Below are 57197 nucleotides of genomic sequence, written 5' to 3' on the forward strand. Positions count from 1 at the left end.
CCAGTCCATAGCTGTTGGAGGCAATGATCTGATCCGGCCGATAATTCTCACCTGGGTTAACCAATTCGTCGCCGGTAGCGAGAATGGCCACGCGAGGCAGCCGAACCACTTCAAGCGTCGGGTGATTGGCTGCGGCGGCAAGGGCAAGCGCGGCTGAATCAAGAACGCGTCCCGCCTCAAGCAGCAGATCGCCTTCGTCGAAGTCCAGACCGGCTCTACGGATATTCCTGCCGAATGTGACGGTTTCTGTGATCTCGACCTGGCGATCTCCCTGAACCGTGTTTTCCTGAATCACGACACTGTCCGCACCCTCGGGAACCGGCGCTCCAGTGAAAATACGAACGGCTTCACCTGATTTCATAGTGCCGGAAAACGCATGCCCTGCTGCCGATTGTCCGATCAGTTTCAACGTGACTGGAACTGTCGCCACGTCGGCGGCCCGAACCGCATATCCGTCCATTGCGGAGGCCGCAAAGGGGGGCTGCTGCCGTTTGGCGTGAACATCTGTAGCGAGAACACGGCCACCGGCGGCGGCAAGCGGGACAAGTTCTGCTTCAAGTTTCTCCGCGCTGGCGAGAATACGCCTCAGTGCCTGGTCGACTGGAAGAAGTCCTGACATTTATCCCTCGTACGCTGCTGACCATTGACCGGACTTTCCGCCGGTCTTCTGCAGAAGGCGGATATCCTGGATGACCATTGCCTTGTCTGCAGCCTTTGCCATGTCGTAAATCGTCAGGCATGCAACAGAAACGGCGGTCAGCGCTTCCATCTCGACGCCGGTCTTACCGGTCAATTTGACTGTCGCGACGACGTGCAAGCCCGGCAAGGCGTCATCGGCTTCAATATCGATGGATATCTTGCTCAACAGCAGCGGGTGACAAAGCGGGATCAGATCGTGGGTCTTTTTCGCCGCCATGATTCCAGCGATCCGCGCCGTTCCAACTACGTCGCCCTTGGCGGCGTTGCCGGATTTGATAAGCGCCAGCGTTTCCGCCCGCATTTTCACCGAGCCTTCGGCAACTGCCACCCGTTCCGTATCAACCTTGGCGCCGACATCGACCATATGGGCCGCACCCGTTTCGTCGAGATGCGTAAGCTTGGGTGTTGTCATGCCGCGTCTGTCTGCTTGTCTGCGGTGCCCTGCAATAGTGCTCTCGTGGCGGCCGCCACGTCATCCTGGCGCATGAGACTTTCGCCGACGAGGAAAGTGCCGATGTTGGATTTGGCCAGCCGCTGGCAGTCCGCATGTGTGAAGACACCGCTCTCGCTGACCAGAAACTTGCTCGACGGTACCAATTTCGCCAGGCGTTCCGATACCCCCAGGTCCACGTTGAACGTGCGCAGGTCACGATTATTGATGCCTAGCAACGGCGAATTCAATTTCAACGCGCGCTCGAGTTCCGCCTCGTCGTGCACCTCGACAAGCACATCCATATCGAGGGCGACAGCCGCTTCTTCCAAATCACTTGCTACGTCATCGGTTACGCTCGCCATGATGATAAGAATGCAATCGGCACCCCAACTGCGCGCTTCATAGACCTGATAGGTGTCGAACAGGAAATCCTTGCGCAGGGCAGGTAGTCTGGTCGCAGCACGGGCGGCTTGCAGGAACTCCGGAGCACCCTGAAATGAGGGCGCGTCGGTCAGCACGGAGAGGCACGCGGCTCCACCGGCCTCATAGGCTTTCGCCAATGCTGGCGGATCGAAGTCCGGACGGATCAGGCCTTTCGAAGGGCTGGCCTTCTTGATCTCGGCGATCAGTGCGAACTGTCCGGCGGCGCGTTTCTTTTGCAGGGCAGCGAGAAAACCCCGCGGTGAGTCCTGATCCTTTATCTGTACCTTCAGTTCATCAAGTGTGACGCGTGTCTTGGCGGCAGCGATCTCCTCGCGCTTATAGGCTTCGATCTTGCGAAGAATATCGACCATGGTCAAAGCGCCTCGCTATTGGAAACATGAACCAGCTTTTTAAGCACATTTCGGGCAGCACCGCTGTCAATCGAATGTGCAGCCATTTCTATGCCAACCTTGAGATCGGCCGCTACGCCGGCAATTACAAGCCCTGCACCTGCATTGAACAGGGTGATATCGCGGTAAGCGCCATGTGCCCCGTCGAGTACCGAAAGGAGAGACACCGCATTTTCATCGGCTGTACCGCCCTTCAAATCCTGTGGATCCACCAGTCGCAAGCCAAAGGATTCCGGATCGATCTCGAAAGTGCGAACTTTTCCGTTTTCCAGCGCCGCCACCTTGGTCACGCCGGCTGTGGTGATCTCATCCAGACCATCGCCATGCACGACCCAAACGGCTTCGGATCCAAGCTTTTTAAGAACGTGCGCGATCGGCTCGACCCATTCAGGCGCGAAAACGCCGACAAGTTGACGTTTGACGCCAGCCGGATTGGTCAAAGGGCCAAGCAAATTAAAGATGGTACGTGTACCGAGTTCGACACGCGCCGGACCTACGTGTTTCATAGCGGGGTGATGCATCGGCGCGAACATGAAGCCGATCCCGGCCTGTTCAATGCAGGTGGCAATCAATTCCGGGCCAATTTCGATATTGATGCCAAGAGCAGCAAGTGTATCGGCCGCGCCGGAACGCGACGACAAGGCACGATTGCCGTGCTTGGCGACGGGAACACCGGCACCGGCGGCAACGAATGCAGCGCATGTGGACACGTTGTAGGAGCCCGACTGATCGCCGCCTGTTCCGACAATATCGATGGCATTCGAAGAGGTATTCACCTTCAGCATCTTTGAACGCATGGCGGAAACAGCGCCGCTGATCTCGTCGATATTCTCACCACGCACCCGTAGCGCCATTAGCAGCGCACCGATCTGCGCAGGTGTGGCCTGTCCCGACATCATGATGTCAAAAGCCTCGATGGCTTCCTGCTGCGAGAGCGCCTTGCCTGTAGCCGCTATGCCGATGAAACGCTTTAATTCAGCCATTTTCTGTCTGACCTAACGTGCAAGTGCCTGATTGATGACGGTCTGGTTGATGGAAACTGGATATACAGTCTGCAGTTGCGCAACGAGCTGGTCGAGCAGGTCGTCGGCAATACGAGAACCGAATGCATCTCGTTCCACGGTCGTCAGCGTTGCCGGTCCGACATTCGCCGGTTCGATCGACTCTGTAACCTTGAAGATGAGTTTCGAGCCGTCGGACGCCGATTCCGTTACACCAACAAGCCCTTCCGGACCATCAAAGACCGATGCAACGCCGCCTTCACCGAGATCGGTATCCTTACTCTGACGCGTGATGCCGCGTTTCGTATCCTTGGTGAATTTGAATTCGGCCGCGATATCGTCGAGCGATGTGCCGCCGGCGACGCGCTTGCGCACCTCCTCGGCTTTCTCGTTGAGGCGCTTTTCGGCTTCAGCCGCCTTCCATGCAGCGACAACGCGCGGCTTTACTTCATCGAGCGGGCGCTCGCGGGCAGGCGTTACACTGTCGACGTCATACCAGAGATAGCTATTCGTGCCGAGATTGAAGGGTTCGTTGTCGAAACCGACGTCCGCTTGGAAGACTGCTGCCAACTGGTTCTCATCGAACGGCAGATTGGCAATTTCCTTCTCATCCGCACCATGGCCACTGGCGTCAACTGCGTCAATCGTCACCATCTTGAGGTTTTGCTTTGCCGCAGCCTCTGCCATGCTCGCGCCGTCTGCGCGCGCATTCTCATAGGCATCATGGACGTCGGCAATCGCGGACGCTGCCTGTGTCAAAGCTAAAGTCTCACGAATATCCTTCTCGACTTCGGCAAAAGGCTTGGTGACTTCCTGGTTGATAGCCGATACGCGAACGAGAACCGGGCCAAATGCACCCTTCAACACGTCACTGACACCGTTGGCCTGAAGTGCGAAGATCGGATCGGCAATCGATTGATCGGGCAGGCCGGTTTTCGGAAATGTGCCAAGACGAACATCATCCATCGTCTTGCCTTCCGACTTGACGATATCGTCGAAGCTGGTTCCGGCCACGATCTTGTCATGAGCAGCTTTTGCTGCATCTTCATTTGCAAAGGTCAACTGTTCGATGGTCCGTGTTTCCGGCGTCGAATAGCGCGCAATATTCTTGTCATATTCAGTCTTGATCTCTTCGGGGGTCACCAACGCCGGATTGGCGATATCCTTCGGCTCAAGCTTGACATAGCTCACCTTGCGGTATTGCGGCGCGCCGTAAACTTCCTTGTTTGCATCAAAATATGTCTTCAAGTCCGCATCGCTGGGATCGGCAATATCGCTCACGAAGCTCTTTGGCATGGCGACGTAATCGATCGTGCGTGACTCGCCCTTATAAAGAGCAACCGCTTTAAGAAGGGTGTCAGGCGCCTTGACGCCATCAGCAACGGCTTCGACGATTTGCTGACGGCGTGCGACCTGTGCACGATTGTCGAGATAGTTTTGCGGTGTCATACCGGCGTTGCGAAGCACCATATCAAACTGCGCGGGATTGAAGCGGCCATCGGCGCCCTGGAATGCCGGATCTTCAGCGGCAAGCTGTGCCAGGCGATCCTTTGAGAGGCCGAGCGACATGGTCCGCGCCTGCTCGTCGAGAACCACGCCTGCAACCAATTGCCCCTGCACCTGATGACCAATTCCGATGGCATCCGCCTGCTCGCGCGTGAGCCGCTGACCGAAGCGCTGCGATAGTGCAGCCAGTTGGCGGTCGTAGGCCAAGCGGTAGTCGACTGGCGACACTTCGGAATGCCCGGCGCGAATGGCTGCACTGCCGCTTATTGCGCCGAGGATCGTGCTGGAAACACCCCATCCGGCAAAGCTGACCACGAGAAGGCCCATGAGCACTTTTGCCACCCAGGTTTGTGCAACATTGCGGAGAGAGTCGAGCATTAAAAGTCACCGTATCAGTCAAGGGGCTTATTTGAATCCATAGGGGAATAGCGTCATGGAAGGCTTGTGTCGATTGCTTTATCGAGTGAATTTGCTAGTCAGACTGAGAAATTGCCAAAACAATCGCATAAGGAACGCTCAATGACCCCAGATGTTCGTCCGCTCGTTGCTGGTAACTGGAAAATGAATGGTACCGGAGAGTCGCTCGAGGAACTGCGTATCATCGTCAACAGGCCGAATTCCGCGATTGGCGAGAAGATCGACGCGTTGATCTGTGTGCCCGCAACGCTTGTCTTCCGTGCTGCCCAGTCCGTCGAGGGTGAAGCCTTGAGCATAGGGGGGCAAGACTGCCATACACAGAAGTCAGGCCCGCATACAGGCGATATCTCCGCGGACATGCTGAAAGACGCCGGCGCATCCCATGTCATTGTTGGACATTCCGAACGCCGGGCGGACCATGGCGAAACTGACGATATGGTCAACGCAAAGGCGAGGGCAGCCTGGGAGGCGGGGCTTGTAGCGATTATTTGTATTGGCGAGACAGAAGCGCAGCGCCAGGCGGGCGCTACACTCGACGTGGTTGCTGCCCAACTTGCAGGTTCGATTCCCGATGGTGCCAACGCCAGCAACAGCATCATAGCCTACGAACCCATATGGGCAATTGGAACCGGTCTGACACCGACTGCGACGGATGTACAGGAAGTGCATGCCCTTATCCGTTCGGCGTTGAGCACGCGTTTTGGCGGTGAGGGTGAGACGATGCGTATCCTTTACGGCGGATCAGTAAAGCCAGGCAACGCGGTGGAGCTTCTGGGGGTCGAAAATGTCGACGGCGCGCTTGTCGGTGGCGCGAGCTTGAAAGCAGCGGACTTCCTCGCCATCTGTGAGGCATACCATTCCTTGTGAAGGTTGCGAGTAGCTGCTCCAGCGACAAGAAAACTGTCGTCTGACGGGCTTGGTTTATTGGTCGATACGGTGTAAAGAGCCGCGTCCGACCCCTAGAAAGCAGAAAATACCCCATGCAAACCGTCGTCATCGTGATTCATCTTCTGATTGTACTTGCCCTTGTCGGGGTCGTGCTCATGCAGCGCTCCGAGGGTGGCGGTCTTGGAATTGGTGGTGGCTCCGGCTTCATGACGGCTCGAGGTGCTGCAAACGTGCTGACACGGGCGACGGCGATCCTAGCAACGGGTTTCTTCATTACGTCGTTGGCGCTCGGTATCATGGCCCGCTACGGTGAAAATCCGACTGACATTCTCAACCGTATCCCCACGACCACAGGCACTCAGCCCGCAGGCCAGCAGCCTCCGACGAGCGGCGGCATTCTCAACCAGCTGGGTGGCCCATCGTCCAATAATGCAACGCCGCCTGCCTCCAATGAGCCAGCCCCAGGTTCGGCAGCGCCAGGCACCACTGCTCCGGCGCCCGAATCGACGGTACCTGCGCCCACAGCTCCGGTTACGCCCGCGCAACCGGCAAATCCGGTCCCGAATTCGCAGTAATTCGGACCGCTAAATCGTTCGATTGACGGAAGCGCGTAAAATGTGTTGCGCTTCCGCAACCTTTTGATGCGAACAATCAAACTGTGGTATTCTTCACAGCGATTTGCATTGAGAAGAAACTGGTCTTCGGATATCGCGATATCAGATTGGCCTTGGGGGCCACGCAAACGCTGCTGATGGCGTTTTGCAATCTACGCGGGAACTTTAAACTATGCTGTCACGTCGCTCTCTGCTTATAGGAATGTCACTTTTGGCCTTGTCAGGGCCGGCATCCGCAGAACCAATTATCAAAAAAATTCTGAATCCATTCGGTTTTGGCGGCAATGACAATACCGATGCCCAAGCGGCAGCGCAGCCGATCGAGGTTGCAGAAGTTCGCAAGCCGGTGCAGCCTGCCAAAGCCAAGAACAAATACGGCATCGATCCGAAATACATGCCGCAGGACGTCGAGTTCACGGGCTACAAGCCGGGCACGATCGTGATCGATCCGAAGGCAAAGTTCCTCTACCTCGTCGAAAGCTCGTACACGGCTCGCCGCTACGGTATTGCAGTCGGCAAGGAGGGCCTGGAATTCAAGGGTACAGCCGTGGTCCAGACGAAACGTGAATGGCCACGCTGGATTCCGACCAAAGAGATGATTGAACGTGAGCCTGCCCACTACGCCAAATATGAAAACGGCATGGATGGTGGCCCGGGCAATCCGCTCGGTGCGCGCGCACTTTACCTGTCGCAGGGCAACAAGGACACGCATATCCGCATTCATGGAACGATCGTGCCGTCGAGCATTGGAAGCTCCGCATCGAACGGTTGCTTCCGTATGGTCAATGACCACGTGATCGATCTTTACAACCGCGTCAGCATTGGCACGGAAGTAATTGTTCTATAAGAACTATTGTTGAATTTGTTGGAACGGCCAGACCTTGCGTCTGGCCGTTTCGTTTGAAATGAAAAACGATTGGAACGGGGAAAACGGCTTTCGGGCCGAATTTTTTTGTGGCCAAATCACTTGCAAAGGACTAACGAGATAAGCCCATGGCCCGATATGTTTTCATCACTGGCGGCGTGGTTTCTTCCCTCGGAAAAGGCATCGCTGCTGCCGCTTTGGCGGCACTCCTCCAGGCTCGTGGATACCGTGTACGGATTCGCAAGCTCGACCCTTATCTCAACGTCGACCCCGGCACGATGTCGCCATATCAGCATGGTGAGGTCTTTGTGACCGACGATGGCGCTGAAACTGACCTCGACCTCGGTCACTATGAGCGCTTCACCGGGCGTCCTGCCAACAAACAGGACAATATCACCACTGGGCGGATCTACCGGAACATCATCGAGAAGGAACGCCGCGGAGATTACCTCGGCGCGACTGTTCAGGTAATCCCGCACGTTACCGATGAGATCAAGAATTTCATTGTCGAAGGCAATGAGGATTATGATTTCGTCTTGTGCGAGATTGGCGGTACGGTCGGCGATATCGAGGCTATGCCGTTCCTTGAGGCTATTCGCCAGCTTGGCAATGATTTGCCACGAGGCACCGCCGTTTATATTCACCTGACCTTGATGCCGTATATTCCGGCAGCAGGCGAACTCAAGACCAAGCCGACGCAGCACTCAGTCAAGGAATTGCGGTCAATTGGCATCGCGCCGGATATCCTCTTGATTCGTGCCGATCGCGAAATCCCGGAATCAGAACGTCGCAAACTGTCGTTGTTCTGCAATGTACGCGCATCGGCGGTCATCCAGGCACTCGATGTCGATACGATCTATGACGTGCCGATGGCTTACCACAAGGAAGGTCTTGATTCGGAAGTGCTGGCTGCGTTTGGTATCGATCCGGCCCCGAAGCCGCGCATGGAACTCTGGGATGAAGTCAGCCAGCGTATTCATAATCCGGAAGGCGAAGTGACGATTGCCATTGTCGGCAAATATACCGGCCTCAAGGATGCCTATAAGTCGCTGATCGAAGCGCTGCACCATGGCGGCATGGCCAATAAGGTAAAGGTCAATCTCGACTGGATCGAATCGGAAATCTTCGAGCAGGAAGACCCGGCTCCCTATTTGCAGAAGGTGCACGGTATTCTTGTGCCGGGCGGCTTCGGGGAACGCGGTTCGGAAGGCAAGATTCTGGCGGCGAAATTTGCGCGCGAGAAGAAGGTTCCGTATTTTGGCATCTGTTTCGGCATGCAGATGGCGGTTATCGAGGCAGCCCGGTCCCTGGCAGGGGTCGAAAAAGCATCTTCAAGCGAATTCGGGCCGACCAGCGAACCGGTTGTCGGCCTGATGACGGAGTGGCTCAAGGGCAACATGCTGGAGAAGCGTGCCCAGACCGGCGATCTCGGTGGAACGATGCGGCTCGGCGCTTACGAAGCCTTGCTTAAATCTGGCACACGCATAGCTGATATTTACGGGTCGACCGATATTTCGGAACGCCATCGCCATCGCTACGAAGTGAACATCGATTACAAGGATCGCCTGGAAGAGTGCGGCCTCGTGTTCTCTGGCATGTCGCCGGATGGTGTGTTGCCGGAAACTATAGAGTATCCGGATCATCCCTGGTTTATCGGCGTTCAATACCATCCGGAATTGAAGTCTCGTCCGTTCGAACCGCATCCGCTGTTTGCCTCGTTCATCAATGCGGCAATGGCGCAGAACAGACTGGTTTGATTAGGTGCCCAACAAAAACGTGCCGGGCACCGTTACCCGCCTATTGCAGATGCATCAATTCCGGCGCTGGCTGAGCGCAGGGTTTGCCATTGCTTTGCTGGGCTTTGCGCGTTGCGATTTTTAGCGGCTCTCCCGGCTCCAAATCCACGAAAACCTTGTCGTCATCGGTCGTTTGAACCTTGGCTGCATCCCCCTTGGTCAGGGTGACCCAGGTGTCAGTGTCGCCGATATCCACATTGAATTCGCGGCCCTGCCATTTCAGGCCTTTCAAATACGCCCGTTTTGCCGGCTGTCCTTCGACAGTGTCCGGAAGAATGGGCTTCAGCACGATCCTGTCATCGCGGAAGCGATAGCCGGTCATGCCCATGCCGGTTGCCTGCAGAAAGCCGCCGGCTCCAGTCAAGAAGACATTGGCCGGCGCCATCTGTCCTGCTGATTTGCCAAGCACCCGCGTTTCGTTGAATTGTTCGTAAGGTCCGAGCGCGACATCATAGGATTTTTTCAGGAAATGTCCGAAATCGCAGCGGCCAAGCTGTGCGGCGATGACCGCGTGAACCGCATCGGTCATGGCCGGGCCGTCCGGATCAGCTTTGCCGGAATAGTAATCGAGGTCATTGGCTGATTGTTGGGCTGGCATGGGATATTCCAATGGATACGTCAGCAACACGACATCGGCTTGTTTGATCTTGTTGTTCGGGTTCGCCGGGTTGAAGCCGTCATACTGGATGTGCACTTTCGTTGCTGGATCGACTTGCGGCGTGACTATGGTGTTCAAGACTTTGCGCCACGCTTCCGGGACAGGTTCCTTTAATTGTTCGGCGACCTTGATAGCCAGTTCAAATGCTACGATTGCCGAACCATTCGTGAAAGCCTCGTCATTGACATTCTCCGCATATTCATCCGGTGCAGTTACCGTGTTGAGATGAAATTGCGTCCTGTCAGCATTGAATTCACCACGCGTCACATAAAAATCGGCTATGCCTTTCAATATGGGCCATGCCTGGTTCTTTAAGAATGTCTCATCACCAGTTGCGGCGTAGTACTGATATTGTGCAAGAGCGATGTCTGCCTGCAGATGAATCTGCCGGCGGTTTCTTTCGTCGCTACCCTCGCCGCCAATATTGCCAGTGCCGGATACCCAAGGGAAATAGGTGCCGTGATAGGGTTTGGTTCCGGGGTCAACGTTGAAACTGGAATGGTTCACATTGCCGCGCGCGCGCTCCAGCGTGGCAAACCTGTAATCGACGACAGTCTTTGCCAGTTCCGGATGCGTCAGCAGCAAATAGGGATACATGAAGGTTTCCGCGTCCCAAAAGATCATGCCGCCATAACCTGTGCCCACCAGCCCGCCGGCGGGTATGCTCGCCTTGGCGCCTTCATATGTGCTGGAAAGCAATTCATACTGCGCCGAATTGATGACTTTTTGCAGTCGCTCATTCTCGACAGTTACGCTGCTTTTCGTCCAGAGTGCCTCCCATGCGTCAATGTGGGACTTCAAAAGTTCGGTATAACCGGTCTGCTTGGCGGCATTTGCCACGCCGTCGGCTGCTTCATTGACTGTTTTGTCATCGTCCGCAAATGTCTGTGGAATGTTCCGGCCAAGCTTATCTATCAACTCCTCATCAATCGAGGTTGCGATGCCCACAAATTTGGTAAAGACGTAAGTCTGGTTTACGACAGGGGAAAACTCCCAAAACAGCCCACTCACCTTGGCGTCACCCTCCCACGCATGAGTCTGTCCGATGTTCTCCGGAACAGCCATTTTGAACGCGGTAGTGGCCTTGAAGCCGGTGCCCGGAGTTCTCACTGAAGCCTGTGCGCCCAAGGTGTTCGGGTCTTTCCAGTTCTGATTTGCAATATTATCGGCCTTGTGAACGCCATTGATGTCCAGATAGGAGCGAACGCTGATATCACCGGTCCACTTCAGGGGCGTTATCTCCAGACGGATCACGCCAAGGTGTTTATTGGTTCTGTGAGCAAAGGCGGTCCATTTCAGTTTGACCTTCTTGTCATTCGGTGACAACCAAACCAATGAAGTCGTAACGATGCCTTTCCTCATGTCCACGACTTGTTCGTAGCTCGACACCTGCTCCGGATTAAGCGCGTTGGGATCAAAAAAATTCCCGTCCTTATCGTCGCGAATGGTCAGGCTGGACCAATTGGGCAATGTCGCAAGATAGATCTGGTTGTCGGAGTAGAACTTTTCGACCATGGCTGATGTGAATCGCACCTCCTCGTATTTGGGATAACCCTCCAGATTGTCTGGGTTCTTGCTGCCGCGCCAATAACCTTGGCCCGCTGCAGGCAGGCGCAGGCCGATATAGCCGTTGCTGACGAAGGGCTGGTGGGTGAAGGTCTCGTTGAAATCACGGTTGACAATTCGCCAGCTTGCGAGATTTTCTGCTGGTGGCAATGGTGGTTTGGTTGCATCCACGACTGGCGGGACCAATGCCTCAAGGCGCGCCACGGCGCCTTCGAGGCCCGCTACTTTATCCGTCATAGCGTTGAGGGAGGTTTGGGCATCAGCAAGCGCTTTCACCAAATCCTCAGCGGTCTGCCCTGCAGGCAGTCCAGCGATCCTCTTGTTGAGGCCTTCGATCTCGGCTTTCTTGAGTGATATCTCATTGTCCAAGTCGGATATCAGCTTTTGAAGCGTGTTGGCATCGTTGCGCAATTTCGTGACTTCGTCTGAGCTTGGCAGGCCGGAGATACGTTTGTTCAGATCACCAATGGTTACCTGAAGCACCGCAACATTGCGCTCGTTCGCTGCAATAAGTTCAGTATTTTGCGCTTGCAACGCAGCAATTTGTTGCTCGAGACTTTTGATAGTTTCCTTGGTGGCGGCGAGTTCAGCAAATGTCGATTGGGATGGTTGCGGGCTATCGTCGGATCCATCGCAGCCGGTTAATATCGCACAGCCCAGCAGGCTGGCAAAAAATATGGTTCTAAAAATCATTGTTCCTCCAAAAGGTAGAAAATATAAACTTTTAGTTATGCAGAGGTTGTACTCTCCTAAGCTGGTCCTTGAGCTCCAGCCGGACCGGGCATCTCTCCCTTGCCCAAGTGCAATCGATATTTAAAAATTACATTATTACGACAATCGAATTAAATTCCTTATTTTAATTGCTGCCCGGTGACAAGTGACAATGCTGTCACTGTTGAGAGTGCTTTAGCAGTCTCAACCCTTCACAATGCGCGTTGGCGACCGTCGCTCGTTTGATCTTGCCAATTCGCGTCTTATCGTTCAAACCCTGTCAACATGAATGGTACACCCCGCATCCCGCGTCCTGTCGATCATCTGGTTCTGCCGACCGCTGATCTTGACATCGCGCGCGCGCGACTAGAACAGCTGGGCTTCATGGTAGCGCCCGTCGGCAAGCATCCATTCGGGACTGAAAATGTCTGCGTTTTCTTTGGTGATGACTGCTTTCTCGAGTTTTTGGCGGTTTGCCAGCGCGAGACTTGCGAGGAAGAGTCGCGGAACGGCAATGTCTTTGTCGCCCGCGATCAGGCCTGGCGGTTCCGCAATGGCAATGAAGGCTTCTCTGCTCTTGTCATGGGCACGCATGACGCGATTGGCGACCACGAAGATTTCGTCAAAGCTGGGATTTCCGCCGGCAATATCCTCAATTTCTCGCGCCCGTTTGTCAGTCGGGACGGTAAGGAGGACGTTGCCGGGTTCCGCTTGGCTTTTGCGGCGGATCTGCGCGCACCAGACGCCTTCTTCTTCACTTGCGAGCGGGTGAACACACCCAAGGTTGATCGCACATCGCTGCAGACGCACCAGAACGGTGCGGTTGCACTACGCGAAGTTATCCTGTCCGAAGTCAATCCGACTGATTTCCAGTATCCGCTACAGGAGATCATCAGCCAGCGCGACGTCAACGCGCACTCATTCGGTATGGATCTGCGTGCCGCGAACGCCGATGTGACGGTGTTGACGCCTCAGGGCTTGCGATCGTTCCTCGGCGTCGAGGTTTCGGAAACCGAGCGTGGTTTGCGGCTCCAGGCCTTCGTGCTGGCAGTGCGTGATCTCCCTGCGGTTGAAACATTGCTCACCAGCAACGATATTCCTTTCGAAAAGCGCGGCTCCCGCCTGATTGTGCACAAGGCACCAGGGCAGGGCGCTGCCATCGCATTTGAGGCTTCCTGATGTCCCTGAATTCCACGGTTTCCGCCGGCAATGTTGCATTTTCCAACACTGGCCAGTTGTCTCTCATCGCGGGGCCTTGCCAGATGGAAAGCCGCCAGCATGCATTCGACATGGCCGGTGCGCTGAAGGAACTGACAGGAAAACTCGGGATCGGCCTTGTCTACAAGTCGAGCTTCGACAAAGCGAACCGGACCTCCTTGACCGGGAAGCGTGGATTCGGACTGGAGAACTCCCTGCCGGTATTCGCCGATATCCGTAATGAGCTCGGCCTGCCGACGCTGACTGACGTCCATACGGAAGAGCAATGTATTATCCTGGGCCAAGTGGTTGATGTGCTGCAAATACCGGCTTTCCTTTGCCGGCAGACCGATCTTTTGATCGCGGCTGCCAGAACCGGCAAGATCGTCAACATCAAGAAAGGCCAGTTCCTCGCGCCATGGGATATGAAGAATGTCATCGCCAAGGTTACGGAAAGCGGCAATCCAAACGTGATGGTCACTGAGCGGGGCGCTTCCTTTGGCTACAACACGCTCGTTTCAGACATGCGGTCTCTGCCTATCATGGCAGGTTTCGGGGCCCCGGTAATTTTCGATGCGACCCATTCGGTGCAGCAGCCGGGCGGGCAGGGTGGCTCAACAGGCGGTCAGCGCGAGTTTGTCGAAACGCTGGCGCGCGCCGCTGTGGCTGTCGGTGTTGCAGGTGTATTCATCGAAACGCATCAGGACCCGGACAATGCGCCGTCGGACGGCCCGAATATGGTGCCACTCGACCAAATGCCGCGGCTTCTCGAAAAGCTTCTGGAATTCGACCGGATTGCTAAGAAGGCTTGAGCCTACGACCTAAAAGTTCCTTCGCAGAAAATTAAGTTTTGATGCAACCGTGATGCGCCTTGCTCATTATCCTCATAGGCAAGCAAAAGAGGAGAAGAGCAAATGCCAACCAGCTCAGGACATACGAAAGCTATTCGCGCTTCGCGGGTTATTGGTACCAACGTGTACAATAGCAGCGGTGACAAGATCGGTGAAATTGAAGACGTCATGCTCGATAAAACCACGGACGGTATCATGTTCGCGGTCGTCGGTTTTGGCGGCTTTCTTGGAATTGGCGAGAAATATCATGCCGTGCCGTGGAAGCTTCTCGACTTCGATGAAGCAACGGGCGGGTATGTTGTGCCATTCACCAAGGAACAGCTGGAGCAAGCACCGGCTCATGGCATAACCGAACTGACAGAGAATGACGGTCTGCAGGTCCGCGACAGATCATTCTCGTATTACGATGACGTAGCGGCTTAACAGGCGCTACATCATCGATTGAGGCCGTCTTTGACGGCCTTTGTTCTGTTTTGATCCACAATTCGTCTTCGTGGGGATTTTCCTTGTCATGTTCATTCGCTATTCAGTGGCCAGCCCAAGGCTCAATGCTCATTGAAAGGGAATACTCCATGACTGCTATCGTCGATATTATTGGCCGCGAGATTCTGGACAGCCGCGGGAACCCGACTGTTGAGGTCGATGTCGTTCTCGAAGACGGTTCCATGGGCCGCGCAGCCGTCCCCTCAGGTGCCTCGACCGGCGCGCACGAAGCAGTCGAATTGCGCGACGGTGGCACACGCTATCTCGGCAAGGGTGTTGAAAAGGCTGTCGACGCAGTCAATGGTGAGTTGTTCGATGCTATCGGCGGCATGGAAGCGGAAAACCAGATCCACATCGATCAGACGATGATCGACCTCGACGGCACGCCGAACAAGAGCCGTCTCGGGGCTAACGCGATTCTTGGCGTATCCCTTGCCGTTGCCAAAGCCGCGGCTGAAGCGTCAGGCCTGCCGCTCTATCGCTATCTCGGCGGTCCGAGCGCCCACGTATTGCCTGTGCCGATGATGAACATCATCAACGGCGGTGCTCATGCCGACAATCCGATCGATTTTCAGGAATTCATGATCCTGCCGGTCGGCGCGTCTACCTTTGCCGAGGCGGTTCGTTATGGTTCGGAAGTGTTTCATACATTGAAGAAGCGCCTGAAGGATGCGGGACACAACACCAATGTCGGCGACGAGGGTGGTTTCGCACCGAACCTGAAGACGGCGCAACATGCTCTGGATTTCATTATGGAGTCCATTGAGAAAGCGGGTTTCAAACCCGGTGAAGAAATCGCGCTTGGGCTTGATTGCGCCTCGACCGAATTCTTCAAGGACGATAACTACGTCTATGAGGGCGAGAAGAAATCGCGCGATCCGAAGACTCAGGCCAAATACCTAGCCAAGCTTGTCGGCGATTATCCGATCATCACCATCGAAGACGGCATGGCTGAAGACGATTGGGATGGCTGGAAATACCTGACAGAGCTCGTTGGTAACAAGTGCCAGCTCGTTGGCGATGATTTGTTCGTCACCAACTCCGCCCGCCTGCGCGATGGCATCAAGATGGGCGTCGCGAACTCGATCCTCGTCAAGGTCAACCAGATCGGCACACTTTCCGAAACCTTCGACGCCGTCGATACGGCACATCGCGCTGCCTACACCGCGGTCATGTCGCATCGCTCGGGAGAAACCGAAGATACGACCATCGCAGATCTCGCCGTCGCAACCAATTGCGGACAGATCAAGACCGGCTCGCTCGCCCGTTCAGACCGGGTCGCAAAGTACAACCAGCTCATTCGTATCGAAGAGGAGCTCGGACCGCAGTCAAGCTATGCAGGGCGCGGCATCTTCCGCAGCGCCTGATCATAACTGTTGACTACAGAGCATGATGGCGGGCGTAATGCCCGCCATTTTCGTTCTGCCCCGCGCTGTTGGTAATCGCCTGTTAAGCAAAACATTGTCTTATGGACTGGTGAAAATCGGGCGATTGAGTCTGATTCCTTGGGTTTTGCGGTTCTATGCAAATGTGGACAAAACAGCGAAAAAAAACAAAGCGGGGGCGGTTGATCGTTCCCTTGCTCTCCACTCTGTTTTTCGCCTATTTCGGTTTTCACGCATACCATGGCGAATACGGACTCTATTCGACTATCAAGCTGCAAGAGCAGACCCAGTTGCTGCAGGCGCAACTCGACGCGGTCAAGGCAACGCGATCCGAGCTTGAACGCCAGGTTCAACTTATGCATGATGGTACGATCGAGAAGGATATGCTAGACGAACAAGCCCGCAAAGGGTTGAATGTATCTCGGCCGGACGAAGTCACTATAATGCGTGGCTCCGGCGATTTGGCTATTAACTGAATTTGGGTTAATCGCCTTTTTTCTCTGTGTTTTGAACACCTTATTTGCATAGCACTTATTCGATTCTGCATATTGTAAGTTCCGCCCCTGCTGCTATTCTCGTGCGACCAATTCACAGGGAGTGAGATATGGCCACGAGGGCGAAAAAAAGCCCTGCGCGTTCTGCGCAGACCTCCGCTATTAAAGCACCAAAACCAATCCAGTTTACCAAGGAACAAGAATTAGAAGCCTACCGGCACATGCTGCTGATCCGCCGCTTTGAAGAAAAGGCCGGTCAGCTCTACGGTATGGGTTTCATCGGTGGTTTCTGCCATCTCTACATCGGTCAGGAAGCCGTCGTCACCGGCATGCAGATGTCGCTGAAGGAAGGTGATCAGGTTATTACCGGCTATCGCGACCATGGCCACATGCTGGCTTGCGGCATGAGCCCGCGCGGTGTCATGGCGGAGTTGACAGGACGGCGCGGCGGCCTTTCCAAGGGGAAGGGCGGCTCAATGCACATGTTCTCCAAGGAGAAGCACTTCTACGGCGGTCATGGCATCGTCGGTGCGCAGGTTTCGCTCGGGACCGGTCTCGCCTTCGCCAATCGCTATCGTGATAACGGCAATGTTTCGCTGGCTTACTTTGGCGATGGTGCTGCCAATCAGGGCCAGGTTTACGAAAGCTTCAATATGGCTTCGCTGTGGAAGCTGCCGGTTATCTATATCATCGAGAACAATCGTTACGCGATGGGCACATCGGTTTCGCGCGCTTCCGCCGAGACGGATTTTTCCAAGCGCGGTATCTCATTCAATATTCCCGGTATCCAGGTCGACGGCATGGATGTACGAGCGGTCAATGCCGCAGGTGAAGAGGCCGCAGCCTGGGCACGTTCCGGCAAGGGGCCGATGATTCTTGAAATGCAGACGTACCGGTATCGCGGCCATTCCATGTCGGATCCGGCCAAATACCGTTCCAAGGACGAAGTGCAGAAAATGCGCTCCGACCATGATCCTATAGAGCAAGTGAAGCACCGGTTGATCGAAAACGGATGGTCCACTGAGGATGACCTGAAGAAGATCGACAAGGAGGTGCGCGATATCGTGGCTGATGCCGCCGATTTCGCCCAGTCCGATCCGGAGCCGGATCCATCCGAGCTTTACACTGACATTCTGCTCTAAGGGAGGCGCTATCATGCCTGTAGAAATTCTGATGCCCGCGCTCTCGCCGACTATGGAAGAGGGCAAACTGTCGAAATGGCTGAAAAAAGAAGGCGACAAGGTCACTTCCGGTGATGTGCTCGCTGAGATCGAGACCGACAAGGCGACGATGGAAGTCGAGGCTGTCGATGAAGGAACGCTTGGCAAGATCCTCGTTCCAGAAGGCACTGACAACGTAAAAGTCAATGCGGTGATTGCCGTTTTGCTGGCTGACGGCGAAAGCGCCGATGCCGCGAGCGCACCGAAGGCGGCTAGTGCGGAAGCGCCTGCTAAGGCGGAAGAAGCGCCAAAACAGGAAGCAGCGGCGGAAAAGCCGGCTGCATCCGTTCCTGCAGCGCCTAAGGCCGAAGTGGCAGCTGACCCGGATATCCCCGAGGGCACGGAGATGGTGTCCACCACTGTTCGCGAAGCGCTGCGCGACGCGATGGCGGAGGAAATGCGCCGCGACTCCAATGTCTTCATCATGGGTGAGGAAGTCGCCGAATATCAGGGCGCCTACAAGATCACGCAGGGCTTGCTTGACGAGTTCGGTCCGCGCCGCGTTGTTGATACGCCAATCACAGAACACGGCTTTGCCGGCGTCGGTGTTGGTGCCGCGATGACTGGTCTGCGTCCGATCGTCGAGTTCATGACTTTCAACTTCGCCATGCAGGCGATCGACCAGATCATCAATTCCGCGGCAAAGACACTTTATATGTCTGGCGGCCAGATGGGCGCGCCGATGGTGTTCCGTGGTCCAAGCGGCGCTGCCGCCCGTGTCGCTGCCCAGCACTCGCAGTGCTACGCCGCCTGGTACAGCCATATTCCTGGTCTGAAGGTCGTGATGCCTTATTCGGCCGCCGATGCAAAGGGCCTGCTCAAGGCTGCCATCCGCGATCCGAATCCGGTGATCTTCCTCGAAAATGAAATACTTTACGGTCACTCGTTCGATGTGCCGAAGCTTGACGATTTCGTTCTCCCGATCGGCAAGGCCCGTATTCACAAGAAGGGCAAGGACGTAACGCTCGTTTCTTTCGGCATCGGCATGAATTACACGGTGAAGGCGGAAGCCGAGCTTGCGAAGATGGGAATCGACGCGGAAATCATCGATTTGCGGACGATCCGGCCGATGGACATTCCAACAGTCATTGAATCGGTAAAGAAGACGGGACGCTGTGTCACGATTGAAGAGGGTTACCCGCAGTCTTCGGTTGGAACGGAAATCGCAACCCGCGTCATGCAGCAGGCCTTCGATTATCTCGATGCACCGATCCTGACAATCGCCGGCAAGGATGTGCCCATGCCTTATGCGGCCAACCTTGAAAAGCTGGCTTTGCCAAATGTTCAGGAAATCATCGACGCCGTCAAAGCTGTGACCTACACCGCCTAAGGGGAGGAACCCGATATGCCGATAAATATCACCATGCCGGCGCTTTCTCCTACGATGGAAGAGGGCAATCTTGCCAAATGGCTGGTCAAGGAAGGCGATAAGGTCACGTCCGGTGATGTCATCGCCGAAATCGAGACCGACAAGGCGACGATGGAAGTCGAAGCGGTTGACGAAGGCACTGTAGCCAAGATCGTTGTCCCTGCCGGTACAGAAGGCGTCAAGGTCAACGCACTGATCGCCATTCTGGCGGGCGAGGGCGAGGACGTCGCGGCAGCTGCCAAAGGTGGTGGCGACGTGGCGGCACCAGCCAAAGCGGATGCACCGAAAGAAGAGAAGAAGGCTGATGCTGCACCTGAAGCCCCGAAGGCTGAAGCACCGCAGGTGGCCGCTGCTCCATCACCGGCAGCAACGTCTGCACCTGCCAAAACCGGCGATCGTCCATTTTCCTCGCCGCTTGCGCGGCGGATTGCCAAGGATGCAGGTATTGATCTCGGCGCCGTGACAGGTTCAGGCCCGCATGGCCGAGTGATCAAGAAGGACGTCGAGGCGGCGATTTCCGGTGGTGGCGCCAAGGCTGCTCCCGTTGCGGGAGCCGCGCCATCCGCTGCAGTGCCAGCTGCACCGAAGCCCATGTCTGACGATGCAGTGCTCAAACTGTTCGAGCAAGGCTCTTACGAGCTCGTACCGCATGACGGCATGCGCAAGACCATTGCCAAGCGCCTGCTCGAAGCCAAGTCGACCGTTCCACATTTCTATCTGACGGTGGATTGTGAGCTCGATGCGCTTTTGGCTCTTCGCGCGCAGATCAATGCCGCTTCGCCCATGCGCAAGACGGAAAAGGGCGATGTTCCAGCTTACAAGCTCTCCGTCAACGACATGATCATCAAGGCGATGGCGTTGGCGCTGCGCGATGTTCCTGAGGCGAATGTCTCCTGGACGGAAGCCAACATGGTCAAGCACAAGCATTCGGATGTTGGCGTCGCTGTCTCCATTCCCGGTGGCCTGATCACGCCGATCATCCGCAAGGCTGAAGAAAAGACGCTTTCCGCCATTTCAAATGAGATGAAGGATCTTGCCAAGCGTGCTCGCGACCGCAAGCTGAAGCCCGAGGAATATCAGGGTGGAACGACGGCGGTTTCCAATCTCGGCATGTTTGGCGTCAGGGATTTCGCGGCGATCATCAACCCACCGCACGCAACCATTCTTGCCATCGGCGCCGGCGAGGAGCGGGCGGTAGTCAAGAAGGGCGAGATCAAGGTTGCGACCGTTATGTCCGTGACGCTGTCGACGGATCACCGTGCGGTTGACGGCGCCTTGGGTGCAGAGCTTGCGCAGGCGTTCAAACGTCACATTGAAAACCCGATGGGCATGCTGGTCTGAGGGGCACCATGAAAACGGTCCTTTGCTATGGCGACTCGCTGACCTGGGGATACATTCCCGATGGATCGGGTCGCCATGCGCTCAAGGATCGCTGGCCGGAGGTCCTTCAAACTGAACTCGGGAATCGGGTTCATGTCGTTACCGATGGTTTGAATGGCCGCACGACCGCCTACGACGATCATTTGTCCGGTTTCGAGCGCAACGGCGCCAAGACGCTGACCACAGTACTCGGCGCGCATTTTCCGCTCGATCTCGTGATCATCATGCTCGGCAGCAATGACATGAAGAATTTCATTTGCGGCAATGCACAAGGGACCAAGCGGGGCGTGCAGCGCTTGATCGAGATCGTCCGCACGGCGCCGTATCAAATGAACGCAAAGGCGCCGCAGATTCTGATCATGTCACCGCCGGCGCTTACGCCGATTGACGAGCTGGATTTTCAACGAACTTTCGAACAGGGCATCGAACAGTCACGCCTGCTCGCTGCCTTTTACAAGAATGCCGCTGAACTTGCCGATTGTGCGTTTTTCGATGCGGGCTCGGTCGCCAGAACATCGCAGTTGGATGGCGTACACCTTGATGCAGAGAATACACGGGCAATCGGTAAAGCCATTGCACCCATCGTTCGAGATATACTCGAGCTTTAAGTAGGAGGACCAAGGTCTTGGCCAATAATTACGACGTGATCATCATTGGTTCGGGCCCGGGCGGCTACGTTACCGCCATCCGCTCCGCACAGCTTGGTTTCAAGACCGCGATCGTCGAGCGTGAACATCTTGGCGGCATCTGCCTGAACTGGGGTTGTATCCCGACCAAAGCCTTGTTGCGCTCGGCGGAGATTTTTCACTATGGCCAGCATGCCAAGGATTATGGATTGACCATCGAGGGAAAGATTTCCGCGGACGTCAAAGCAGTCGTTCAGCGTTCACGCGGTGTTTCGGGCCGGCTCAATGCCGGCGTCGGATTCCTGATGAAGAAGAACAAGGTCGATGTGATCTGGGGAGAGGCCAAGCTAACCAAGCTCGGCGAGATCGTTGTCTCCAAGACCTCGAAAAAGCCGATGGAGCCACAACCGCCACTGCCGAAGAATACTCTTGGCGAAGGTACTTACTCGGCTAAGCATATCATTCTCGCCACTGGTGCCCGCCCGCGCGCACTGCCGGGTATCGAGCCGGACGGCAAGCTGATCTGGACCTATTTCGAAGCCATGGTGCCGCCGGAAATGCCGAAATCACTCGTGGTCATGGGATCTGGTGCGATCGGAATCGAATTCGCGTCGTTCTACCATTCCATGGGTGCAGAGGTGACTGTCGTCGAACTCCTGTCAAATGTGATGCCTGTAGAGGACGCCGAAATCTCCGGGATCGCTCGCAAGCAGTTCGAAAAGCAGGGTATGAAAATCATTACCGACGCCAAGGTGACGAAGGTCGATAAAGCCGCAAATTCAATCACCGCGCATGTCGAGACCAAGGACGGCAAGGTAGAGAAGATCACTGCGGACCGACTGATTTCGGCGGTTGGTGTTCAGGGTAATATCGAAAATCTCGGGCTCGAGGCTTTGGGCGTAAAGACCGATCGTGGTTGCGTCGTCATCGACGGTTACGGCAAAACCAACGTGCCCGGCGTCTATGCCATTGGCGATGTTGCCGGACCACCGATGCTGGCGCATAAGGCTGAGCATGAAGGTGTGATCTGTATCGAGAAGATTGCAAACTTCCCGGGCGTTCATCCCATCGAGAAGGACAAGATTCCAGGCTGCACCTATTGCCAGCCACAGGTTGCGTCCGTTGGCCTCACTGAAGCGAAGGCCAAGGAAAATGGCCGCGAGATTCGCGTCGGGCGTTTCCCGTTTGCTGCCAACGGCAAGGCGATTGCGCTTGGTGAAGATCAAGGTCTGGTGAAGACGATCTTCGACAAGAAGACAGGTCAGCTGATCGGCGCTCACATGGTCGGTGCGGAAGTCACGGAACTCATCCAGGGCTTCGTCGTCGCCATGAACCTCGAAACGACCGAAGAGGAACTGATGCACACTGTCTTCCCGCATCCGACTTTGTCAGAAATGATGAAGGAAAGCGTGCTGGATGCCTATGGTCGTGTGTTAAACGCGTAAACAACGAAGGAAACTTGGCCTTTGGTCACCATCAAGGATAGCAGACCCTGGATCAACCTTTCATGGGCGATTCTCAAATGGTCGACCTTGATCGGCCTTGGGCTCGGGTTTGTGCCGTCCGCCTTGAGTCTGGTTTCAGGTAACACCATATCCATCAATGGAACGGCAATCGGCGGTTGGCTTGGTGTCTGGATTGTTACCTTTGCTTGCGGGTTGGGTGGTTTTCTTTTCGGTGCTATATGGGCCTTGGTGTTGCGCGCAATTGCCATTGCATCAGGGCGCTAACGAGGGGAGAGAAGCATATGGATCAGCCAGTTGGTATTATGGGCATGCCCGGTGTCGGTTTCTTTGGAATGCTGCTTATCGGCTTCCTCGCCGGGTATATCGCAGAAAAGGCAACGAACCGTAATCATGGCCTTTTGACCAATATCCTTGTCGGCATTGCCGGCTCTTTCGTTGGCGGCACGCTGGCAGGTCTGCTGGATTTCAATTTCTACGGCTTTTTTGGAAACCTGATCGTTGCGACAGTTGGCGCAATTCTCATCCTGTGGGTTTTCGGCAAAGCCAGGCCCGCAAGCTAGTCTAGGATAATTTGATGGTAACGGTACTCGACACGATCGATCAAAAGCGGCGCCTTCGGCATCCCGAAAAGGCGCATCGTCCGGATTCGGAGATTCTCAAGAAACCCGGCTGGATCAGAGTCAAGGCTCCCGTGTCGAAAGGCTATTCGGAAACACGCGATATCGTGCGCTCGCACAATCTCGTCACGGTGTGCGAAGAGGCCGGTTGCCCCAATATCGGCGAGTGCTGGGACAAGAAGCACGCAACATTTATGATCATGGGCGAGATCTGCACCCGTGCATGTGCGTTCTGCAACGTCGCGACGGGTCTGCCAACCGCACTTGATCCGAACGAACCCGAGAATGTCGGCAAGGCCGTTTTGAAGATGGGCTTGCAGCATGTGGTCATCACCTCGGTCGATCGTGATGATCTTGCCGACGGTGGCGCTCAACATTTTGCCGATGTGATCCATGCCATCCGCCGTATTTCGCCCGGCACTACAATCGAGATTCTGACGCCGGATTTCCTGCGCAAGGAAGGCGCATTGGAAATTGTCGTGGCGGCCCGTCCTGACGTCTTCAACCACAACCTAGAGACCGTTCCATCCAATTATCTCAAAGTTCGTCCGGGGGCGCGGTACTTCCACTCGATCCGCCTGTTGCAGCGGGTGAAGGAACTTGATCCGACGATCTTTACAAAATCCGGCATTATGGTTGGGCTTGGAGAAGAGCGGAACGAAGTGCTGCAACTGATGGATGATCTGCGTTCGGCGGATGTGGATTTCATGACGATCGGCCAGTATCTGCAGCCAACGCGCAAGCATCACGCCGTGCTGAACTATGTAACGCCGGACGAATTCAAATCCTATGCAACGATTGCCAAAACCAAGGGCTTCCTGGTGGTTGCGTCGAGCCCACTAACACGTTCATCGCATCATGCCGGTGAAGATTTCGCCAGGCTGAAGGCTGCACGCGAGGCGCTGCACGCAAACCGCGCGTGACCGATGCCGAAATTTGAAACGACCCGCCATGTGAAGCATCGCGCCGAACAGATGTTTGATCTGGTCGCCGATATTGAGACTTATCCGCAATTTCTGCCGATGTGCGAGAGTCTGAAGGTGCGTTCACGCAAGGAAAGCCATGGCAAGACCCTGCTGATCGCCGACATGACTGTTGGCTATAAGCTGATCCGCGAGACCTTCACCAGCCAGGTCCTTTTGAAGCCGGAGGAGAAAGTCATCATCACCAAATATATAGACGGGCCATTCCGCTATCTCGATAACCGCTGGCAGTTCATCCCGGATGAGAATCCGGAACATTCAGCAGTGAAATTCTATATCGATTACGAATTCAAGAGCCGCACGCTCGGCTTTCTCATGGGGTCGATGTTCGACATTGCCTTCAGGAAATTCACCGAAGCTTTTGAAAAACGAGCCGACGCGATTTATGGCATGGGACCTTCCCCCATGGCTTAGTCAAGCTGCTGCGCCGGAACGAAAGCGGGTGCCATCCGTTACCATCCGCAAGGAGGTTGTGATGTTGACAACCAAATTCATCGGCGCGCTGTTTGTTGTTTGCGGGCTTTTGTACATGGCAGGCGCGACAGTCTATCGGGGCAGGATGAGCGAACCTCATTCGTCCAATAATGAATCAGTCGGCCTTGAGCCGCGTCATCGCGGTTTGCGGTTTCTTGGCTTGAAAGCGAATTGGCCGGGCGTTGTGGTTGCTGCAATAGGCGCTTTGATGCTGTTATTGCCATCGGCGTAACAGAGACTGTTACGACAGTGCCTGTAAAACCAGATCAAGCGCAGTATTGACGGCTGAATCGCGGATTGATGCACGACCGTGATCCGCGAACAGGCGGCGTGTCCCGATCGGCTGCCTGTCTTTCAACGCCACGGCAAACCAGACCAGTCCGACGGGCTTGGTTTCCGAACCGCCCCCCGGTCCAGCGATACCTGTTACCGAAACCGCAATTCCGGCGTTTGAATGGGCGAGGGCGCCCGAGGCCATAGCCAAAGCGACTTCCTCAGATACCGCGCCATATTTGGCGATCAATTCATCCGGAACGCCAATCATCTCGCGCTTGGCTTCGTTGGAATAGGTGACGAAACCACGATCCACGACATCGGAGGAGCCACCGATATCTGTCAGCGACGCTGCGATCAAACCACCGGTGCAGGATTCAGCCGTGGCCAGCAGAATGCCGTGGCGACGGCAGGCTTCGAGGACCGCAATGGCCTTGGCTTCTGCGATTAGCCCGCTCATTCCGGCAGACCTCCCGGGTAAATGACAGATGCGGTCGCAATGGCTGCAATGCCTTCCTTGCGGCCGATAAAACCGAGCTTCTCGTTGGTGGTGGCCTTGATGGAAACGCGATCTGTGGAAATTCCCAGCATTTTTGACAATGCTGCGGTCATCGCCTCGCGGTGTGGCCCTACTTTCGGCGCCTCGCAGATGAGTGTGACATCGGCATTGGCAATCCTGCCGCCGGCTTCCCTGACGATTTTTACCGCATGCTCCACGAAGATATGCGAGGCGGCGCCCTTCCACTGCGGATCGGACGGCGGAAAATGTGTGCCGATGTCACCCGCACCGCGTGTTGCAAGCAGGGCGTCGGTCAGCGCGTGCAGGGCTACGTCGGCATCCGAATGCCCGGAGAGCTTTTGATCATGTTCGATGAACACGCCGGCGAGCACTACACCATTGCCTGGCTCGAAAGCATGCACATCGTAACCGTTCCCGGTGCGCACGTCCGGATATGCGGAATACTTTTGCGACAGACGATCATCGGCCATTTCGATATCCTTTGCCCAAGTCAATTTCGTGTTGTCAGCCGATCCTTCAACGATCCGCACCGGCAGGCCATGCCATTCCGCGATCGCTGAATCGTCGGTGAAATCGGATCGGCCGGCTGTAAATGCTGCGTTATGCGCATCGAGGATCGGCAAATAGGGAAATGCTTGTGGAGTCTGCGCCGCATAAAGGCCTGCGCGCGGAACCGTTGCGCTGACCATCGCGTCAGATCCGGCTGCTTTCAACGTATCCGACACGGCAAGGACCGGCAGGACCCCGATATGCGGGGTGAGATTGAAAATGACCCGCTCCAGCAGATCTGCCGAAATAAAGGGGCGAACACCGTCGTGTATCAACACGTGATCCGGTGTTTTCTCCTTAAGTGCAAGAAGCCCAAGACGTGTCGACTCCTGGCGGGTTGGTCCACCTGTTACCGCCGTAACCCTTGCGGCATGATCGCCAAGAGCGAGGGCAAACAGCGCATTGTCTTCCTTGTGGATTACCACAACGACATGGTCGATCAACGGGCAATCGAGAAATGCGCGCATCGTGTGCGCCAGAACGGCTTCGCCGCCGATCTTGCGATATTGCTTTGGTCCTTCAACGCTTTGGCCTGCGCGTTCACCGCGCCCGGCCGCTACGATGACCGCAGCTACCCGCATTTCCTTATTGTCAGACTTCCCCGGCACGCTTCTCTCCGTTCGATGCAGACTGCGTTACCCTTTGCCAAACGGAAAGACCAGTACTTTAGCAAGGAAACGGATCGAAATCCGGCCATTCACTGTACGCAATGCCTTGCGAAGAGGCACGGACGTGTCTAAAGGATAGGCTATTACGAAATTGCATACGAAACAGGCAGAATCGCGTGATCGAATTGGATCAACCACTGGATGTTGGCGGAGTACTTGTGCGAAACCGCGTGTTTCTGGCGCCGATGTCCGGCGTCTCTGACCTGCCGTTCCGCCAGTTGGCGTGGCAGGCGGGAGCCGGCATGGTCGTATCGGAAATGGTTGCCAGTGCAGAGCTTTGCACGCGCGAACGCGGCAACCTGTTGCGCCTCAGGGGCGATGGATTGGGCACGCACGTTGTGCAGATCGCAGGCCGTGAAACGCGATGGATGGCTGAAGCAGCGCGGATCGCCGAAGGCGAGGGTGCCCATATCGTCGATATCAACATGGGCTGCCCGGCCAAAAAGGTAACCGGCGGCTTGTCGGGTTCGGCACTCATGCGCGATCTCGATCATGCATTGACACTGATAGACGCAACTATCGGTGCTGTGCGCGTGCCAGTTACCTTGAAAATGCGGCTTGGCTGGGATGACACCAGTATCAATGCGCCGGAGCTAGCTGCGCGTGCAGAGCAGGCCGGTATCAAGATGATCACCGTGCATGGCCGCACGCGCTGCCAGTTCTACGAAGGCAAAGCTGATTGGCACGCTATTCGCGCTGTCAAGGACGCCATTTCGATCCCTCTCGTGGCTAATGGCGATGTTCTTAACCGTGACGATGCGATGGCTATTCTTGCAGCCTCGGGTGCAGATGCGGTCATGGTAGGGCGCGGATCCTACGGTCAACCTTGGCTACCAGGAACGATCGTTCACGGAAACGAACCAGATGCCAGCCACATGATCGCCGATTATGCAGTCGCGCATTACGAAGCGATGCTCTCGCATTACGGCGAAGCCACGGGTATTCGGCATGCACGCAAACACCTTGGCTGGTATCTCGAGAAACACGGATTCGATGTAGAGCCCGCTGTCCGCGCGTCGATCATGACCGAAACCAATCCCCAACACGTTGCACGACGCCTCCACGCTGCGCTCACAAATACAGAAGAAATGAGGAAGGTGGCCTGATGACAGCATCGGATAAATCTATGCTGGGAGACCGGTTGGCGGGCGTCGTCCTGAATTCGATCCGGCACCCGGTTATCATGCTCGACGATGCAGGCTACATTTCCTATGCCAACGCCGATGCTGAAGCATTCTTCCGCTCAAGCGCCAACATTTTGAGCCGTAACACGCTCGATATGTTGCTACCGTTCGGCAGCCCACTGCTGGCGCTGGTCAAGCAAGTGCGCGAAAACCCGTCACCGGTCAACGAATATCGTGTCGACGTCTCGTCACCACGGCTCGGCCAGGACCGGATTGTCGATCTTTATGTCACTCCCGTCAGTGAATCGCCGGGTTCGATCGTCATCCTTTTCAAGGAGCGCTCGATGGCAGAAAAACTTGATCGGCAGATGACGCATCGCGGCGCGGCGCGCTCGGTTACCGGCCTCGCGTCCATGCTGGCGCACGAGATCAAGAACCCGCTTTCTGGGATCAGGGGAGCCGCGCAATTGCTTGAGACCGGTCTTTCCGACGATGACCGGGCGCTGACCCGATTGATCACCGATGAGACCGACCGGATCGTGTCACTCGTCGATCGTATGGAAGTTTTTTCCGACGAACGGCCGATAGAACGGGAAGCGGTGAATATTCACGTGGTGCTCGATCACGTCAAAGCCATCGCCAAGAATGGATTTGCCAGCCATATCAAGTTTCACGAAGACTATGACCCGTCGCTGCCTTATGTGTTCGCAAATCGCGATCAGCTTGTTCAGGTTTTCCTCAATCTCGTAAAAAATGCAGCCGAATCCATCGGCGCCAACGAGCCAGGAGAAATCACGCTCTCAACCGCGTTCCGTCCAGGTATCCGCCTGTCGGTGCCGGGTATGCGTACCCGGGTGTCGCTGCCGCTCGAATTTTGCGTTTCGGACACGGGTGCGGGTGTGACGCCTGATATCATGCCGCATCTGTTCGATCCGTTCATAACCACTAAGCCTAATGGTTCCGGGCTTGGCCTCGCTCTGGTCGCCAAGATCGTCGGTGATCATGGCGGCGTCATCGAATGCGATTCAGTGCCGCGCAAGACGACCTTCAGAATTCTCATGCCTGCGTGGCAGAGCGGTCCGCTTGATGACGATCGTGCAGACAACAGTCCATATACGAAGAAAGCAGGGTCCTGATTATGAGTTTGGGCAGTATTCTCGTCGCAGATGACGACGCAGCGATCAGAACGGTCCTCAATCAGGCGCTTTCCCGTGCTGGCTACGACGTCCGTATAACGTCCAATGCAGCTACCTTGTGGCGCTGGATATCGGCGGGCGATGGCGATCTCGTGATCACCGACGTAGTGATGCCGGATGAAAACGCGTTCGATCTTCTGCCGCGTATCAAAAAATCGCGGCCCGATCTGCCCGTCATCGTTATGAGTGCGCAGAACACCTTCATGACCGCCATTCGTGCCTCTGAGGCGGGGGCCTACGAGTATTTACCGAAACCGTTCGATCTGACGGAGCTGGTCAGCATCGTCGGACGGGCACTTTCAGAACCGAAGAAAAAGCCGGAAAAATGGGTTGCGGACGAACAACCCGATACAATGCCACTGGTCGGCCGCTCGCCAGCGATGCAGGATATCTATCGGGTATTGGCGCGCATGATGCAGACCGATCTGACGGTGATGATCTCCGGTGAGTCGGGTACTGGCAAGGAGCTGGTGGCGAAAGCTCTGCATGAATATGGCCGCCGGCGCAAAGGTCCGTTTGTCGCCATCAATATGGCCGCGATTCCGCGGGATCTCATCGAGTCCGAATTGTTCGGTCATGAGCGCGGGGCTTTCACTGGCGCGCAGAACCGGTCGAGCGGACGCTTCGAACAGGCGGACGGTGGTACCTTGTTCCTCGACGAAATCGGCGATATGCCGATGGAAGCGCAAACGCGGCTTTTGCGCGTGTTACAGCAGGGCGAATATATGACCGTCGGCGGGCGCACGCCGATCAAAACCGACGTGCGCATTGTTGCTGCCACCAACAAGGATTTGCGCACCCTCATCAACCAGGGCCTTTTCCGCGAAGATTTGTACTATCGTCTCAATGTGGTGCCACTGCGCCTGCCGCCTTTGCGCGAACGCGGTGAAGATATTCCGGATCTCGTGCGACACTTCTTCAAGATGGCGGCGAAAGACGGTCTGCCTGAAAAACGTATCATGGCCGATGGCCTCGATCTTATGCGGCGTTACCCCTGGGCAGGCAACGTGCGCGAATTGGAAAACCTCGTCCGCCGTCTTGCGGCTCTCTACCCCCAGGAAGAGATCAATGCGGACGTCATCGAAGCGGAACTCAAGGCCGACCTGCGGCCAACCGAGCCATCGTCGAATTCGATGGCGGACCAGGATCTCACTATCGGCCAGGCGGTCGAACTGAACATGCAGCGCTACTTCCTTTCCTATGGAGACGACCTGCCACCCGTCGGTCTTTATCAGCGCGTACTGGAGGAGATGGAATATCCACTTATCCTTTCTTGCCTGACGGCGACGCATGGTAACCAGATCAAGGCTGCCGAATTGCTGGGACTCAATCGCAATACATTGCGCAAGAAAATCCGCGAACTGGGTGTCAACATCTACAAGAGCGCCAAAAGTGAACGCTGACTAGGTGGGTATTTGCCTTTTAAGAAATCATTAGGTATTATCAAATGATTCACCAGTTCGAACAATATCAGCAGAAGATAAAATTGTAACTACTGCGACAGAGCCTTTTTAAGGTAAGTATGCGTAGAGTAATCACCAGAAATCTCGTGAATTAACGCAACCGGTAACGTGCCGAATTGCCATTCGATCACACGGAGGTGCATGGTGTTCAGTTTTGCAGAGCGATTGATGTTGTTCAATCAATACGAAATCTTGAAGAAGCTTGATCCTCAGAAATCAAGCCTCTACTCGCGGCATCAGGAAGTCGTGGAGAAGGGTTTCGAGAGTCTTTATGAGGATCTCGGAATTTCAACGACGACGCTGAGCAAGGAAGAAGCGCAGGAAATGGACGATATCCTTGCGTTGTTTCGGGCAATCAAAACTTCGAGTGGAGGAGCGGCCAGCAACGTGCCGGGTAAAACGGCGTTTGTTGGCTTTGGCTCCAGCCAGCCTGACGAGCGTTTCGCTTATGCGGACTTCCTCAGCAACATCCTGAAGTTTCCGCTGGAAATCTCCAACAGCCCTGACAATCGGCCGGAACTGCAGCTTGAAAAATATCGCACCATGCTGAAGCGCTGGGACGAAATCGGCAGAAAGCGTGAGCTTTCCCCTGACCAGATCGAACATCTGGTCGCTTGACCTGCACAGATATAAATCATTGTGGCCGGCAAATGCCGGCCACAATCATTCAGGCTTGACCGTCAACCCAATGAGCCAAGGTAGTCGAGTTTCCCGACAGGCACGCCATTGTGGCGCAGGATGTTTTGAGCTGTCGTGACATGAAAATAGAAGTTCGGCAGGACGAATTTCTGAATGTAGTCTTTGCCGCTCAACGTCACTCCCATCTTGCCGAATTTCAGCGTGACTTCCTTATCCGCAGTGCCATCAAGCGCTGACGGATCGACGCTCTCTAAAAATGCAACTGTCTTGGCGATGCGCTCGCGCAGTTCGGCAAAATCCGCTTCCTCATCGGGAAATTTCGGAACGTCGACTGACGTCAGGCGGGCGATTACGCCCTTCGATGTATCACTAGCCCGCTGGATTTGGCCGGAGAACGGCAGCATGTCCGGCGCCAGACGTGCGTTGACGAGAACTGCCGGAGCAATTTTCTTCTCCTCTGCGAATGCCTCAGCCTTGTCGATCAAGGACGAAAGAACGGAGAAACCACGGACAAACGCCGGAACGGAAATCTTGTGCATGGATAATGACATATGTGTACTCCTTGAAGCATCGCCGGACTTGCGGATGGAGATGAGATGAGAATAGCTTTGGTGGCATTGTAGCGTGCCAAGCGCAAATACGTCGCGGCCTCTCTTTTTCAAGGCCACCCGGTCGCTAAATCTTGCGAAGCTTGGGTTCGAAAATTGTGGCGGGACTATCATCGGCATGAACTATGCGGTTTCGCCCCTGGTTCTTCGCCGCATAGAGGCACTTGTCAGCGGCCACCAACGCTTCCTCCAGGCCTTGTCCAGGTCGGTGAATCGATATCCCGACGCTTACCGTCACGTCGAGATCGCCTATCCGAAGGTATTTGGAAATATCCCGAACACCTGTGAGAATCCGGTGCGATATCCAATCGGCCTTTCCGAGGTCCGCACCCGTCAGGAAAATGGCGAACTCCTCGCCGCCGAACCGCGCGGCAAAATCCCACTCGCTAATGGTGGACCGGATGAGGATTCCAATTTCCTGGAGTACTCCGTCTCCAACCGCGTGGCCGTACCGGTCGTTGATCGACTTGAAATGATCGGCGTCGATATAAAGGACTGCACCGGCACTTTTGTCCGGATCGCATAAGGCGATCTGTTTCTGCGACTGCATGTAGAATTCGTTACGGTTCGAGAGGCCGGTGAGATCATCTTTGCGTAAGGCAAGATCAAGTCTTGAGGCGGTTTGCTTCAGACGATAGTTGAGCCCGACGAGAAAAGCACCGAGCGGAACACTCACGACAATGACAATGATTGTCGTGACGATGAGCGCCACATCGAGACGATCCAGTCTGACAACCAGGAAGAAAAGAACCGTGAGCAAATCCGAGGCGGCAATCGCCATGCCGACCATGATCGCGACCTGTTTTAGAGGTGGCGAGTCACCGAATTTCGTCATCCATAAATCGTAGGTCGTCATTGCCGTCCGCCGAGTGTGTCTTTACTCCATATATCGACAGGACGATAAGGAAAGCTCTTTACGAACAGTGTAATTTTAACTGTTATTATTTTTTTATAGGATGTTCATCTGAGGAAATTATTTCAGCCGCATGTTTTATAAACGCGCTCGCGGCTGGAATTATCGCAAAGGATGCAAAACTATTTCCTATCAAACAAAACCCATGACGCGATGCGGAATATAGGGCCCTTCTAGCGCAGCAATTTCATCGTCAGATAATTCTATTTGAAGAGATGCAACAGCATCATCTAGATGTGATGCTTTTGTAGCGCCAACTATAGGAGAAGTAACCTTGGTCAGAACCCAGGCAAGTGCTATTTGTGCGCGCGGCAGTTTCCGTTGCTCCGCAATTTTTGAAACTGCACTTACAACCTTCTTGTCAGCATCTTCAGTACCGGCATAAAGCGTTTTGCCGAATTCATCGGTTTCAGAACGAGCGCTCGTTTCCTCCCAGTCACGCGTAAGCCGGCCGCGGGCAAGGGGGCTCCATGGAATGACGGCAATGCCCTCGGCCTTGCACAGCGGTAACATTTCCCGCTCTTCCTCGCGATAGAGCAGATTCACATAGTTTTGCATGGAAACGAAGCGTGTCCACCCTCTCTGACTAGACGTCGCAAGCATTTGAGCGAACTGCCAGGCATACATGGACGATGCCCCGATATACCTCGCCTTGCCGGATTTCACGACCTCATGAAGAGCTTCCAATGTTTCTTCGATAGGCGTTTCGTAGTCAAAGCGATGGATCTGGTAGAGGTCGACATAGTCAGTGCCGAGGCGCCGCAAGCTCGCATCGATTTCCGCGAAGATGGCTTTGCGGGAAAGGCCTGCGCCATTCGGTCCCTGGCGCATTCGGCTGTTCACTTTTGTGGCGATGACAACTTCTTCGCGCGTACTGAAATCGTTGAGCGCACGGCCAACAATTTCTTCGCTGGAGCCGTCCGAATAAACGTTCGCTGTGTCGAAAAAATTGATGCCAAGTTCCAGCGCTTGCTTGATGAATGGCCGGCTTCTTTCTTCTGAAAGCGTCCAGGCATGGTTGCCCCGGTCAGGCTCACCGTAGCTCATGCATCCGAGACATATACGCGAGACCTCGAGGCCGGTGTTGCCGAAACGCACATATTCCATCTCCAGTTCTCCATCTTTAGAAAAGTCGAGGTGGCAACGTCGGACCATTATGCAGGCGGCTCATGCCAACGCGCCAATTGACGGTGTTTCCGATAGTCGTAAGCCGTTTTGTCGATTTTGGAATGGCGATAGCAAGGTATAACAAGAAATTGACGACAGATCAGGCCCGCAATTCGGATCCGGCAATTGTGGGTAAGTGCTGACAATCAGCATTGTTTCGCGACAAAACGTTGCATTTCCGCCACAATGTGTTGCATGAGTGCCACGTGTGGGAATCACGACAGAGATGCTTTTATCGAATTCGGTCAACCTATCTGGAAATTCGACGGCTGGCGCGACGAGCGGCGGCATCCAGAAGTTTTATTCAAGGGCGGGAATTGCGACGGTTGTCCTCGCGCTTCTCACGACAGGCGTCACTTTTCTGATTCTGACCGGAATGACGCCAATCCACCCAGACAGCCAGACTACGTTGCTGCTCACAAGCATCAATGCGGCGCTGATTGCGGCGCTGATGATGCTCATCGGACGGGAAGCCTACCGTATCGCGCGGGCAAGGACACGCGGAAAAGCAGCATCGCGCCTACATGTGCGTCTAATCATACTGTTTTCGCTCGTCGCCGCCGTGCCGGCAATGATCGTCGCTATTGTCGCGTCCATTACACTCGATCTCGGCCTCGACCGCTGGTTCGAGATGCGGAGTACGACCATCGTCAATTCGTCGATCAGCCTCGCCAATTCCTACATTCAGGAAAGTGCACGCAACTTGCAGGGCACGACGCTGGAAATGGTCAATGACCTCGATAGCCAGCGCACGCTTTATAATCTCGATCGCAGCGGATTTACCCGTTTGCTCACGCAACAGGCGCTGGGGCGGGGGCTTCTTGCTGCATCACTTGTCAGGTCAAATGGTGAAACCGCTGTACGCGCCGACATCAAGACCGACATCGCCATACCTGCAGTAGCAAGGTCGGTATTGGAGACTGCATCGGACGGCAAGCCCGTGCTTATTCCGCCAGAACAAACCAATCTCCTCAGTGCGGTCATCATGATGCGTGAAATACCGGGTCTGTTTCTGTATACGGTGAGGCCCGTCGATGCGGACATTCTCAGTTCGAGCCGATTGATGGAGAAACGAACCGCCGACGAGCAAGCAAGCGCCGGCGACGGGGTAACCACACAGATCCTTTTTGCATTGCTCTATTTCGGCCTGACCCTGACGCTGCTCCTATCGGCTATCTGGACTGGCATAGCTGTTGCTGACAGGCTCGTGCGCCCCATTCGGCTGTTGATTGGTGCTGCTGATGATGTGGCAACCGGTAATCTCGATGTCTCGGTTCCCGTACATCGCAATGACGGGGATATCGGTTCTCTTTCGCAGACGTTCAACACAATGGTGCGGCAGTTGGGGACGCAGCGCAGTGATCTCGTTGCTGCCAAGGATCAGATCGATGAGCGGCGCCGGTTCTCCGAAGCGGTCCTTTCGGGTGTGACCGCTGGCGTTATCAGTGTGAATGGTGATGGTGTCATAGGCATTGTCAACCGGTCTGCTGAAACGATGCTATCGCTCGACCCGGCAACCGCGATCGGCAAGAACCTGACTGCGCTCGTTCCGGAGATCGGACTGGTTTTCGAAGTCGCGCATGCAACGGGCCGCTCCGTCTATCGCGAGCAGGTGACCATGTCGCGTCGCGGCAGCGCGCGGACGTTTAACGTCCAGATTACCGTGGAAGATGCTGAATCGATTGATCATTCGTACGTTGTGACCGTGGATGACATCACCGATCTGGTGGAGGCGCAGCGTTCGTCCGCATGGGCTGACGTTGCAAGGCGCATCGCTCACGAGATCAAGAATCCCCTGACGCCGATCCAACTTTCTGCTGAACGTCTGCGCCGCCGCTATAGCAAGGTGATTACCGAAGATCGGGAGGTTTTCGACCAATGTACCGAAACGATCATTCGGCAGGTCGGTGATATAGGCCGCATGGTCGACGAATTTTCCTCCTTCGCGCGCATGCCGAAACCCGAAATCAAGGCAATGGACCTGCGGGAAGCATTGCGGGAGGCGTCTTTTCTCGTGGAAGTCAGCCGCAGCGATATCCGTTTCGAACGGGATTTTGGCAGTACCCCGCTCATCGGCCAGTTCGACAGTCGTTTAATGGGACAGGCTTTCGGAAATGTCATCAAGAATGCAGCTGAATCCGTTGAATCCATTGTGAAAGAGACTCATGCCAACGGACACATTCTCGTCAGATCCAGACAGGACGACGCGACGATCGTGGTGGAGATTCTTGATAACGGCAAAGGCCTGCCGCGCGAACATCGCCAGCGGCTGCTGGAGCCGTACATGACGACACGCGAAAAGGGTACCGGACTTGGTCTTGCTATCGTCAAAAAGATTGTCGAGGACCACGCTGGACACCTCGAATTGCATGACGCGCCGGAAGATTTTTACGGGGGCCGTGGCGCCATGATCCGCATGACTTTCCCAACCACACAGACCGTTACGCCGGTCGAAGCAGCGACCGATAAATCGGCAAAACAGGTGAATTAGTATGGCATCTGACATTCTTGTGGTCGACGATGAGGTCGACATCCGTGAGCTTGTGGCTGGCATTCTCAGCGACGAAGGCTATGAGGCCCGCGTAGCGTCCGACGCGGATAGCGCGCTCGCTTCGATAGACGACCGCATACCCCGGTTGATTTTCCTCGACATCTGGATGCAGGGCAGCCGTCTGGATGGCCTGGCGCTCCTGGACGAGATCAAGCTGCGGCACCCGGAGATCCCGGTTGTTATGATTTCTGGCCACGGCAATATCGAAACGGCCGTTTCGGCCATTCGCCGCGGTGCTTATGATTTTATCGAGAAGCCTTTCAAGGCTGACCGTTTGATCCTGATTGCCGAGCGCGCCTTGGAAACATCGAAACTGCGCCGCGAGGTTTCCGACTTGCGCAAGCGCTCGAGCGAAAGCTTTGAACTTCTTGGCAGTTCGCTCTCCATGAACCACCTCCGCCAGACCATTGAACGGGTTGCGCCAACCAACAGCCGCATCATGATCACAGGGCCTTCCGGTGCAGGCAAGGAACTCACCGCGCGTGCCATTCATGCCCTGTCAACACGTTCCAAGGGGCCGTTCGTCAATCTGAACGCGGCAACTATCACTCCAGAACGAATGGAAGTCGAACTATTTGGCACCGAATCCGATGGTGGTGAGCGCAAGGTCGGCGCCCTGGAAGAAGCGCATGGCGGCATTCTCTACCTGAACGAGATAGCCGATATGCCGCGAGAGACCCAAAACAAGATCCTTCGCGTTTTGGTGGATCAGCAGTTCGAGCGGGTCGGGGGCACCAAGCGGATCAAGGTCGATGTTCGTATTATTTCCTCGACCGCACAGAACCTCGAGGCAATGATTGCCGAGGGACGTTTCCGCGAAGATCTGTTTCATCGGCTCGCGGTCGTTCCGGTCATCGTCCCGCCATTGGCTGACCGGCGTGATGATATTCCTGCGCTTGTAGAGTTCTTTATGGGGCAGATCGCCGATCAGGCGGGTATCAAGCCGCGAAAGATTGGCCCCGATGCCATGGCAGTGCTGCAGTCGCATTCATGGCCGGGCAACATTCGTCAGTTGCGCAACAATATCGAGCGCCTGATCATTCTTGCCCGGGGCGACGATCCTGAATCGGTGATTACCGCTGATCTGCTGCCCGCCGAGATTGGTGATACACTGCCAAAACCACCTACGGAATCGGACCAGCACATCATGGCGCTGCCATTGCGCGAGGCACGCGAGCGGTTTGAGAAGGAATATCTGATCGCCCAGATCAATCGTTTTGGCGGAAACATCTCACGCACGGCCGAGTTCGTTGGCATGGAACGGTCCGCACTGCACCGCAAGCTCAAGTCTCTCGGAGTCTGATCAAAGCATCTAGTTTTGGCAGCCCTTCGACGTCGGGCACACCCCTTGCTCCCGATTTGCATGAACGCTTAATGCAATGTCGTGGAACAGCACCAGAAAGAGACCAGCGGTATGAAATTGCAACTCCTTCGCAACGCAACGCTGAAACTTGACTATGCCGGCACGACTATCCTGATCGATCCGGATTTCGGGTCGAAGCACAGCCGTCCATCGTTCACGGGCCGCTCACCCAATCCAATGGTCGAGCTGCCGGTATCGACGGATGAAATCCTTGCCGGAGTGGAACTTGTCATTGTTTCGCATCTGCATGCGGATCATTTCGACAAGGTCGCGCAGGAGCTTGTTCCCAAGCATTTGCCTCTCATTTGCCAACCCGGCGACGAAGAAAAAATCCGGTCATTCGGCTTTATCGACGTTACGCCTCTGACGGACGGATTGACATATGAAGGTATTCATTTGACCCGTCGCGACGGCAACCACGGCTCTGGTCCTGTGCTCGAAAAGATGGGAAACGTCATTGGCCTCACGATCGAGGCAGAGGGCGAACCATCGATCTATTGGGCTGGCGATACGATCCTCTATCCGCCCGTGCGCGAAGCAATTGCTACATTTGCTCCGGACATTATCATCACCCATTCCTGCGGGGCCAAATGGGACGGTCTGCTGATTGTCATGGATGCCGAACAGACTGTCGATGTCTGCCGTATTGCTCCCGAAGATACGAGAATCATAGCAACCCATATGGAAGCGTTGGATCACGCAACTGTTTCCCGCGATGATCTGCAGGCCTATGCGAAGGCTCACGACATCGCTAAGCATAAGCTGCTTATTCCCAGCGACGGAGAGATTCTCCATCTCTCCGCCCCGAACGCATGAGATCAACAATGCCAAAAACCTTTGCTTTCGTCGGTAACCTGAATCGCAATGCCTTGCCCGGTAAGGGAAAGGGCATCAGTGTCTTTCAATTCGATGGTGAGACGGGAGATATGACGCTCGCAAGCGAGTATCTGGCGATCGACAATCCGGGGTATCTAGCGATTGACGAGAAGCGCAAGCGCCTCTACGCCGCTGTGGAAGTTCCGGCGTGGAACGAGAATATCGCCGCAGCCTTCGACATTGATCCCTCGACCGGTGCCCTGTCCTATATCAATATGCAATCGACGTTGGGTAACACTACCTGTCATCTCGGTTTCGACCAGACCCGCGAAATGATCTTCGCGTCGAACTACACGGTCGCCGAGCTGGGAGCGCGGCCGGGTAACGCGATCGCTGCGTTTGCCCTACGTGCAGACGGCGGGCTGGAGCCCGCCTTTGCCGCTGCGATCCACGAAGGCCAAAACGCAATCCTGCCGACCGACAAGCGCCAGCACGGCCATTGTGCGATTGCAAGCCCCGACAATCGGACGGTCTTTGTCTGCGACCTCGGGCTCGACCGGATCATGGCCTATGCACTGCCGAAGAAGGGCGAAAGCCTGGCCCTTGCCGTAACACCATTTACGCAAATGCCAGAAGGGGCCGGCCCGCGCCACATGGTATTTCACCCAAATGGCAAAATTGCCTATGTCATCAACGAGTTGAATAGCACCGTTTCCGTTTTGGATTACAATCCGGCAACCGCTGCGCTCATGGTGATCCAGACATTGCCGGCACTGCCGGAGGGCTTTACCGGAACCAATACCTGCGCGGAAATCGCCGTAAGCCCCGACGGTCGGTTCCTTTATGGATCCAACCGAGGTCACAACAGCATTGTCAGCTATGCTATCGCAGCTTCGGGTGAAATTGCCTTGATCGGCTGGACACCATCGCAAGGGATTGGTCCGCGCAATTTCGCAATTGACCCGTCCGGCAAGTTCATGCTGGTTGCCAATCAGAAAGGCGGCGGGATTGCCATCTTCAAACGCGATATTCATGCGGGTGCGCTTGAGGATACCGGCAAACGCGTTGCACTGGAGACGCCCATGCGCATCGTATTCGGTACATTCCACTAAAAGGAGACGCGATGTCGCGCATTGCCTATGTAAACGGTCAATATGTCCAGCATTCGGAAGCTGGTATCCACATCGAGGACCGCGGCTACCAGTTCGCCGACGGTGTCTATGAAGTCTGCGAAATAGCACGTGGCAATATCATGGACATGACCCGCCACCTCGACCGGTTGAACCGTTCGCTGTCAGAATTGAAGATTTCCTGGCCGATGGCACGCAAGGCACTCCAGATCATTATCAAGGAAGTCGTCCGGCGGAACCGGGTTCACGACGGTCTTGTCTATTTGCAAATCACGCGCGGCGTTGCCAGGCGCGATCACGTGTTTCCGTCGCCGGATACGCCACCAGCCATCGTCGTCACCGCCAAGCGCACCAGCCCTGCAGTATCTTCTGCACGGGCAGCCAAGGGCATCAAGGTGATAACTGTGCCAGAAAACCGCTGGGAGCGGGTCGACATCAAATCCATTGGTTTGTTGCCGAATGTAATGGCCCGCCAGCAGGCGAAGGACCAAGGTGCTCAGGAGGCATGGTTCATCGATAGCGATGGTATCGTAAAGGAGGGCGCCGCGACGAATGCCTGGATCGTCACCAAGGATGGCGTTCTGGTCACCCGTCCCGCCGAGAGCGGAATCCTGCGCGGTATCACTCGCACCACCATTTTCGACGTGGCAGAAAGGTTGGGGCTGAAGATCGAGGAGAGGGGCTTTTCTGTCGATGAAGCAAAGAAGGCCAAGGAAGTTTTCATGACCGCTGCGTCAACAGTCGTCATGCCAATCGTTGCGATCGACGGCGAATCGGTAGCAAATGGCCATCCTGGAACAACTACACTTTCCTTGCGGGAAGCGTTTTTTGACATTGCGGAAAAAACGCCATCCTGTTAACCGGAGAGTGAGGGGACTAACAGAGCGCTATTTTTCACCTCCTGCTGGAGCAAAGAAAGTTTTGCTTCCGCCGCAGAATTTTGTATGAGACACGTTTGCTGATCGCATAAAAGGACAAAAACAATGGCTGAACGATCGCAGAATCTTCAGGACCTTTTTCTGAATTCAGTCAGAAAACAGAAGATTTCTCTGACAATATTCCTCATTAATGGTGTGAAACTGACTGGAATTGTCACGTCTTTCGACAATTTTTGTGTGCTTTTACGCCGTGACGGTCATTCGCAGCTCGTCTATAAACATGCGATCTCGACCATTATGCCCAGCCAGCCCGTGCAGATGTTCGAAGTTGAAGAGAGCGAATAACTACTTTTGACAAAAGAAACGACGCGTAACGCACAGAACAATGGTGGGTCGACCGGCAACGGTGAAACCGCCAGAGAACCTACGCGTGCTATCGTAGTTGTGCCTGTCCTGCCACAGCGGTTTGCCGATGGCGGCAGTTCCGACGGCAGCGGGCGCTCGCAATTCCGACGTGAATTTCAGCGCAGCGACGATGCGCGGCTTGAGGAAGCGGAAGGGTTGGCGCGCGCCATCGACCTCGACATTGTACATTCCGATATCGTGCAGGTTTCTGCGCCGCGGCCGGCTACTTTGCTCGGAACCGGCAAGGTAGAAACCATTGGCGAGATCATTGAAGCTTCGCATGCGGAACTGGTAATCGTCGACCATTCGTTGACACCGGTGCAGCAGCGCAATCTCGAAAAAGAATGGAATGCCAAGGTTCTCGACAGGACAGGCCTCATTCTCGAAATTTTTGGCCGCCGCGCCCAGACGAAGGAAGGTGCGCTGCAGGTCGAACTCGCGCATCTGACCTATCAGAAGGGCCGCTTGGTGCGCAGCTGGACCCACTTGGAGCGTCAGCGCGGTGGTGGCGGCTTCCTTGGTGGTCCGGGTGAAACGCAGATCGAGGCCGACAGACGCGCCCTGCAGGAAAAGATACTGCGCATCAAGCGCGAGCTTGAGACGGTCGTTCGCACGCGTACGCTGCACCGGGCCAAACGCAAGAAGGTGCCGCATCCAGTTGTTGCCCTGGTTGGCTATACCAACGCTGGAAAATCCACGCTGTTCAACCGGCTGACTGGCGCAGGGGTCGTTGCGGAAGACATGCTCTTCGCGACGCTTGACCCGACGCTGCGGCGCATCAAGCTCGAACATGGCGAGACGATCATTCTCTCGGATACTGTTGGTTTCATTTCCAACCTGCCGACCCATCTGGTCGCCGCCTTCCGCGCGACACTGGAAGAAGTGGTCGAGGCTGATCTTATCCTGCATGTGCGCGATATTTCCGATCCGGACACCGCTGCGCAGGCGGAAGATGTGCACGCGATCATGGAAAGCCTCGGCATCGAGCGCGGCGATACGAAGCGGATCATCGAAGTCTGGAACAAGATCGATCTGCTGGATGATGCCGGCCGCGAGGCAGCGCAGCGCTTGAGCGCCGCGGCGATTGGCAATGAACATCCGATCCCGGTCTCGGCGATCACGGGTGAGGGCGTGGACGCCCTGCTCAAGGAAATCGAGGACCGGATCGCCGGCAAACTCACCAAGGTCAAGGTCACGCTACAGCATAACCAGATGCGGCTCATGGACTGGATTTATCAGCACTCCAGCAATGTGAAGCGCAAGGATCTCGATGACGGCTCGATCGCCTTGACGATGGATATGACAGTCAATTCGCAGGCAATACTCGACGAGAAGATGCTGAGCAGGGGCAGCAGGTAAGGCACCTTACTTCGCCGACTAGTCTTCCTGCCGCAGCTCTTCCATCGCCATAACACGCGCTCATTTCATGGGGCGCCGGGCGAGGGCAGCCAAGCTACCCCCGCCTACAGGCGATGCCTCTTATTTTATGAACTGGATGGTCTTGTCAGCGTTTTTTGTGGCCACGGGATTGCTGGCGACCAAGTCTTCGGCAGGCTTGTCAACATCCAGCGACCAGATTTTAACAGTGCCAGGGTTCATTTTGTCCATAATTGTCGGGATGTCTTTTGTGTCCGCATCCTTGGGGGCAACAAACGCATCTGTCTGATCGACGAGGATATCGCTCGTTTCCGGCTTTTCCGCATTCTGCTGGTTTTGATTGGCCGTATCCTGCTGGTTCTGACTAACGGAATCGAGCGCGGGTATATCAGTGTAGTCCATCGTCCCCAATCTTTTTCCGATGCCCTTGGTCCAGTTCAGTTTCCAGACTTGGGTCTCACCGGTCGTGGAACTATAGTACCCTTCATTGCGAATTGCATATTGGATGAAAGGTGTCGTTGCATAATTAGCGATGTCCAAATCCATGCCTGCGGCGATCAGGAAATCCAGCTTGAACTCCTGTTCGTCGAGTTCCTTGAAGCGGAGCGGATCCTTTTGGAGACTTGCCTCAAGATAATCGAGGCAGATATCGACGCCGAAGGGCAAGTCCTCTACGATCCTGTTGTTGAATTTGGTGGAAAGCAAATTGCCGTTTCTATCGAATGATTGCGCCTGCGATGAAGAGACATGTTCGATCAGAACCTTGAGTCCGCTTTTTTCGCTCAGCAAGCACTCCATAATCGGATTGCTCAGACCGGGATGAGCGGGATTCGGCATCAGTGCGTTGCCGTCATCGCACCTATAGTGCTTAACAAACTCATCGATATAATCAATCGACGATACCGCCCGTTTGGGCCATATCATATAGGCGGGGCGGGGATATTTGCTGTCGTTGAGTGGCAAATTATGCGTACATACAAGGTGATTGGACGCGTTATAGACAATGGTTCCATCTGCCCCAACCAGCCTATCGTCGGCACGCCTGGCATCGGGGTTTGGCTTCAGCATGGCTGTCGTGCCTGGCAGCAGCACGATCTGCCCGTATTTCTCTATGGGAAATTTCGAGATCAAAGTCCGGACGTTGCGCGTTACTGTGTTGAGACAGAGATTTGCCGCCACCTGCAATTCCGCTTCATTCACAAAGTCGCCAAACGGTACGTTCCAATAGAATTCCGGCGCAGTGAAGAAACTGACATCGAATTCCCTAGGCGAATGCTTTTGAAAGGCCGTCACCATTGCCCGGTATAGCAGCGCAAAACGATTATCCAGGGCGCGCTTCAGATAAGTCTCGATGCCTTCGATAATGATGGTATCCGGTATCGGAACACCGCCCCCCCATGTGGATTCAAGCGGTCCGCCCCCGCTCAATTCTGATCCATCGATCTTGGACCGTTCCTTGGCCAACCAAAGTTTTGCAGGATTGTCTACCTTGACCGAGCCCGGCGTTCCCTCCTCCACAGTACGGCGCGTGGAAACCTGTGTGAACGAATTATACTGCAGGCTGTAGATACCGACTTTCTTGGGCTTGGAGAGGGCAGGCGCTTTGTCCGGCACGTGGGCGACCTCGACCGAGCCGGTCGTCAGCGTGTCCGGTTTATTCTCCGGCAATTTCACCGGATCAGTTGTGCTGAAGGGCGGAATTCTGAGGTTCAGACGCTTGGTTACCTCGATTTCTATTGCCTGTAGTTGTTCAGGTGAGAATGTGGATGCGTCGCCGATGAGCGTCTCACCGCTATTGTCACATCCGCCCAGCATCGCCAGGAGCGGCGCTGTCGGCAGATAGGCGCAGGCCTTCAAAATGCTCCGTCGCATCGGGGAGGGCTGATCGATATCGCGAGCCGGCTGGCGGCCCGTTTCAAAAATGTCTTTCATTATGAACTCCAGAGCAAAATTGCTGAAATATTGGTCGTAGCGTTTTGTGGTTTAATCGAACCACACGCTTTCTGAGCAAGTAACGTGCCAAGTGAACATACAGGGCCCGAATTTTGCGTCGCTCGAGCCGATTGACAAATTCAAGCCAAGACGAGCCATTTGGACGCGTTAAATTCACGCCAACCGGCCAAAATCACCAAGCCACAGTTGTGATAGGGTGCAGCGGATGCCCAATGTTTATTCGGCATTTCGAAAATGCCTAACAATGACGCATGAGAAATGGGTGCTATTTCGCTGTCTTGGCCTGCTGCCATAGCGCTTCCATCTCCTCAAGAGTTGCTGCATCAAGGGAGTGTTGCTGCTCAGCCAGTTTGCGTTCGATGTAATGGAAGCGTTTGCGGAACTTCTCGTTCGTGCCGCGCAGGGCGCTTTCGGGCTCCAGCTTCAAATGACGGCCGAGATTGACGAGCGCAAAAAGCAGGTCGCCATATTCTTCTTCGGTATCCTGACGATTGCCGCTGGCAATTGCTTCCTTCAACTCGCCGATTTCTTCCTCGATCTTGTCGAGAATAGGCGCAGCTTCGGACCAGTCAAAACCGACTTTCGCGGCTTTCTGCTGCAGTTTCAAGGCCCGCATCAGGGCGGGGAAGCCATTGGGAATATCGTCGAGAAAACCGTCCGCTTCGGCCAAACCTGGATTGAGCGCAGCGCGGCGTTCGCGGCGCTCGGCTTTTTCCTCGGCCTTGATCTTGTCCCACATGCCTTTGGCCATACCGGCGCCACGGGCAGCCTCTTCGCCGAAAACGTGCGGATGACGGCGGATCATCTTGTGGGTGATGGCCTGAACCACATCGCCAAAATCGAACGCCTTGAGCTCCTCGGCCATGCGAGCGTGGAAAACAACCTGCAGCAGCAGATCGCCGAGTTCCTCGCGCAGATCGTCGATGTCGTTGCGCTCGATGGCGTCAATGACTTCAAACGCTTCCTCAAGCGTGTACGGCGCGATGGATTTGAAATCCTGCTCCAGATCCCAGGGGCAGCCCGTTACCGGCGTCCGCAAGGCAGCCATGATCTCGAGCAAGCGGGTTAAGTCGCGTGATGGTTTCATAAGCGTAGAATAGGCCAAGTCATTGGCGGCGAATATGACGAAGCGCTGCCATCAATTGCTTGTCCACAACGTGCACGCCGGCGGGCAGGCCTTCTATAATGATCTTGGCGGAATATAGAGGCAGATCGATCGCCTTGCCTTGGGGTCGGCGCCGACAGTACAGCGATGAAAAAACTGATCCTTTGATGGTTTGATGCGGCTATCACCGTAGGCGATCAGTTCCCCGGTAACGACAACACGGTAGCCATTTGGCGTTTCCAGGATGGCGCCGTCCTTCTCCTGCCAACAGTCGGTCATGCTGCAACATTCAGCACCATAGGCCCAGCCAAGCGGGGCGTCGTGAGCAAACGCGGGAGCTGCGAAGAGCAGGGCAATGACAAGGACCTTGTGGCGTATGGCTGACATCCTCCCGCTCTTGTAGCTTGACGGATTTCACGCCGCCGCCTGCAGCAATGACACATACTACACCAATCCGGATAAACCGCTGCTGATCGACTTCGGCGTCACGAACCGTTCGAGTTGGCCGGTGCTTTCGGATACGACATTCCACTTGCTGGCTTCGAAGTCGATCACCACAAGCGCCGCAGTTGGGTATTTTTGTTGCAATCGAGACAGATTTTTCTGGCTTCCCGTTCTGATCAGTTTGAGAGCAAGCTGATGGAGTCCGGGATTATGTCCGACGACCAGCAACGCCTTAACATCAGGTGGCGTCTCGTGGATGACGTCAAGGATCGCCTTGGCGGAAGCATCGTAGAGGCGCGGCTCGTCGATCTGCATTATGTCCTTCGTGAAAACAGCTCGGATCAGTTCCCATGTTTCCATGGTACGACGGGCTGTTGATATCATGGCAAGGTCGGGTAAAAGTCCTTGTTCCACCATGTAGATGCCCATCAACGGGCAGTCCCGACGGCCGCGTTCCGCAAGCGGGCGCGCATGGTCGTCAACGTTGTCGGGCCTGTCCGACTTGGCATGGCGAAGAAGCATTAGCCTGCGCATCATCAGTCTTACCGCGCTGGTTGAGATCGCGACTATCGACCCAAACAGGAAAGGCTGAATGCATCTACCAATATGAGTCCTGGAGGATAATATAGGATTGAGTTGGGAAGGAAATAAGAAAGGCGTTTTACAGGATGATCGCGGTGGATCATGGTAAGGAGAAGCGAGCGAGCATCAAGGATGTCGATGTTGCCTCTCCACCGGCTCCGGTCGAAGTTGAACTGAAGCTGCGTGCCTCTCCAGGTTCGCTCGACCAGATTCGAACATCCACTGTTATTCTGCAAGATTCCCGGAACAAGGGTACGATCCGCCGGTTGGAAACAACGTATTACGATACGGCTGACCATAAGTTGTTTGGCGCCGGCATTTCCCTGCGAGTTCGGCGCAGCGGCAAGTACCTGGTGCAAACCATCAAGCGAGTGTCCATCGATGATCCACTGACACGCCAGGAATGGGAAGCGCCGGTCAGGACCTTGGCCCCGGATCTCGGAGCGCTGCCAGCGTCGGAAATCGATGGGATTTTCGATAGAATCGCTGTCGATCAACTCGTGCCGATCTTTGTGACCAAGGTTCGCCGGCATCGGGTTGTTGTCGATGTGTCTGAGGGGCAGATCGAGGTTGCGTTCGACGATGGCGTGGTGGAGGCCGGACCGCAACGGAAACCGCTATGCGAGGTCGAACTTGAATTGAAACAGGGCAGGGCAGCAGCGCTCTACCAACTAGGCCTCGGCTTGATGGATATTTCGCCGCTGCGACTTGAAACCCAGAGCAAGTCCGCGCGTGGCTATGCACTCGCGCTCGCGATTGATCCGGTGGCTGTGAAGGCGTCCTCGTCTAATCTCGATTGTCAGGATACCGTGGATGAAGGTATCGCCAAACTCCTGTCGAGCTGCCAACAACAGATACTGGCAAACCTGTCTCCGGCAGAGAATGGCGGCGAACCTGAAGGCGTCCATCAGTTGCGTGTGGCGCTACGACGTCTGCGAACGGCCTTGTATTTTTTACGGCGCGAGTTTGAGACGCCATCACTGCAGGCACTCGATACCGAGGCGAGGCGGTTCGCACGAACATTGGGACCAGCACGCAACTGGGATGTCTTTATCGACTCAACGCTCGCCGATATCGAGAAGACCAATCTGCCGGACATCGACTTCTCCAGCTTGCGCGACGCAAGCGCGCCCTTCCGGAATGAGGGCTATGGCATTGTGCGCGATAATATCGCTGACTCGCAAACCAACCGTTTTCTTTTGTCACTGGGGCTCGTGATTCAGCGGAAAAGCTGGCGAAACGAGGTTGCCAGCGACGATCTGCGGACACTTGCCGAGCCACTTACGAAATTTGCGTCCAAAGTTCTCACGCGTATCGAGCGAAAGGCACTCAAGCGCGGGCGGCATTTTCGCCATCTTCAACCTGAAGCGCGGCACAAGCTGCGACTGACCTTGAAGAAACTGCGCTATGCTACAGAGTTCTTTTTGCCACTTTTTGCAAACCGGGCATCGACCGGAAAATATCTCAAGCAGCTGTCTCGACTGCAGGATGTTCTGGGCGAAGCCAACGACATCAGAACTTCGCGAACACTTCTGTCGAATATCCGGGAACGTGCGGAAAGTCCTGACCTGCATCGTGCCATTGGCGCTGTGATCGGCTGGCAGGGACATCTCGAAACGACGAGTGCCAGCCGGATGAACACCAGGTGGGGCAAGTTCAAACGGACCGCACAATTCTGGTAAGTCCAGCGAATCTGCATCTTCGTATTGGGCGAAGCGCCCATGTATGTTGTGTGAGCGAGACACTACCAATTGAGATTGCATAAGATAGATTATGGAACTGTACCATGTGGGCAAACAGGCAATTCAGCCCGCAATATCGGCGATTTGCGCCTTTGCAGCTTTGGCCAATGCCTCTGGTTCGCTGGGGAAAACGAAGTTGGTTCCCCCGGCTGCAGCCCACACCACATCGAACTGCATGAGGCTTTCGTCGGCATAAGCCTTGATATCGATCAGATGTCCCAGTGGTGAAACGCCGCCAATGGCAAAACCTGTTTCCTTGCGGATATATTTGGGATCAGCCCTGTGCAATGCCTCGCCGGTCAGCCTGGCAGCTTTGACGAGATCGAGCTTCCGCGGACCCGAAACGAGAAACAGATAAAGGTTGTGCGTATCAGCGCCTTGAAAAATCAAGGATTTGACGATCTGCTCAACGGTGACGCCGCACTGGATCGCCGCGTCTTCAGCCGTATGGGTCGAATCGGACATTTGACGAATTTCGATATCAAGTCCGGCCGCATGCGCCGCCTGACGGACACGCTCGACACTTTTGCTCATAGCTCGACCTCAAATGACAAACCATCATAGGCCGGCTCGACGTTGTCCGGAGTCTCGCGCAGCACAGTTCCATAATCCAGAGGTATGTGCATATGGGTCAAAATAGCTCGACGAGGCTTGAGCTTTCCAATCCATTCTATTGATTCATTTAATGAAAAATGGCTTGGGTGTGTTCTGTATTGGAGAGCATCGATGACCAACGTATCGAGATCGAAGAGTTGCGCTGCAGTCGTATCGGGAAATGCACTGACATCCGAGCAATAGGCCACATCGGCAATCCGGAACGCCAAAGAAAGAATATCGCCATGGATCTGCGGTAACGGCAGAAAGCGTATCGCGCCGCCTGGCCCGTCAATCTCGAAGGCTTCGTGATGGATAATCTCGTGCGGTCGCAAGATTGGCGGATAACTCGAACCTTCCGGGGTTCTGAAGCAATAGCCAAAACCTTCCATCAGGCGCCGCTGTGTCATCGCATCAGCATAAATGTCCACCAAATCGCGGCGATCGATGACGAATGTGCGCAGATCGTCCAAACCGTGGATATGGTCAGCATGCGCATGTGTATAGACAACCGCGTCGAGCTTTCCAGAACCGAAATCGATCATCTGCGAGCGAAAATCCGGTCCCGTGTCGATGATCACGGTCGTCACACCGCCATGATGCGCAATACGCTCAACCAGCATGGCTGCTCGCCGGCGCTTGTTCTTTGGCTCGTTCGGATCACAACTGCCCCAATCGCCATTGATGCGTGGCGTGCCCGGAGACGAACCGCAACCAAGAATGGTGAAACGCAAGCGATCAGGCATTTGTGGTTCCAGCACTTGGCCTTGGCATCTTGGTGAACAGGCGGAATACGTTGTCGGTTGTTATTTTGCCGATCTCGTCTTCACTCACGCCAATCGTCTCGGCCAGCACAGCCGCCGTATGCCGGACAAAGCTTGGCTCATTGCGGTGGCCGCGATGCGGCATCGGCGCAAGATATGGCGCATCTGTCTCGACCAGGAGCCGATCTCGCGGCACGTTTTTGGCGATTTCACGTATCTCGGGTGAATTCTTGAATGTCAAAATACCCGAGAACGACACATAGCCGCCGAGTTCTACGCCCACTCGCGCCAGTTCCGCACCGGACGAAAAGCAGTGCAAGATGAAAGGGAAGGCGCCCTTCCCTGTTTCTTCCGTCAGGATTGAAATCATATCATCATCGGCAGCGCGGGCGTGGATGACCAATGGCAGGCCCGTGGCGCGGGAAGCGGCAATATGAGTGCGAAAACCCTGCGCTTGCGCTTCCGGAGGCGCATAGTCGTAATGGTAGTCAAGTCCGGCTTCGCCGATAGCGACCACCTTCGGATGCTCCGACAAGCGGATCAGGTCGTTCGCCGTCACATCGAGCTCTTCATGCGCATTGTTGGGGTGCGTTCCAACCGATGCGTAGACGCTGTCATACTGCTCCGCGATCTTTATGATATCGCCAAAGCGTCGGACGCGTGTGCAAATCGTAACCAGCCGCGTGATGTTATAATCCAGCGCCCGCTGAACGATGGCATCCCGTTCCTCGGTAAAATCCGCAAAATCGAGGTGGCAATGACTATCGACAAGCATGGAACTAGTCTGCTTTTTCTGCTTCGACGTAACGCGGAAAGATCGGCTGCGGTGCCGGGAGATCGGTGCCAGGTATCAATTCGCTGGCTTTCAGATCGGCAAAATCCCGCTTGTCCGCCGGCACAGCAAGAATATCGAGCAGCTTGGCCGCTGATCCCGGTATGAACGGCTGACAAAGAATGCCAACACGGCGGATGACTTCCGCCGTCACGTAGAGCACCGTTTCCATGCGTGCCGGATCCGTTTTCTTGAGCGCCCACGGTTCCTGTGCGGCGAAATAACGGTTGGCTTCAGCCACGACGCCGAAGATCGCCGCCAGCGCCTGATGGAGTGCTTGGTTGCCAACCGCCTTGCGGGCGGTATCCAGCGCCGCGACGGCCTGATCGAGAATAGCCTTATCCGTGTCGGTCAATGCACCTGGCTGTGGAACCTTGGCATCGCAGTTCTTTGCGATCATCGACAACGAACGCTGCGCCAGATTGCCGAGATCATTGGCGAGGTCGGCGTTCGTCCGATTGACGATAGCCTCATGGCTATAATTGCCATCCTGACCAAACGGAATTTCCCGCAGCAGGAAATAGCGCAATTGATCGAGACCGTAATGCTCCACCAACGCAGTCGGATCAATGACGTTGCCAACCGATTTTGACATTTTCTCGCCGCGATTGAACACAAAGCCATGGCCGAAAACGCGCTTCGGCAGTTCGATGCCAGCGGACCATAGAAAAGCTGGCCAATAGACAGAGTGGAAGCGGATAATATCCTTGCCGATGATATGAACATCAGCAGGCCAATAACGCCAACGCTCGGCGTTTTCATCCGGATAACCCGCGGCGGTGATGTAATTCGTCAGCGCATCGACCCAAACATACATGACGTGTTTTTCATCGCCCGGAACCGGAACACCCCAATCAAAGGTAGTGCGGGAGATCGAAAGGTCTTTCAATCCCGACTTGACGAAGGAGACGACCTCGTTGCGGCGCTCATCCGGGCCGATAAACTCGGGATTTTCGCTATAGAGTTTGAGCAAACGGTCCTGATAGGCCGACAGGCGGAAGAAGTAACTCTCTTCTTCCAGCCATTCGACCGGAGCGCCACTTGGCGCATAGCGCACATTGTCGGCACGCAGTTCCGTCTCTTCTTCCTGAAAATAGGCTTCGTCACGCACCGAATACCATCCGGCGTAACCGCCTTTGTAGATATCCCCTGCATCAGCCATCTTCTGCCAGATTGCCTGCGACGATTTATAGTGCCGCTCTTCTGTTGTGCGAATGTAATCATCAAATGACGCATTCAAAAGATAGCCCATATCACGGAAAAGCTTGGCATTCCTGTCCGCAAGTTCACGCGGAGTAATGCCTTCTTTGCGCGCTGCCTGTAGCATCTTGATGCCATGTTCGTCCGTGCCGCTGAGGAACATGACGTCCTTGCCGTCATGGCGGTTAAACCGGGCGATCGCATCGGTGGCAATTACCTCATAGGCATGGCCGATATGCGGGCTCCCGTTCGGGTAGGCGATGGCAGTTGTGATGTAAAATGTTTCGCGGCTCATGCGTGACCTGATTTCGTCTTTGGTTTGGGCATCTTGGGAAAAAAACGTCTGGCTGACATAACGCAAGTCGGACCTGATTGCCATACCGGCAGACCTCTATCTGCCCGATAGCGCGCGGTGCATTCTCTCGAGGAAAATAAGAACAGTCTGCTTGCGGTCGAGATTGAAAGCGGCGGCTTCCCTCGCCTCGTTCTGCATGTCCTGCCAGATACCGGACCAGCGGTTCGCCTGTGAAACGTCGCTCTGCTCTGCGCTGAGCCGCGCCTTCACTGCAATGCGCCCCAAAAGATCATCGAGAAAAAGATCGTACTGGATCTCGGCGTCGCGTCCCGACAGCGCCGTTGCCAACGCCTGGGCTTTGGGCACGTCGAACACAGGATTGCTCAGGATAGCATCGGTTGCCCCCGAGATTTCCAGCCCGCCAAATGCCAGCAACAATGCAGCTTTCCGAACGCTGCCGTTCGCATGGGCGATGAGCGAATCCGCATCGGGCAATTGTTCGGTATCGAGATTGATTGCCGAGAGAGCAGCGAGCAGGTCCTGGCGTTCAAGCGGTTCAAAACGGATCGACTGGCAGCGTGAGCGGATTGTCGGCAACAGCCTGCCGGAAGAATGCGAGATCAGAATGAACAGGGTTCGCTGCGGCGGCTCTTCAAGAGTCTTCAGTAACGCATTGGCCGCATTGCGGTTCATGTCATCTGCAGGATCAACAATGACGATGCGCCACGCGCCGTCATGGGAGGTACGGTTGAGGAAGTGCGCGACCCGCCTGATTTCATCAACCGTGATGCCGGTCTTGAACTTGCCCGTCTTGGCATCTATCGGGCGGCTGATATGCAGCACGGACAGATGTGTTCCGCTTGCGAGTTGCCGGTAAGGCGCAACTGTGAAATTCGGCTCTGCAAGCGTCACCGGTGCCTCGCGTTCCGCAGGATATCTCAACATGTGGCCGGCAAGATGGAACGCCAGAGTTGCCTTTCCGACACCCTGCGCACCCTCGAGCAATAATGCGTGGTGCATCTGACCGGACTGATAGGATTGTGCGAGAAATGACCTTATCCCGGCGTGACCGAACAATGCGGGATTGGCCGAAGGTGCAGGAACACCATCGATAGTATCGTGGGTTGCCGGCACGTCGAGGGCGATGTCGCTCATTTCGCTACCTCGATGCCTTGCTTCGTCTTCAGGCCGCGGCTGGTCTTCAACCGGTCGACCAGTGCGGCGATATCAGCTGCAATCTCATCAGCCGAACGATTTGCAGCAATCACCTTGCAGCGCTCGGGTTCTGCGGTCGCGATGGCGAGATAGGCGTCACGGCGCTTGCGGTGCAGATCGATCGTTTCCTTTTCGAAGCGGTCGGCAGTCCCTACCCCACGCCGTGCATGGGCGCGTTGCAGACCGACCTCGGCCGGCAGGTCAAGGATGATCGTCATATCCGGCATGAGACCGTTGATGGCGGCCCGTTCGATAGCGCGCATCAAATCCGGATCGAGATTGCCGGTCACGCCCTGATAGACGCGGCTGGAGTCGATGTAGCGGTCGCAGAGCACCATCTGGCCGGCCGTAAGTGCTTGACGTATAACTTGCTCCACATGGTCGTTGCGCGCTGCGGCAAACAGCAAGGCTTCCATGGCCGGGCCGAAAGGTTCGGCGGCGCCGCTCAATATGACATGGCGCACGGCTTCTGCACCCGGCGAGCCACCTGGCTCGCGCGTTACCAGCACGTCATCGCCACTGGCCCGCAAATGCTCCGCCAACCGGCCAATCTGTGTGGATTTGCCCGCGCCCTCGCCGCCCTCAAATGTTATGAATAGTCCTTGCACGCTATCAGCTGTCTTTCGAATTCGAATGTGTGCTCACGCGGCATGCACAGCAAGCTTCAGGCCAAGCGCACGAATAACGCCGGTCAATGTTTCAAGCGTGGGGTTTCCCCCTTCGCTAAACGCTTTATAGATCGTTTCGCGACTGACACCGGCGTCTCTCGCAAGCTGTGTCATTCCGCGAGCGCGTGCAACATCGCCGATTACCGCGGTAATGAGAGCGGGATCACCATCTTCAAATGCCGCTTCAACATAGGCCGCGATTGCTTCAGGAGTGTCCAGATGCTCTGTTATATCCCAAGGTTTGGTAGTGAGAGTCATTTACTCTATCTCCTTTGCCAATGATTTTGCTCTCGCAATATCCGTGCTCTGTGTGCTTTTATCGCCGCCACATAGTAACAGCACCAAAACCAGTCCTCGTTGATGGTAGTAAATTCTATACCCAGGCCCATAATCGATGCGTATCTCGCTGATGCCTCCTCCCACCGGTTTCACATCTCCCGGATTTCCCAATGAGAGGCGGCGAATCCTGATCTGGATTCGCGCCACCGCATTTTGGTCCTTCAATTTGGTAATCCAGTGAGAGAACTCAATGGTTTGGCGAATTTCGATCATACCCACTCTGTAATGTTACAGGCAAGTATCTGTCAATTATAATACACATATCGACAACAATTGGCGACTAAAAATTCAATCGCCGGACCCAACCTGTCGTCAATTCGAATACCGCATCGAGCGAACGCTTTTTCAGATCACCACTCTCGATTGCTTCCGCCGTATAGACCGGCGTTTCCTGGACGAGTGCATCGCCGATCCATATCCGCAATGTGCCGACCGGCTGATCGGCTTTCAGTGGTGCCACCAATGGCCCTTGATAGACCACGTGCGCCTTTAGACGGTCGCGATTGGCGACCGGGATGAGAATGCTGATTTTCTCATGCGCTTTAAGAGCGACAGCTGATTTGATCCCGCCAAACACACTGGCTTCGCCAACGATTTCACCCTCAGCGAAGACGTCGGCCTCCTCGAAGGCCTGATAGGCCCATTCGAAGATGCGCTTGGCCTCCTCGGCGCGTTCCTTGTCACTGGCAAGGCCGCTGAGCGCAACGAAATAACGCCGTCCGTTCCGCTCCGCGGCGCCAACAATACCGTAGCCGGACTGTTCGGTGTAGCCGGTACCCATCCCGTCGGCGCCGATATCGAGACGCAGCAGCGGGTTGCGATTGCGCTGGAAGATATTGTTCCAGGTGAAATTATCCTGCGCATAGGTTCGGTAATATTCAGGATATTCGTGTTTGATATGCCGCGCCAGAGTGACGAGATCTGTCAGCGAAACCCTTTGCTTCGGATCAGGTAGGCCGGTCGAGTTGGTGAAGGTCGAGCTTTTCAGGCCAATTTCCTTCGCCCGGGCGTTCATCATCTCGGCGAATTTCTGTTCCGAGCCGGCAATGCCCTCGGCGAGGATAATACAGCCATCATTGGCCGATTGCACAATGACACCCTGGATCAAGTCGCCAACGCTGACGGAGGATTTCAGCTTGGCAAACATGGTTGATCCACCCGATGGTGCCCCGCCTGTTCGCCAGGCGTTTTCGCTCACGGTATACTGTGTCGATGGCGTAATCTCTCCTGTCTTGAGCGCATGGAAGACCACTTCCATGGTCATCAGCTTGGCAAGCGCCGCCGGCTCGATCAGTGTGTCAGGTGATTTTGCATAAAGAATCGTGCCAGTCTGATCCTCAACCATCAGCGCCTGCTTGGCCTTGGTATCAAACAGCGCATCCTGGGCGTTCGGCGCGCTAATCGAAGCGAGAGCGATGGCCGCGCCAAGAGCAAGAATACGAAGTGGCACAGTCAGAGAACGTCCAAGCCGTTCGATATCAGTTACCGTCATCACGGACGACGAAAGCATCGACGGCACCAGCCTTCCACGCCGCCTGAAGCAGAGTGTCGGCGTTCTTTCCAGCGCTTGCCCGTGCGATCACGGCAATACGAGGCCCTTCGGGGCTGGCAATTTCGGACAATTCGACCTTGCCAAGCGCAGTAAGCGCGGACATCACCCGGCTGGCTTCTGCTTTGCTGGAAAACAGGCCGACATCGATATATTCGCCCGAACCACCGGCGGCTCGCGGCATGTCGCTCATGCCCTTCCACGCGGTCGAAACAGCCTCTGGCGAAAGCAGGCTGTTTGCGGCTTGCGCGGTGCTGTTCGCACCTGCGACGCGCTCGCTGGCGTAGGAACTGATGAATGGAGACACCTGCTTGCCGCCCTTGAGCGAGCCAATCAGGATCGTTGGCTTGTCATCAATATAGGGCCCGATCAGCGGTAGAACCGGAACGATATCCATGTTGAAGGAAAGCCCCGAATTGTCCATCGGAGCCATTGCCTGTTGTGGTGCCGCGAGCTGAGCTGCCTGATCGTTCAGGGACATCGCTTGGCCACCGAGGCTCGCCACCTGGATACCTGCTGGCTGAGGCAGCGCCATGCCTGGAATTGCGACAGGTGTATGCTGCGTCGGCGTCGGCCCATTCATGGCGATCATCACGCCCGAAGCCGGCTGCCCGATCGGATCCGGTGCGCCGGAACCGCGATAGGAAGCCATCAGGTAATTATCATCGCGCCCTTCCAACGGTGCACGCCCGACATATTCAACCTTCACATTGGCTGTGCCGGTATCATGATAGTCGAGGAGTTGGGCCGCCTTTTGTGAAAGATCAATCAGGCGATTGCTGTGATAAGGACCGCGATCATTGACACGGACGATAACCGAACTGCCATTGGTCAGGTTGGTAACACGGGCATAACTCGGCAAAGGCATGGTGGGGTGCGCGGCCGAGAGGTGGTTCATGTCGTATACTTCGCCGTTGGCGGTCAAACGGCCATGAAAAGCGGAACCATACCAGGAGGCCCTGCCCTTGCGGATATAACCCGGCTCTTCCCTGGGGTAGTACCATTTACCTGCAACCTGATATGGCCGGCCGGTCTGGTTGCGCCCCCCGCCGCGCGGCATGTTGCGGAAATCGGTGACGACGCGTGGACTGGCTTTCACACCATATTCTGCTTCGGCGAAATATTCCTTACCATGGGTTCGTTTGGCGACTTTGACTTGCGGCGATGATGCACAGGCTGCCATAAGGGCGCCCATTGCAACTACTCCCACAACGCGAAAAGCTTTGGCTTTTGACAATGCAAACCGCCGGCCGCGCAGGCCGCCCCCAAGGATTTTGTAATTTGATAGACAGATCAGAATGCTGGCGCAACCCCGAGACCCATCATGGCAGGTGCACCAAGTGTATAAATGCCACCGATAGATTGATACCAGCTTAACAATATCTGGCCGTGGCTCTCTATTATCGCGTTCCTAAACGCCACCAGCGGTATGTGTTTGGGATTGGTTCACTTTTTGTGTAGGGCGGACTCATACCAGGAGTTGTTCAGTGTTTGATCTTCTTTGTCTCACTGGCGAGCTTGTCCCTTACCCGGTCTGTCAGCATCTCGACGATGGAATCGGCATCTTCTAGGTGCAGATTCACATCCCGTTGCGGATAAGGGATCTCGATCCCCTCCTCGGCAAAACGGTCGATCAAAGTGAAGCGGATTTCGTTCTGAACAGTGCCGGAGTTGGACAGATCCGCGAGATGGACGCGCATCTCGAATTGCATGACTGACTCGCTGATTGCACTGAACGCGACA

Annotated in this window: 57 protein-coding genes (2 of these 57 only partly in view); 31 read left to right on the plus strand and 26 right to left on the minus strand. The window is 55.3% G+C overall.

The genetic code is table 11. From position 1 onward, the window contains the following. The 5 genes in view from C7476_RS11460 to C7476_RS11480 are tightly spaced (at most 12 nt apart) and all read right to left on the minus strand, a layout consistent with a single transcriptional unit that may run on beyond the window. A protein-coding gene (locus C7476_RS11460) for a molybdopterin molybdotransferase MoeA (protein ID WP_114430057.1) crosses the window boundary here: on the minus strand, positions 1-619 show its 5' portion. 590 nt of this gene lie to the left of the window's left edge; the window shows 619 of its 1209 coding nt (coding positions 1-619); it begins with the start codon at positions 617-619; its stop codon lies beyond the left edge, outside the window. Further along, on the minus strand, positions 620-1111 hold the full coding sequence (gene moaC, locus C7476_RS11465) for a cyclic pyranopterin monophosphate synthase MoaC (RefSeq protein WP_114430058.1): 492 nt from the start codon (positions 1109-1111) through the stop codon (positions 620-622). Then, positions 1108-1926 (minus strand): indole-3-glycerol phosphate synthase TrpC, encoded by an 819-nt coding sequence (gene trpC / locus C7476_RS11470; protein ID WP_114430059.1) that lies wholly within the window; start codon positions 1924-1926, stop codon positions 1108-1110. Before trpC ends, moaC begins: the two co-directional genes overlap by 4 nt. Positions 1927-1928: 2 nt before the next feature. Beyond that, entirely contained in the window at positions 1929-2948 is a 1020-nt protein-coding gene (gene trpD / locus C7476_RS11475) for an anthranilate phosphoribosyltransferase (RefSeq protein ID WP_114430060.1), read from the minus strand. A 12-nt stretch (positions 2949-2960) separates the two neighbouring features. Then, entirely contained in the window at positions 2961-4850 is a 1890-nt protein-coding gene (locus tag C7476_RS11480) for a peptidylprolyl isomerase (RefSeq protein WP_114430061.1), read from the minus strand. A 141-nt stretch (positions 4851-4991) separates the two neighbouring features. On the opposite strand from C7476_RS11480, the gene tpiA reads away from it, so the two are divergent. From tpiA to C7476_RS11500, 4 genes are all read left to right on the plus strand, one after another. Continuing rightward, on the plus strand, positions 4992-5756 hold the full coding sequence (gene tpiA / locus C7476_RS11485; protein ID WP_114430062.1) for a triose-phosphate isomerase: 765 nt from the start codon (positions 4992-4994) through the stop codon (positions 5754-5756). A 113-nt stretch (positions 5757-5869) separates the two neighbouring features. Further along, positions 5870-6352 carry a preprotein translocase subunit SecG gene (secG, locus tag C7476_RS11490; RefSeq protein WP_114430063.1) on the plus strand — a complete coding sequence of 161 codons (483 nt, stop codon included), beginning with the start codon at positions 5870-5872 and terminating at the stop codon, positions 6350-6352. A 211-nt stretch (positions 6353-6563) separates the two neighbouring features. Beyond that, a complete protein-coding gene (locus tag C7476_RS11495; RefSeq protein ID WP_114430064.1) occupies positions 6564-7238 on the plus strand; it encodes a L,D-transpeptidase in 675 nt (224 codons plus the stop codon). A gap of 146 nt (positions 7239-7384) precedes the next feature. Beyond that, positions 7385-9013 carry a CTP synthase gene (locus tag C7476_RS11500; protein WP_114430065.1) on the plus strand — a complete coding sequence of 543 codons (1629 nt, stop codon included), beginning with the start codon at positions 7385-7387 and terminating at the stop codon, positions 9011-9013. 40 nt (positions 9014-9053) lie between these two features. Here the strand turns inward: C7476_RS11500 and C7476_RS11505 are convergent, their stop codons facing one another. Continuing rightward, complete coding sequence (locus C7476_RS11505; RefSeq protein ID WP_114430066.1) at positions 9054-11969, minus strand: hypothetical protein; 2916 nt, start codon at positions 11967-11969, stop codon at positions 9054-9056. A gap of 303 nt (positions 11970-12272) precedes the next feature. Between C7476_RS11505 and C7476_RS11510 the strand changes: the two genes are divergently transcribed. From C7476_RS11510 to C7476_RS11580, 15 genes are all read left to right on the plus strand, one after another. After that, complete coding sequence (locus tag C7476_RS11510) at positions 12273-13166, plus strand: VOC family protein (RefSeq protein WP_114430067.1); 894 nt, start codon at positions 12273-12275, stop codon at positions 13164-13166. After that, a complete protein-coding gene (gene kdsA / locus C7476_RS11515; protein WP_114430068.1) occupies positions 13163-13996 on the plus strand; it encodes a 3-deoxy-8-phosphooctulonate synthase in 834 nt (277 codons plus the stop codon). Before C7476_RS11510 ends, kdsA begins: the two co-directional genes overlap by 4 nt. A gap of 102 nt (positions 13997-14098) precedes the next feature. Beyond that, positions 14099-14458, plus strand: a complete 360-nt coding sequence (locus C7476_RS11520) for a PRC-barrel domain-containing protein (RefSeq protein WP_114430069.1) — start codon at positions 14099-14101, stop codon at positions 14456-14458. 149 nt (positions 14459-14607) lie between these two features. After that, entirely contained in the window at positions 14608-15885 is a 1278-nt protein-coding gene (eno, locus tag C7476_RS11525) for a phosphopyruvate hydratase (protein ID WP_114430070.1), read from the plus strand. A gap of 161 nt (positions 15886-16046) precedes the next feature. Beyond that, positions 16047-16379, plus strand: coding sequence for an FtsB family cell division protein (locus C7476_RS11530; RefSeq protein WP_114430194.1), 333 nt, complete (start codon positions 16047-16049; stop codon positions 16377-16379). Positions 16380-16507: 128 nt separating this feature from the next. Beyond that, positions 16508-17539: a pyruvate dehydrogenase (acetyl-transferring) E1 component subunit alpha gene (gene pdhA / locus C7476_RS11535; RefSeq protein WP_114430071.1), complete on the plus strand. Its 1032-nt coding sequence runs from the start codon at positions 16508-16510 to the stop codon at positions 17537-17539. A 13-nt stretch (positions 17540-17552) separates the two neighbouring features. Continuing rightward, positions 17553-18947, plus strand: a complete 1395-nt coding sequence (locus C7476_RS11540) for a pyruvate dehydrogenase complex E1 component subunit beta (RefSeq protein WP_114430072.1) — start codon at positions 17553-17555, stop codon at positions 18945-18947. Positions 18948-18962: 15 nt separating this feature from the next. Continuing rightward, the gene (locus C7476_RS11545) at positions 18963-20327 is read left to right on the plus strand and encodes a pyruvate dehydrogenase complex dihydrolipoamide acetyltransferase (protein WP_114430073.1); all 1365 of its coding nucleotides are present in this window, start codon (positions 18963-18965) and stop codon (positions 20325-20327) included. 8 nt (positions 20328-20335) lie between these two features. Beyond that, a complete protein-coding gene (locus C7476_RS11550) occupies positions 20336-20974 on the plus strand; it encodes an SGNH/GDSL hydrolase family protein (protein WP_114430074.1) in 639 nt (212 codons plus the stop codon). A 17-nt stretch (positions 20975-20991) separates the two neighbouring features. Continuing rightward, positions 20992-22437 carry a dihydrolipoyl dehydrogenase gene (lpdA, locus tag C7476_RS11555; RefSeq protein ID WP_114430075.1) on the plus strand — a complete coding sequence of 482 codons (1446 nt, stop codon included), beginning with the start codon at positions 20992-20994 and terminating at the stop codon, positions 22435-22437. A gap of 21 nt (positions 22438-22458) precedes the next feature. Then, entirely contained in the window at positions 22459-22722 is a 264-nt protein-coding gene (locus C7476_RS11560) for a hypothetical protein (protein WP_376772172.1), read from the plus strand. Between the two features lie 17 nt (positions 22723-22739). Further along, the gene (locus C7476_RS11565) at positions 22740-23018 is read left to right on the plus strand and encodes a GlsB/YeaQ/YmgE family stress response membrane protein (protein ID WP_112529219.1); all 279 of its coding nucleotides are present in this window, start codon (positions 22740-22742) and stop codon (positions 23016-23018) included. A gap of 14 nt (positions 23019-23032) precedes the next feature. Further along, positions 23033-23998: a lipoyl synthase gene (gene lipA / locus C7476_RS11570; RefSeq protein WP_114430076.1), complete on the plus strand. Its 966-nt coding sequence runs from the start codon at positions 23033-23035 to the stop codon at positions 23996-23998. Between the two features lie 3 nt (positions 23999-24001). Beyond that, positions 24002-24472, plus strand: a complete 471-nt coding sequence (locus tag C7476_RS11575; protein WP_114430077.1) for a type II toxin-antitoxin system RatA family toxin — start codon at positions 24002-24004, stop codon at positions 24470-24472. Between the two features lie 61 nt (positions 24473-24533). After that, the gene (locus C7476_RS11580; RefSeq protein ID WP_114430078.1) at positions 24534-24764 is read left to right on the plus strand and encodes a hypothetical protein; all 231 of its coding nucleotides are present in this window, start codon (positions 24534-24536) and stop codon (positions 24762-24764) included. 9 nt (positions 24765-24773) lie between these two features. On the opposite strand, the gene C7476_RS11585 is transcribed toward C7476_RS11580, so the two are convergent. Both C7476_RS11585 and C7476_RS11590 read right to left on the minus strand, forming a co-directional pair. Then, positions 24774-25265, minus strand: coding sequence for a CinA family protein (locus C7476_RS11585; RefSeq protein WP_114430079.1), 492 nt, complete (start codon positions 25263-25265; stop codon positions 24774-24776). Next, entirely contained in the window at positions 25262-26455 is a 1194-nt protein-coding gene (locus tag C7476_RS11590; RefSeq protein WP_114430080.1) for a bifunctional 2-C-methyl-D-erythritol 4-phosphate cytidylyltransferase/2-C-methyl-D-erythritol 2,4-cyclodiphosphate synthase, read from the minus strand. The genes C7476_RS11585 and C7476_RS11590 overlap by 4 nt, the downstream gene beginning before the upstream one ends. Before the next feature lie 203 nt (positions 26456-26658). Between C7476_RS11590 and dusB the strand changes: the two genes are divergently transcribed. The 4 genes from dusB (at position 26659) to C7476_RS11610 (ending at position 30943) form a co-directional block, all read left to right on the plus strand. Continuing rightward, a complete protein-coding gene (gene dusB / locus C7476_RS11595) occupies positions 26659-27648 on the plus strand; it encodes a tRNA dihydrouridine synthase DusB (RefSeq protein WP_181872407.1) in 990 nt (329 codons plus the stop codon). After that, positions 27648-28802, plus strand: coding sequence for a two-component system sensor histidine kinase NtrB (locus tag C7476_RS11600; protein ID WP_114430082.1), 1155 nt, complete (start codon positions 27648-27650; stop codon positions 28800-28802). Before dusB ends, C7476_RS11600 begins: the two co-directional genes overlap by 1 nt. Positions 28803-28804: 2 nt before the next feature. Continuing rightward, positions 28805-30265: a nitrogen regulation protein NR(I) gene (gene ntrC / locus C7476_RS11605; RefSeq protein WP_114430083.1), complete on the plus strand. Its 1461-nt coding sequence runs from the start codon at positions 28805-28807 to the stop codon at positions 30263-30265. A 201-nt stretch (positions 30266-30466) separates the two neighbouring features. Next, complete coding sequence (locus tag C7476_RS11610; protein ID WP_114430084.1) at positions 30467-30943, plus strand: YfbU family protein; 477 nt, start codon at positions 30467-30469, stop codon at positions 30941-30943. Between the two features lie 62 nt (positions 30944-31005). On the opposite strand, the gene C7476_RS11615 is transcribed toward C7476_RS11610, so the two are convergent. The 3 genes from C7476_RS11615 to C7476_RS11625 form a co-directional block, all read right to left on the minus strand. Further along, positions 31006-31515, minus strand: a complete 510-nt coding sequence (locus C7476_RS11615) for a DUF1993 domain-containing protein (RefSeq protein WP_114430085.1) — start codon at positions 31513-31515, stop codon at positions 31006-31008. Between the two features lie 124 nt (positions 31516-31639). Then, entirely contained in the window at positions 31640-32428 is a 789-nt protein-coding gene (locus C7476_RS11620; RefSeq protein ID WP_114430086.1) for a GGDEF domain-containing protein, read from the minus strand. Between the two features lie 189 nt (positions 32429-32617). Next, positions 32618-33592 (minus strand): aldo/keto reductase, encoded by a 975-nt coding sequence (locus C7476_RS11625; RefSeq protein ID WP_114430087.1) that lies wholly within the window; start codon positions 33590-33592, stop codon positions 32618-32620. Positions 33593-33878: 286 nt separating this feature from the next. Between C7476_RS11625 and C7476_RS11630 the strand changes: the two genes are divergently transcribed. The 7 genes from C7476_RS11630 (at position 33879) to hflX (ending at position 42154) form a co-directional block, all read left to right on the plus strand. Next, positions 33879-36143, plus strand: coding sequence for a sensor histidine kinase NtrY-like (locus C7476_RS11630; RefSeq protein WP_114430088.1), 2265 nt, complete (start codon positions 33879-33881; stop codon positions 36141-36143). Position 36144: 1 nt separating this feature from the next. After that, positions 36145-37506, plus strand: a complete 1362-nt coding sequence (gene ntrX / locus C7476_RS11635; protein WP_112529193.1) for a nitrogen assimilation response regulator NtrX — start codon at positions 36145-36147, stop codon at positions 37504-37506. 111 nt (positions 37507-37617) lie between these two features. Continuing rightward, complete coding sequence (locus C7476_RS11640; protein WP_114430089.1) at positions 37618-38382, plus strand: MBL fold metallo-hydrolase; 765 nt, start codon at positions 37618-37620, stop codon at positions 38380-38382. An 8-nt stretch (positions 38383-38390) separates the two neighbouring features. Further along, complete coding sequence (locus C7476_RS11645) at positions 38391-39494, plus strand: lactonase family protein (protein ID WP_181872408.1); 1104 nt, start codon at positions 38391-38393, stop codon at positions 39492-39494. A gap of 11 nt (positions 39495-39505) precedes the next feature. Next, entirely contained in the window at positions 39506-40372 is an 867-nt protein-coding gene (locus tag C7476_RS11650; protein WP_114430091.1) for a D-amino-acid transaminase, read from the plus strand. A gap of 123 nt (positions 40373-40495) precedes the next feature. After that, a complete protein-coding gene (hfq, locus tag C7476_RS11655; protein WP_106716647.1) occupies positions 40496-40735 on the plus strand; it encodes an RNA chaperone Hfq in 240 nt (79 codons plus the stop codon). Positions 40736-40741: 6 nt separating this feature from the next. After that, the gene (gene hflX, locus C7476_RS11660) at positions 40742-42154 is read left to right on the plus strand and encodes a GTPase HflX (protein ID WP_114430092.1); all 1413 of its coding nucleotides are present in this window, start codon (positions 40742-40744) and stop codon (positions 42152-42154) included. Positions 42155-42274: 120 nt separating this feature from the next. On the opposite strand, the gene C7476_RS11665 is transcribed toward hflX, so the two are convergent. From C7476_RS11665 to C7476_RS11680, 4 genes are all read right to left on the minus strand, one after another. Continuing rightward, positions 42275-44104, minus strand: a complete 1830-nt coding sequence (locus C7476_RS11665) for a hypothetical protein (protein ID WP_114430093.1) — start codon at positions 44102-44104, stop codon at positions 42275-42277. Positions 44105-44390: 286 nt separating this feature from the next. Next, complete coding sequence (mazG, locus tag C7476_RS11670) at positions 44391-45212, minus strand: nucleoside triphosphate pyrophosphohydrolase (RefSeq protein WP_114430094.1); 822 nt, start codon at positions 45210-45212, stop codon at positions 44391-44393. 93 nt (positions 45213-45305) lie between these two features. Beyond that, positions 45306-45617 carry a hypothetical protein gene (locus C7476_RS11675; RefSeq protein WP_114430095.1) on the minus strand — a complete coding sequence of 104 codons (312 nt, stop codon included), beginning with the start codon at positions 45615-45617 and terminating at the stop codon, positions 45306-45308. Positions 45618-45674: 57 nt separating this feature from the next. Further along, positions 45675-46196 (minus strand): SixA phosphatase family protein, encoded by a 522-nt coding sequence (locus tag C7476_RS11680; RefSeq protein ID WP_245426279.1) that lies wholly within the window; start codon positions 46194-46196, stop codon positions 45675-45677. 155 nt (positions 46197-46351) lie between these two features. Here C7476_RS11680 and C7476_RS11685 point away from each other — a divergent pair, with 155 nt between their 5' ends. Next, positions 46352-47938, plus strand: a complete 1587-nt coding sequence (locus C7476_RS11685) for a CYTH and CHAD domain-containing protein (RefSeq protein WP_181872409.1) — start codon at positions 46352-46354, stop codon at positions 47936-47938. Positions 47939-48061: 123 nt separating this feature from the next. Here the strand turns inward: C7476_RS11685 and C7476_RS11690 are convergent, their stop codons facing one another. The 11 genes from C7476_RS11690 to C7476_RS11740 all read right to left on the minus strand — a co-directional run. Then, the gene (locus C7476_RS11690) at positions 48062-48532 is read right to left on the minus strand and encodes a YbaK/EbsC family protein (protein ID WP_114430097.1); all 471 of its coding nucleotides are present in this window, start codon (positions 48530-48532) and stop codon (positions 48062-48064) included. Continuing rightward, complete coding sequence (locus C7476_RS11695; RefSeq protein WP_114430098.1) at positions 48529-49338, minus strand: MBL fold metallo-hydrolase; 810 nt, start codon at positions 49336-49338, stop codon at positions 48529-48531. The genes C7476_RS11690 and C7476_RS11695 overlap by 4 nt, the downstream gene beginning before the upstream one ends. Further along, on the minus strand, positions 49331-50131 hold the full coding sequence (locus tag C7476_RS11700) for a TatD family hydrolase (RefSeq protein WP_114430099.1): 801 nt from the start codon (positions 50129-50131) through the stop codon (positions 49331-49333). Before C7476_RS11700 ends, C7476_RS11695 begins: the two co-directional genes overlap by 8 nt. Before the next feature lie 4 nt (positions 50132-50135). Continuing rightward, a complete protein-coding gene (metG, locus tag C7476_RS11705) occupies positions 50136-51767 on the minus strand; it encodes a methionine--tRNA ligase (protein WP_281032691.1) in 1632 nt (543 codons plus the stop codon). Between the two features lie 12 nt (positions 51768-51779). Further along, positions 51780-52838 (minus strand): DNA polymerase III subunit delta', encoded by a 1059-nt coding sequence (locus C7476_RS11710; protein WP_114430100.1) that lies wholly within the window; start codon positions 52836-52838, stop codon positions 51780-51782. Further along, positions 52835-53506, minus strand: a complete 672-nt coding sequence (tmk, locus tag C7476_RS11715) for a dTMP kinase (protein ID WP_114430101.1) — start codon at positions 53504-53506, stop codon at positions 52835-52837. Before tmk ends, C7476_RS11710 begins: the two co-directional genes overlap by 4 nt. A gap of 33 nt (positions 53507-53539) precedes the next feature. Beyond that, the gene (locus C7476_RS11720) at positions 53540-53824 is read right to left on the minus strand and encodes an addiction module antidote protein (RefSeq protein WP_114430102.1); all 285 of its coding nucleotides are present in this window, start codon (positions 53822-53824) and stop codon (positions 53540-53542) included. Next, positions 53825-54118: a type II toxin-antitoxin system RelE/ParE family toxin gene (locus C7476_RS11725; RefSeq protein ID WP_114430103.1), complete on the minus strand. Its 294-nt coding sequence runs from the start codon at positions 54116-54118 to the stop codon at positions 53825-53827. 67 nt (positions 54119-54185) lie between these two features. Beyond that, positions 54186-55415: a D-alanyl-D-alanine carboxypeptidase family protein gene (locus tag C7476_RS11730; protein ID WP_114430104.1), complete on the minus strand. Its 1230-nt coding sequence runs from the start codon at positions 55413-55415 to the stop codon at positions 54186-54188. After that, positions 55384-56649 (minus strand): septal ring lytic transglycosylase RlpA family protein, encoded by a 1266-nt coding sequence (locus tag C7476_RS29100; RefSeq protein WP_114430105.1) that lies wholly within the window; start codon positions 56647-56649, stop codon positions 55384-55386. Before C7476_RS29100 ends, C7476_RS11730 begins: the two co-directional genes overlap by 32 nt. Positions 56650-56938: 289 nt before the next feature. Beyond that, positions 56939-57197 carry the final stretch of a mechanosensitive ion channel family protein gene (locus tag C7476_RS11740; protein ID WP_425373968.1) on the minus strand. It continues 2189 nt past the right edge of the window, so the window shows 259 of its 2448 coding nt (coding positions 2190-2448); its start codon lies off the right edge, out of view; the stop codon is at positions 56939-56941.

The organism is Phyllobacterium bourgognense (assembly GCF_003337575.1).
Taxonomy (GTDB): Bacteria; Pseudomonadota; Alphaproteobacteria; order Rhizobiales; family Rhizobiaceae; genus Phyllobacterium; species Phyllobacterium bourgognense.

Excerpts from the sequence above, each read along its gene's own strand:
- moaC (WP_114430058.1), bottom strand. The coding sequence starts at position 1,111 with ATGACAACACCCAAGCTTACGCATCTCGACGAAACGGGTGCGGCCCAT.
- trpC (WP_114430059.1), bottom strand. The coding sequence starts at position 1,926 with ATGGTCGATATTCTTCGCAAGATCGAAGCCTATAAGCGCGAGGAGATC.
- trpD (WP_114430060.1), bottom strand. The coding sequence starts at position 2,948 with ATGGCTGAATTAAAGCGTTTCATCGGCATAGCGGCTACAGGCAAGGCG.
- C7476_RS11480 (WP_114430061.1), bottom strand. The coding sequence starts at position 4,850 with ATGCTCGACTCTCTCCGCAATGTTGCACAAACCTGGGTGGCAAAAGTG.
- tpiA (WP_114430062.1), top strand. The coding sequence starts at position 4,992 with ATGACCCCAGATGTTCGTCCGCTCGTTGCTGGTAACTGGAAAATGAAT.
- secG (WP_114430063.1), top strand. The coding sequence starts at position 5,870 with ATGCAAACCGTCGTCATCGTGATTCATCTTCTGATTGTACTTGCCCTT.
- C7476_RS11495 (WP_114430064.1), top strand. The coding sequence starts at position 6,564 with ATGCTGTCACGTCGCTCTCTGCTTATAGGAATGTCACTTTTGGCCTTG.
- C7476_RS11500 (WP_114430065.1), top strand. The coding sequence starts at position 7,385 with ATGGCCCGATATGTTTTCATCACTGGCGGCGTGGTTTCTTCCCTCGGA.
- C7476_RS11505 (WP_114430066.1), bottom strand. The coding sequence starts at position 11,969 with ATGATTTTTAGAACCATATTTTTTGCCAGCCTGCTGGGCTGTGCGATA.
- C7476_RS11510 (WP_114430067.1), top strand. The coding sequence starts at position 12,273 with ATGAATGGTACACCCCGCATCCCGCGTCCTGTCGATCATCTGGTTCTG.
- C7476_RS11520 (WP_114430069.1), top strand. The coding sequence starts at position 14,099 with ATGCCAACCAGCTCAGGACATACGAAAGCTATTCGCGCTTCGCGGGTT.
- eno (WP_114430070.1), top strand. The coding sequence starts at position 14,608 with ATGACTGCTATCGTCGATATTATTGGCCGCGAGATTCTGGACAGCCGC.
- C7476_RS11530 (WP_114430194.1), top strand. The coding sequence starts at position 16,047 with ATGTGGACAAAACAGCGAAAAAAAACAAAGCGGGGGCGGTTGATCGTT.
- pdhA (WP_114430071.1), top strand. The coding sequence starts at position 16,508 with ATGGCCACGAGGGCGAAAAAAAGCCCTGCGCGTTCTGCGCAGACCTCC.
- C7476_RS11540 (WP_114430072.1), top strand. The coding sequence starts at position 17,553 with ATGCCTGTAGAAATTCTGATGCCCGCGCTCTCGCCGACTATGGAAGAG.
- C7476_RS11545 (WP_114430073.1), top strand. The coding sequence starts at position 18,963 with ATGCCGATAAATATCACCATGCCGGCGCTTTCTCCTACGATGGAAGAG.
- C7476_RS11550 (WP_114430074.1), top strand. The coding sequence starts at position 20,336 with ATGAAAACGGTCCTTTGCTATGGCGACTCGCTGACCTGGGGATACATT.
- C7476_RS11565 (WP_112529219.1), top strand. The coding sequence starts at position 22,740 with ATGGATCAGCCAGTTGGTATTATGGGCATGCCCGGTGTCGGTTTCTTT.
- lipA (WP_114430076.1), top strand. The coding sequence starts at position 23,033 with ATGGTAACGGTACTCGACACGATCGATCAAAAGCGGCGCCTTCGGCAT.
- C7476_RS11575 (WP_114430077.1), top strand. The coding sequence starts at position 24,002 with ATGCCGAAATTTGAAACGACCCGCCATGTGAAGCATCGCGCCGAACAG.
- C7476_RS11580 (WP_114430078.1), top strand. The coding sequence starts at position 24,534 with ATGTTGACAACCAAATTCATCGGCGCGCTGTTTGTTGTTTGCGGGCTT.
- C7476_RS11585 (WP_114430079.1), bottom strand. The coding sequence starts at position 25,265 with ATGAGCGGGCTAATCGCAGAAGCCAAGGCCATTGCGGTCCTCGAAGCC.
- C7476_RS11590 (WP_114430080.1), bottom strand. The coding sequence starts at position 26,455 with ATGCGGGTAGCTGCGGTCATCGTAGCGGCCGGGCGCGGTGAACGCGCA.
- C7476_RS11600 (WP_114430082.1), top strand. The coding sequence starts at position 27,648 with ATGACAGCATCGGATAAATCTATGCTGGGAGACCGGTTGGCGGGCGTC.
- ntrC (WP_114430083.1), top strand. The coding sequence starts at position 28,805 with ATGAGTTTGGGCAGTATTCTCGTCGCAGATGACGACGCAGCGATCAGA.
- C7476_RS11610 (WP_114430084.1), top strand. The coding sequence starts at position 30,467 with ATGGTGTTCAGTTTTGCAGAGCGATTGATGTTGTTCAATCAATACGAA.
- C7476_RS11615 (WP_114430085.1), bottom strand. The coding sequence starts at position 31,515 with ATGTCATTATCCATGCACAAGATTTCCGTTCCGGCGTTTGTCCGTGGT.
- C7476_RS11620 (WP_114430086.1), bottom strand. The coding sequence starts at position 32,428 with ATGACGACCTACGATTTATGGATGACGAAATTCGGTGACTCGCCACCT.
- C7476_RS11625 (WP_114430087.1), bottom strand. The coding sequence starts at position 33,592 with ATGGAATATGTGCGTTTCGGCAACACCGGCCTCGAGGTCTCGCGTATA.
- C7476_RS11630 (WP_114430088.1), top strand. The coding sequence starts at position 33,879 with ATGCTTTTATCGAATTCGGTCAACCTATCTGGAAATTCGACGGCTGGC.
- ntrX (WP_112529193.1), top strand. The coding sequence starts at position 36,145 with ATGGCATCTGACATTCTTGTGGTCGACGATGAGGTCGACATCCGTGAG.
- C7476_RS11640 (WP_114430089.1), top strand. The coding sequence starts at position 37,618 with ATGAAATTGCAACTCCTTCGCAACGCAACGCTGAAACTTGACTATGCC.
- C7476_RS11645 (WP_181872408.1), top strand. The coding sequence starts at position 38,391 with ATGCCAAAAACCTTTGCTTTCGTCGGTAACCTGAATCGCAATGCCTTG.
- C7476_RS11650 (WP_114430091.1), top strand. The coding sequence starts at position 39,506 with ATGTCGCGCATTGCCTATGTAAACGGTCAATATGTCCAGCATTCGGAA.
- hfq (WP_106716647.1), top strand. The coding sequence starts at position 40,496 with ATGGCTGAACGATCGCAGAATCTTCAGGACCTTTTTCTGAATTCAGTC.
- C7476_RS11665 (WP_114430093.1), bottom strand. The coding sequence starts at position 44,104 with ATGAAAGACATTTTTGAAACGGGCCGCCAGCCGGCTCGCGATATCGAT.
- mazG (WP_114430094.1), bottom strand. The coding sequence starts at position 45,212 with ATGAAACCATCACGCGACTTAACCCGCTTGCTCGAGATCATGGCTGCC.
- C7476_RS11675 (WP_114430095.1), bottom strand. The coding sequence starts at position 45,617 with ATGTCAGCCATACGCCACAAGGTCCTTGTCATTGCCCTGCTCTTCGCA.
- C7476_RS11680 (WP_245426279.1), bottom strand. The coding sequence starts at position 46,196 with ATGCTTCTTCGCCATGCCAAGTCGGACAGGCCCGACAACGTTGACGAC.
- C7476_RS11690 (WP_114430097.1), bottom strand. The coding sequence starts at position 48,532 with ATGAGCAAAAGTGTCGAGCGTGTCCGTCAGGCGGCGCATGCGGCCGGA.
- C7476_RS11695 (WP_114430098.1), bottom strand. The coding sequence starts at position 49,338 with ATGCCTGATCGCTTGCGTTTCACCATTCTTGGTTGCGGTTCGTCTCCG.
- C7476_RS11700 (WP_114430099.1), bottom strand. The coding sequence starts at position 50,131 with ATGCTTGTCGATAGTCATTGCCACCTCGATTTTGCGGATTTTACCGAG.
- metG (WP_281032691.1), bottom strand. The coding sequence starts at position 51,767 with ATGGCAATCAGGTCCGACTTGCGTTATGTCAGCCAGACGTTTTTTTCC.
- C7476_RS11710 (WP_114430100.1), bottom strand. The coding sequence starts at position 52,838 with ATGAGCGACATCGCCCTCGACGTGCCGGCAACCCACGATACTATCGAT.
- C7476_RS11720 (WP_114430102.1), bottom strand. The coding sequence starts at position 53,824 with ATGACTCTCACTACCAAACCTTGGGATATAACAGAGCATCTGGACACT.
- C7476_RS11725 (WP_114430103.1), bottom strand. The coding sequence starts at position 54,118 with ATGATCGAAATTCGCCAAACCATTGAGTTCTCTCACTGGATTACCAAA.
- C7476_RS11730 (WP_114430104.1), bottom strand. The coding sequence starts at position 55,415 with ATGCTTTCGTCGTCCGTGATGACGGTAACTGATATCGAACGGCTTGGA.
- C7476_RS29100 (WP_114430105.1), bottom strand. The coding sequence starts at position 56,649 with ATGGGCGCCCTTATGGCAGCCTGTGCATCATCGCCGCAAGTCAAAGTC.